We start from the raw sequence: 45,289 nt of genomic DNA, 5'->3' as shown, positions 1-45,289 counted from the left end.
AGCGCAAATCAGCCTGGTTGCAGCAGCTTTCGTCGATGGATCATGAAGATGATGATCCAGGCACACAATGGAATGCAGACGCACGCGAACGCGAAAAGCAACGCATGTCTCCACGACAGGCATGGCGCGCCATTCAGGCAGCCATGCCGAAGAATGCCATCATGTCCACTGATATCGGAAACAACTGTGCCATCGGCAATGCCTATCCAACATTTGAAACCGGGCGCAAATATCTGGCACCCGGCATGTTCGGTCCATGCGGATACGGCTTTCCGTCCATCGTAGGTGCCAAGATCGGCCAACCCGATACACCTGTGGTTGGTTTTGCAGGGGATGGTGCTTTTGGGATCTCGATGAACGAAATGACGTCCATCGGTCGCAAAGGCTGGCCAGCCATTACGATGGTCATTTTCCGCAACTACCAGTGGGGTGCAGAAAAGCGCAATACAACGCTTTGGTACGACAATAACTTCGTTGGGACCGAGCTCAATCCAAACCTGAGCTACGCCAAAGTGGCGGATGGTTGTGGCCTTGAGGGCGTCACTGTTGATACCCAGCAATCGCTCACTGAAGCCTTGCAGAAGGCAATTGATGATCAGTCCAAGGGGGTTACGACCTTTATTGAGGTCATACTCAATCAGGAGCTGGGCGAACCTTTCCGTCGCGATGCGATGAAGAAGCCGGTTGTCGTAGCTGGTATTGATAAAGTGGATATGCGCGAGCAGATGCCTGTTTAACGATGATGCCGGGAGGCTTTCCTCCCGGCCTTTCATGAGATTTTGCCATGCTTCCGTTGGAAAGAATTTTTGAAAAAGCCCGATCACAGCCACGTCACATTGTTCTGGCGGAAGGCGAAGACCCGCGTGTCATCCAAGCTGCCCTTTGTGCAGAGCAGGAGAAAATTGCGCATATTACTTTGCTGGGGTCGGCTGATGTCATAGCTGATCAGATTGCAGGAACGCGGATACAGATTATTGACCCGGCAATGTCTGATAAATACGCGGATTATGCCGATAAGCTTCATCAATTACGGCACGCCAAGGGCATGACGGAAGAGCAGGCCTTGAAAATAGTGAAAACTCCGCTTGGTTTTGCAGCCATGATGGTGCGCGCGGGCGACGCGGATGGAACTGTCGCCGGTGCCGTTGCCACAACAGCCGATGTTGTCCGCCACGCCTTGCAGATTATCGGAAAGGCGAAAGGCGCATCGCTTGTTTCGAGTTTTTTTCTGATGTTGTTGTGCCAATCATATCATCAGAAAAAAGGGGCTTTCATTTTTGCGGATTGCGGCCTTGTGGTCGAGCCGGATTCCGGCCAACTGGCCGATATCGCCATGCAGTCAGCAGACTCTTTTAAACAGCTAACCGGGAAAGACCCGGCGGTCGCGATGCTTTCATTTTCGACCGGTGGCAGCGCCGCACATGAACGCGTCTCAAAAGTTATTGAGGCGACCAACACTGTGCGTGCAAGGAGACCAGATCTTTGTGTTGATGGCGAGCTGCAATTCGACACTGCATTTGTTGAAGCAATCAGTCATGCGAAGTCACCGGAGTCTCCGCTCAAAGGGAATGCAAATGTCTTTGTGTTTCCCAATCTGGAAGCCGCCAATATAGGCTATAAAATTGCGCAGCGCATCGGCGGAGCACAAGCCATCGGCCCCGTGCTTCAAGGTCTTTCAAAACCCGCCAACGACCTCTCACGCGGATGTAGCGCCGATAATATTCTTCACATGATCGCAATGACCGTCAATCAGGCAGGTTGAAAGATATCCGCTACATATGATTTCAACGAAAGCATCGAGGCCTTCTCGCGCTCCGATGCAGCTCTGCCAACCGATGTAAAAATACAAATAGCAATGCGATGAGCGTCCAAAGGATTGACAGTCAGTTGATGACTTTTCAGATCTCGCTAATTAATTTCGAATGCGAAAGAACCCGAGCGAAGAATTTTGAGTTCATGTGGGAGAAGAGATCGACAGCCGGAGAGGACAAGAACTCGGCTGCCATTTCGTTGGCCACAGGAAGAAACCGAAAAATGCCCGTGTTTTCCATACCCTCGCGTTCGGTTGATACGACCATCACTTCTACTAGGAAAACCAGGAAAGTGGGGAACTGTTCCTCAAGCGTTCAGGTGAATGCCGAAATATTAGAAAACCTCATTCCTCCTGACATCAATACGCTTATTTAGCCCAGCGACCTTCGTATTTAAATTCCGGTGCTTTCTGTATTTCATCTTTGGTCGAATTCATAACTGCGGACCATTTTTTCTCATCGTCAAAATAAGTGATATCCACTGCTTCCGGGCTAACAACGACATACTTTTCCCCCACTCCCAGAAAACCACCTACAGATATGATATATCCTGCAAGGTGGCCGTCAGAAATAATCAAATCCTTGATTTCACCAATCGTCGTATTGTCGCCGTTTAAAATGCTAAGGCCAATCAGATTATAGCTAAGAACATCCGTTGGCTTTGCTGTTACAAAAACTTCTGTTTCCGTTTCTTCAGTCATCGTAGCGGTCTGGGCATTCGCAAACGACACGATAGCAATTGTAGCGGCAGCAGACAGGATAAAACGGCGCATATTCATTCTCCGAAACGGCATTATGACGTGTTTGTCACGACCGAAATGCACGGGATGAGATTTTTGTTCCGATAAAACCTTTCTGCAAAGCAGCAGGCACGCATGAGTTGAATCCACATTCAAATATCCACGAGAAATGAGCACTCGCAGCTCCCGTAAATATAAAGACCGTAACCTTACGTTACTGGATATCTGGATAATTTTATTCAAGTACGAGCTAATAGTCCGCTAGATGACACATCCTTCCTCCCAATAACCGAAGATGTTAAATCTATGAGTGACAATTACACATTGCCGGATTTGTCTGGCGTTATCCCTGTCCGACCAATTCAAATTAAAAAGCATGGATTTGCGGATAGATGGAAATTGCTATTACTGGCAATCATATTCGCAATCATCTCAGTTGTTGTAACGGTTTTGTGGGGACCGGGACTTTACTCTGATTATCTAATCAAGAACGACCCTCTTATTATTGAAGATTCCACCATTTTTGATGGAAGCTGCCGCAGCAAAAAGATGATCACCGATTGCAAAGCCACGCTTTCTTATCGTTACGAAGGCGAGACAAAACTCAAGACTGTCGACTTTTCCTTTGTAAGTCTGTCGAGTGGTGATTATGAGACAGACGTCGTCGTGCAAAAATCCAACCCAGACAATGCGACACTTACTTTAGCTCTCGATGAATTCTGGAACCGCCTGAGCGTAGGCGTTGTGCTTGTTGGCATCATGGTTGGCTGCGTCATCCTCTTTATTAAACGCTTTCTCCAAATTTCGAGCGCCATTTCCGCAGCGAAGACAGCATCACCGCTCCAGCTTTGCTGGGCAAAGATTGTCTCGCGCAAAGACAGCTTGGGGCGCGTTAAAGTTGGTTATACTCCTTTGCTAAAGGCTCATAAGAAGCGGACTATTCTTTCAAGCTTCGCGAAGACCGAGACGCCTTATCTTTACTATGATGAAAAGACTAACGAGACTTTTGGCCTGGCCGTGGCCCGCGCAGAAGGTACGTTACCTGTTCTGCTGGACGAACGGCTTGAGCGGATCGATCTGATGCCAAACGAACGTGGAAAAGCGGAACAGCTACTCACAAGTCGACTCTCCAGCTAATTGCAAAAGAAACAGCCATAGACCCGTTACTTGAAAACATGTTGGCGTTCGCGAGCGCCCCTTGTCGAAACAACGTGCTGATACATATCGTTAAATATTCTGTCAGACAGGGAGCACTGAAATGGGTGACGCAGGTATAGGCTGGATAGCAGCAATTATCATTGGTGGCCTTGCAGGCTGGATCGCATCCAACTTCATGAATAGCGATACCGGCATATTCATGAATATCATTCTGGGTATTATCGGCGCTGCTATTGCGAGCTTTATTTTCGGCTTCCTTGGCGTATCCTTTGGCGGATGGCTTGGTTATCTGGTAGCGGGCTTCATAGGTGCATGTATTCTCATATGGATCGGGCGAGCGATCAGTTGACATGTTTTGAAAATTCAAAAGCCCCGTTTTCGGGGCTTTTTTGTTGAATACATATTCTTCTCATCTAAAAAAATGCATCAACAAACAGGGCCAATAAATATGGCTCAATTTTAGTTTTCTTTTACATTGAAACCTACCAAACATTCTGTCTATTAAAGGTCACATAAACAGATTTCGGAGTGGTGGGGTGATACGGATACTGTTTCTTCTGCTTGGTCGCGAGATCATACAGCGGCATTGGAGGACATTGCTTGCAATCTCCATCCTCTGGATCGTCGGCGGAGCGCTCATCATCATCGATGCTCTGGATGGCAAAACCGTTATTTCAGCACGCCTATTTGGCTATTTTCTGCTGCCCGAAGCCGCCTTATGCCTGTTTGCAGCCTTTGCCAGTTACGGCACGGCCCGAAGAATGCGTATCGTGCAGGGTGTAGCCCTCCTTGGCGTCAGCATATTGATTATTAGCTCAACACCGGCGAGCAATTTCGCGCTCGCTATACTGTTCGGACTATGCTTCCTCATTGACGGCATAGTCCGCATTGGCAGCGCTTGGGTTGTACGTTATCCACGCTGGAAAGTAGGACTGATTGGCGGCATCGTCGAAGTCTTGCTGGCCATCGCAACGCTCCAGCCTTGGCCTACCTGGTATGAAGGTACGGTTGGCACCAATGTCGGTGCGGTACTTGTACTAACTGGCATCGGGCTTCTGAACATAGCCTTCCGGATAAAACGCCTCGAGGATGGTGCATCACTCACAAGCATTCTGAGCCGCAATCCTTTCAATCACCGTGCCGCACAGCTTTATAGAAAGCGCAATGCCAGAAATCGCAAGCAGTTGACCGTTCATGTCTGGACGCCAACTGGTACAGCAATGACATCTCTCCGTCAGCGAGCGATCAACCGTTATATTGCTGCCATCGACGGCAACGGCGTTATCTCGACCGGTCATGCCGCACTTGAAATGTCCCCTGATCTTTACATCAGCCATTATCCCGCTGCCGAAATCGACCGCAATCCCGACGAGTTCAGTCGCACTTTGCGGGCTACAGCGGATAACAACGTACCCGGTCGCTTCCTCCCGAGTTATGAAGTTGAATCAACTGAATGGTGCCCTTCAACGGTTCAAGTTGAGATCAAAAATATCGATGCAGCTCGACTACGCGCATTCTGGAAACATTATCGCGCTAACGACACCTATAATCTCACAAACAGAAACTGCTCCAGCGCCGTTGCGGATGCTCTCGATGCAGCTCTCGAAGGTGTTTATCGCGAACATAGATGGCCGGTTTTCAGAGCCTTGCAGGCAATCGTTTTTCCTGAGTTGTGGGCAGCGGGTTTGATGCGTAAACGTGCTGAATCCATGGCCTGGACGCCGGGCCTTGTACTTGATTATGCGCGAGCGCTATCCGCATTGGTCGACTCTTCCGGCCGTTCGTCTCACAAGCAAAGCTTCCGTCTTGTAAAGAAGTATTCTCGACGCAATTCGAAAGCGACCATCAGCTGAAGCCTAAAGCTTGGTATGATTTACAGCACTTCATTTAACTTGATTAATTTACTCATGTTAAATAAGTTTGATTGATCGAATTCATGGTATCAATCGGATCAAACAATCGTGCATTTTCCCACTCATATTCAGGCCCGCATCGCAAAATCACTCTTCACTTTGATGGTCTTTTTCGCTTTTCAGCAGGCACCTGCACTCGCGGAAACCAAAGAGGCATCACGTATTGTCTCGCTCGGCCCGGATGTCACGGAAATCATCTTTGCACTGGGTGCAGGCGATAAGATCATCGCAGTTGATCGCAGCAGCAAATACCCAGCCGAGACTGCCACGAAAGCCAATGTCGGCTATCGCCGCAGCCTGTCGCCGGAAGGCATCCTGACACTCAACACAGATCTCATCATTGCATCCGAAGACATTGGGCCACCGGAAACAACCGATGTACTCAACCAGTCAGCGGTCGAGATCCTTTATATTCCGGTCGATAACAGTCGTGCGGGCTTGGTCAGAAAGATCAGGCTCATTGCAAAACGCCTCGACCTCGAAAAAGCAGGGGATGCTCTGACGCAGAAAGTCATCGACGATTTTGATGTCGCGACGGCTTATGCCAGCAAGATATCGGCAGAGAAACAAAAGAAAGTGGTCTTCTTTCATGGCCTGGCACGTCTGAGCGGCGCGGGCAGTGATACGGCTGCCGATGCTTTCATCCGTTATGCAGGCGGGATCAATCCGCTGTCCGTCTATTCCGGCTATAAGCCTGTATCGGAAGAATGGCTGGTCAAGGCTGAGCCCGACGTCGTTCTGATGCTTTCAGATGGAAGTGGCGGGCCAACCCGCGAAGAGGTATTCTCGCACAAAGCCTTGCAGCAAACTCCAGCCGCTAAAAGCCAGTCGCTCCTCGTGCTTGAGGGGCCATATATGCTGGGATTTGGTCCGCGTACCGCCGAGGCCATCCGAAAACTAGCCGCAGCGCTTTACGAACAACCAATAAAAAAGCCCCTCCAATAGAGGGGCTTTCTGTTTTGTATTTACGCGATTACGCGAAGTCTTCTGGCAGAAGTTCCTTCGGGAAGTTCTGATAGGAAACCGGGCGCAGGAAGCGACGGATCGACATCGTGCCAACGCTGGTTGCACCGAAGTTGGTGGATGCCGGGTATGGTCCGCCATGAACCATCGAGTCGACCACTTCAACGCCAGTTGGGAAGCCATTGACGAGAACACGACCTGCCTTGCGTTCCAGCACTGGAAGCAGCTTCTGTGCAGAGGCGATGTCACCACCATCCATATGAATGGTCGTGGTCAGCTGACCTTCAAAGCCGCGCGCGAGCTTTTCCATCTCGTCGACCGAACCCACGCGAACAACAAGTCCGAGAGGACCGAACACTTCTTCACCAAGCGCATGATCGGACAGGAAACGTTCGCCGGTGGTTTCAAACAGATTTGGCGAAACCTGACGGCCCGATGACTCGGTTTCATACAGTGGCTTGACTGCATTGCGCGTTTCAAAACGCTCTTTGCCGTCATGATATGCCTGCGCAATACCGTCGGTCAGCATGGTCTGCGGAGCAACCTTCTTGAGACCTTCAACAGCAGCTTTTGTGAAGGTATCTGCATCAGCTCCGTCAAGAACGACTGCGATACCAGGATTGGTGCAGAACTGTCCTGCGCCCATGGTCAGCGAACCGGCCCAGCCCTGTCCGAGCGTTTCAGCACGGGCTTTCATAGCTTCTGGCAGCAGGAACATCGGGTTGACCGAGCCAAGCTCACCAAAGAATGGAATTGGCTCAGGACGTGCTGCGCAAAGATCGAACAATGCACGGCCACCAGCCAGCGAACCGGTGAAGCCAACAGCCTTGATGTTTGGATTCTGAACCAGCGCATGGCCGACATCGCGGCGTCCGCCCTGAATGAGCGAGAACACACCCGGATGAACGCCCGTCTTGGCAATAGCGGCTTCAACAGCCTGTGCCACGATTTCACCCGTTCCTGGATGTGCTGAATGGCCCTTTACAACCACAGGGCAACCGGCAGCGAGGGCTGCTGCGGTGTCACCACCGGCAGTCGAAAATGCCATTGGGAAGTTCGATGCACCGAAAACCGCTACAGGCCCAATTGGACGCTGAACCAGACGGATTTCAGGACGTGGCGCTGGCTGACGATCAGGAAGCGCTGCATCAAAACGGCGATCAAGATAATCGCCTTTTTCGATATGGTCAGCGAACAGGCGCAGCTGGCCGGTGGTGCGTCCGGTTTCACCCTGAAGACGCGCTTCCGGCAATCCGGTTTCCTGCGAACCGATCACGACGATATCAGCAATGCGTGCTTCAATTTCATCAGCGATTGCACGCAGGAAAGTAGCGCGTTCGGCGCGGGTCGAATAACCGTAAGACCAGAAAGCGTCTTCGGTTGCTTCGCAGGCGCGATTCACCAGATCGACTGTACCGACTGCAAACGAATGAGCAGGCCCACTTGCTGGTGAAGATTCAAAAGTGCCGGCTCCGTCGAGCCATTCGCCAGCAACAAGGTGTTTTCCTTTGGGCGTAAATGCCATTCGTACATCCTCCTGTAGAAATCGACGTGCAATTAAGCCAGTATCCGGCTGCATCTAAATTGCACTTGCCTAATGATTGTATACCCCAAATGTTTGTATACAGTGTGTGCGCAGATATCAATTGCCTGTGGGCCCCTCCCGTCAGGCACAGCCATGAAAGACGCATGATGAGCGAGACTACCATCCTGAGCATTGCCACGCTTCACGAACGCGTAGAGGCGATTTTTCGTAAAGCAGGGTTGAACGCTATACAGGCTGCGGCCGTCGCTCGTGTGATTGTTGCGGGTGAACGCGATCACTGCAAATCTCACGGCATATACCGTATCGAGGGTGCGCTTCGCACAGTCAAGGCCGGGAAGGTAAAAGCAGACGCAATTCCAGAAATCGTGAAAGACGAAGCCTCCAGCATCGTGCGCGTCAATGCGAATTTCGGCTTTGCAAACCCGGCTTTCGAACTGGGCGTACCAGCACTTGCCGAACGCACGCGTAGAAACGGTATCGCAGCGCTTGTAATCAATGACTGCACGCATTTTTCGGCACTCTGGCCTGAAGTTGAAGCGCTGACGAGCGAAGGCCTTGCCGCACTCGTCATGTGCCCGAGTTATGCAACCGTAGCGCCCACCGGCGGCAACAAGCCGTTGCTCGGCACCAATCCTTTTGCCTTTGGCTGGCCGCGCAAGGAAACATCGCCTTATGTCTTTGACTTTGCCACCTCTGTTGCGGCGCGTGGCGAGATCGAACTTCATCGTCGTGCTGGTAAACAATTGCCGGAAGGCTGGGCGCTGGATGCGGAAGGCAACCCAACGACTGACCCGGAAACAGCACTTGCGGGTGCTATGCTACCGTTTGGCGGGCATAAGGGTTCCGCGATCAGCACAATGGTTGAACTGCTCGCTGCGATCATGATCGGCGACCTGACCAGCCCCGAAGTGCTCGACTTCCTTGGCACCACCACATTGTCGCCGGTGCATGGCGAACTCATCATTGCATTTTCACCGGAAGCCTTTGCCAAGGGCCGCCCCGGCGATCCATTTGCCCGTGCGGAAGCGTTCTTTGAGGCAATCGTCGGTCAGGGCGCGCGCCTGCCGTCACAACGCCGCTTCAAGGCACGCGCGGAATCTGAAAGCGAAGGCGTCAAGCTTACCAAAGCGGAAACCGATCAGCTTGATCTGCTGCTAGAAAAAGGGTTGGATGCGATCTCCTAATACAAAAAAGCCCTCCGAAAGGAGGGCTTTTTACTTTCAGACTATATTCAAGCCGCGTATTTCTGAACGGCGCCCGGGAGCTTGCTCCACTCGGCATACCAGCTGTTGAACAGCTTGAACTGCGCTTCGACATAGCCGCGCTGGCTGTCGGAAAGAGCATCTGTTTCGTTGAAGTGCAGCGTGTATTCCTTGTCGCCCTTCAGAACCATCATATGCTTGAAATAGAGCACCAGGTCCGGACCTTCATCGAAGGAAGAAAGCACAGCAAGCGCCTGTTCGAGTTCAAGCGCACGCTGACGTGCATCAGCATCGCCCGCAGCTGCAGCCTGCGACAGCTTGCACATCTGAATGACTTCCTTCGGCAGAACATTGCCGATGCCGGTGATGGCGCCGGTTGCACCGCAATTGACGAAGCCGTGGAACACAGCCGTATCAACACCGATCATCAGCGTGACATTATCGTCGCGGCTGGTGATGTTTTCAGCTGCATAACGCATGTCGGCAGGGCCGCCGAATTCCTTGAAGCCAACAAGGTTCGGATGCTCTGCGCGCAAAGCGAAGAACAGATCCGCGCGAGTGGCAAAGCCATAATAAGGGCTATTGTAGATCACAGCTGGCAGATCAGGTGCAGCCGACAGGATCGCCTTGAAATGCGCTTTCTGCGCTGCAATCACCGAACCACGCGACAGAACGCGCGGGATGACCATGAGGCCCTTGGCGCCAACCTTCTGCGCGTGTGCTGCATGCGCTGCGGCAACAGCTGTGTTCACAGCGCCGGTTCCAACGATAACAGGAATACCTGCAGCGGTCAGGCGAGCAACGCCTTCCATGCGCTGTTCATCGGTGAGGAGCGGCCAGTCGCCCATCGAACCACAATAAACGACAGCCGACATACCAGCGGCGATCAATTCCTTACCTTTGCGCACCAGCGCATCATAATCGGGTGTGCGATCATCCTTGCAAGGGGTCATCAGAGCCGGAATCACGCCGGAAAAGATATTGGCAGCCATCTAAAACTCCTCTCAGAGCATTTCCGTCATGCGCGAAGCGACGTGGATCGGAAAATGCAACAAAACAAAACCAGAGTGACTGAAGCACTGGCGACGCAATGGCGCCTGTCAGTCTCTATAACTGATATATCAGTCTGTATTTTATTTGTCGACAGGAATTATGTGGGGCTACAAACTTATTTCCAGACGGTCATCGCGCATCACCAGTTTCTGAACCTGACGCACGATTTGCTCTGCATGTTCATGAGCCAGCTGTTCGGCCAGTTTCATGTCCCGTGCAGCGATTGCGGCGATCATTTCTTCATGCTCCTCCACAAAACGGCGGGGCAATTGATCATTATAGGACTGATAATAAAGTCGCAGAATGCGCCGACCTTCATCTAGCAAACGTTTGAAAAGGCTCGTGAAATAGGGATTGCGCCCAGCCTCTGCAATTGCAAGATGAAGTTCCGCATTCGTTGCAATCATCAAAAGTGCATCCTGCGCTTCCACAGCCTTGGTGAACTCGGCCTGATGCAACGCGATGATGTCCAGATCTTCCTGCCGATGGTTCTTGGCTGCAAGCTGGGTCGTGACGCGATACATCAAAGTCAGCGCGTCGAAATAGGTATGCATGTTGAGGAAATCGATGTTCGACACCATGGTCGAGCGATTTGGCAGGGTGTCGATTAGGCCCTCGCCTGCCAGCCGCACCAAAGCCTCACGGATTGGCGTACGGGACATTTTGAACCGCTCTGCAAGCTGGACCTCGTCGATCGGGCTACCGGGAGGCAGCACCAGATCGAGGATTTCATCGCGCAGCAGGTCATAGACCATTTTCCCGCCAGAACCGCGCTTGCGTTCAGGGATGGCGTTCGTATCGCTTTCCGTCATCGGCATCTCCTTTAAAGCATTTCCAGCAAAAGTGCGTAGCGGTTTTGCGTAGGATAATGCGACAAACAAAAATCACGCAAATGGTTCGGTTGGTCCCTTGGCGGGCTGCGTAAACCACTGCGCGCCTTCAGCGCTCATGTAAATATGATCTTCCAGACGCACGCCAAACTGTCCCGGCACGACGATCATCGGCTCATTTGAGAAGCACATACCCGGTTGAAGCGGCAGCTGATTACCACGAACAATATAAGGTGCTTCATGGATTTCCAGTCCCAGACCGTGCCCCGCACGATGCGGAAGACCGGGGAGCTGATAATCTGGCCCTAAGCCATGCTTGACCAGCACGGCGCGAGCGGCATCATCGAGGCTGGAACAGGCAGCACCAATCTTCGCAGCATCGAACACGGCTTGCTGCGCCTGCCGTTCAATTGTCCAGATGCGTTCAAAATCAGCTGTCGGCTCGTCCAGCATATAGGTGCGGGTCAGATCGGAATGATAACCATCGATCCGGCAACCGGTATCCACTAGAATAACATCGCCATTTTTATAGAACTGTTCGCCATCCGCGCCATGAGGCAGAGAGGTAGCCTCGCCAAAGGAAACGATACAGAAGGTCGAGCCGCCACCAGCGCCCAGTTCACGATGCTGCTCGTCGATAAAGCGCACGACATCGGAGGCGGCTATGCCCGGACGAATGAACTGATGCGCGCGGCGATGCACTTCCAGCGTCAGCCCCATGGCATATTTGATGATGTCGATTTCGGTCTGCGACTTGACGATACGCTGTTCACGAATGATCGGGCCAGCATCCACAAGACGGTCCGCGCCAAGTTGTCCACGCAAAGCGTTGTAAACAAAGAGCGGTACAGCATCGTCAATGGCGAGCGTTTCACCGGCTTTCAGCATTGAGGCAACGAGGGCTGCACTGTTTTGCTCTTCCTGCCAGATGCGGATTTCTCCAGCCAAATGCGGTAGGCTTTCCACACGGCTCTGCTCAAAACCCGGAACGATATAGACAATCTCGCTTTGCGTAATCACTGCGCCAAGCAGGCGCTCGCTCGAATGCCAGACAAGGCCCGTGTAATAAAGCAGGCTCTCGGTCGACCCAAGCAGCAAGGCACCAATGTTTGTTTCGCGAAGACGACGACGCAATACGTCGATACGCTCCAGCCGCTCATCATTGGAAATGCTTGGATATTGGGTGGTGAGAGACATTGCTTATTCCTTTCAGCCCGCCACGGACTCTGTGACACGCTGAAAGGATAAATCTCTGTACGCAATTTGTCGACAGACAGAGCATTTCCAGCAAAAGTCCGAAGCGGTTTTGCGTTGGATAATACGAAAACGAAAGAAAAAAGCGGTTCTGGAAATTCGGCTTCCACAAGAACCGCTTTAGGTTTTCACCAAACCTGTGCGCTTGAGCAGTCCCATAAGCAGAAGCGGCAGCAGTGTCGTCAACAGGATCGCAATGAACGCCATGGCCATGCCAAGTCCAATTGATCCCTGTTCAAACTGACGCCAGATAAAGATGGAGATCGTCTGCATACCGACAGGCGCCACCAGTATGGAAGCAACCAGCTCACGCGTTGCCACCGCAAAGACCAACAGCATCGCAGTAATTAAGCTTGGCGCGATCAGCGGCAGCATAATGCGGCGAAAAGTCGTAAAACTGCTTGCTCCACAGACACGCGCCGCAGCTTCGAGATTATCACCAATCTGATGAAACGCAGCTGTCGCATAACGGATTGGCTGCGGCAGCAGGATACAGCAATAGGCAAGCAACAAAATGAGCGGCGTATTGTAAGGCGAGATGAGCAGTGATGGCTGGTTCCACGCAAGGATAAGACCGACGGCCACCACAACACCGGGAAGCGAATTTGGCAGCACTGTTAGAACATCGAGCCAGAAACGCCCACGGAAACGCATTTTCACAACTGCATAGGCAGCGATAGCACCCAGCAAACCAGTCAGAAGCGCACTTGCGACACCCAATGAAAGACTGTTGGTAAGCGCTCGCATAGCGCCCGCGCTGTTATCAGCGATATCTGCAAAATTATCAAAACCGAGATTGGACAGCGTCAGCCCGCCGGAAATGGTTTTCGACATGGCGGTAGCGAGGATGGCAAGGAGCGGTACGCCGGTTGCAGCAAATGCAACCACACCAAACAGGATGATGACAGGAACCTTGAACGCACCGAGATCGCGTTTGTCTTTGTTCTGCGGTTTACCGCCAGTCGTCACATAAGAACGGCGCGTCAAAATCCAGCGTTGAAGCATGAAAGCCGCGAGCGATAGCAACACCAGTGCCAGCGAGAACACAGCTGCACCCGAAAGATCAATCGGCCAGTCAGATATGCGAAGGTCGATTTCCGTTACCAGCACGTCGAAGCCCGAACGACTTCCAAGTGCAGCTGGTGTGCCATATTCCTCGATTGCCGAAGCGAATACGAGCAACAAACTTGCTGCAAGTCCCGGTGTTGCCAACGGCAGCGTAATGCGGAAGAACGATCGCCATGGCGACGCACCGAACACACGGCCCACATCGGAATAGCGTGCGCCGACCGCTTCAATCGTGCGTGACACCGCGAAATAGACCAGCGGAAACGTGTTGAGCGCCATCACGAATGTCATACCGCCAAGCGAAAACAGAAACGGTGCGAGGTTGAAGCCAGCAAGCTGATCGAGATAACCGCGCGGCTGCAAAGTCATGATCCAGCCAAGCGTCGCAATATAGGGCGGGATCATGAAAGGCACGAGCATCAGCACGTCCCAGACCAGCGCAAACGGCACTTTATAAAGTGCCCTAAACACGGCGAGCGGCACTGCGATGATAGCCGACAGCACGACGACGCTGACACCGAGCAGAATGGTGTTGCCGGTCATGCGCAGGAGCTTTGGATCTTCAAACAATGCAGGCAAATGCACAAAAGGCGCGCTGAACACGCCCTGCCCGATCTGCGGAAAAATGGCCTGCAAAACAATGAAAATAAACGGAACCGCGACGACAATGGCAAGGCCGATGACGGCCACAAGCCCAAGCGGATTTGCAGCGGTAGCGGTCTTAGCACTCATGATTGCCTCTGCGGTATTCCCCCCGCCTTGGAAAAGGCAGCGTTTTAAAAACAAAACAAAATGAAACGGCTCTCCTCAACAAGTGAGGAGAGCCGCCCGTTCATTACTTTTTCGCGCCGAAGATCGCGTTGAATTCCTTCAGCGTTTCGTTGCGCTTGCCATAAACAGCCTCAGCATTGATCTTCAGAATTTTGAGATCGCTGATCAGAGGACGGTTTGCAGCAACGTCGGAACGTGCAGGCATCAGATAGGCCTTTGCAACCATTTCCTGGCCTTCATCGGAAAGCATGTAATCGATGAACTGCTTGGCTTCGTCCTGATTTTTCGACCAGTTGAGGATCATGGCCGGACGCGGCGCAATGACGGTGCCCGATGTCGGGAAGATCACGTCAATGGCTTCACCCTTTGCCTTGCCTGCGAGCGAGATGTAATCGACAGCGCCGAAAACAGCGGCTTTCGCGCCCTGAAGCACAGGGTTCAGCGCTTCTGCATTGGCACCGGCAGCAACCGCGCCGTTTTCATGCAGATGCTTGAACAAATCCCAGCCCTGCTCCGCCTGCAGCGCTGCAACGAGTTCGAACGTTGCGCCCGACTGCGATGGATCCGGCAGGTTCACCAGATCCTTGTATTCCGGCTTGGCAAGATCAGCCCATTCGGTTGGCTTTGGCGTCTTGCTGTTCGGGTTCCATGCGATACCAAGAGCAGAAACGCCCTGTGCAACAGCGGTTTCGTTCTTCAGAAAATCAGGAACTTTTTCAGCATTCGGGCTGGTGTAAGCCACGAGCCAGTCGCGCTTGGCAAAATCGGTTGCTGTGTCCCAAGAAGCCGAAATCAGGACGTCGACAACAGGGTTGGCAGCTTCAGCTTCGATACGAGCCATGACCTTGCCGGTGGTTGCCTGAAAGACATTGACCTTCGTGCCGGTCTTGGCCGTGAAGCCAGCGGCCAGACCTTCAATCAGCTTGCCAGGACCAGCCGAATAAACGGTAATGTCGGCAAAAGCGGCAGTGCTTGCGAGCAAAGCGGCTGCGAATGCCATGCCTGCACCGAAAAGGGACTTCTTCATTAATCTCTCCTGAGATGTGCCTGAGATGAAAGAATTATTAGGCGAACCAGCGAAGCTGTTCCGCATCGATTGCAATGCCCACCGGAACACCCGGAGAGTGACGAGCGCTATCGAGATAGGTCAGTTCGTGACCTTCATGCTGCGAACCGATGCGGACTGTTGTGAGATGTCCATCACCGCGGAACTGCGTGCGCAGAACAGTGGCAGGAATAGATGCGTCGCTCATTTCGACGCTGCGAACCGAGCGTGACGGCAACAGCACATGTGTTGCCTTCGCGGGCGCAGCATGGTGCGACAGGTGGATTTCCGTTTGCGCTATGCGATAGCCGGCATTTGCGCTTTCAACTGGCATCACACAGCCAAGCCGCAGAAAATCCGCAACTGCTGGGGTAGACGGCTGCGCAACAAGCATTTCGGGTGCTGCAAGCTGTTCGATAACGCCCGCCCGCATGATCGCGACCTGATGTGCCAGCGAGAAAGCCTCGCTTTGGTCATGCGTAACATAAATTGCGGTAAGACCGAGATTAGCGACGAGCTGGCCGATTTCGCTGACCATATTTTCGCGCAATTCACGATCAAGATTGGAGAGGGGCTCGTCAAACAATACGAGGCCCGGCTCGGCAACGATTGCACGCGCAATCGCCACACGCTGTTGCTGGCCACCAGACATATCGCTGATTGAGCGATCGCCGAAGCCCGTAAGACCAACGCGGTCGAGTGCAGATTTCACACGCGCTTCGCGCTCGGCACGCCCGACACCACGCATTTCGAGCGGAAACGAAACATTTCCATAGACCGACATGTGCGGCCAAAGTGCGTAGTCTTGAAACACCATGCCGAGGTGACGCTTTTCAGGCGGCGCAAAACGACCGCTCGCCGCATCAGCAACCTGCACACCATTGATCGTGACAGAACCCCTGGTCGGCGCAAGCAAACCAGCTACGAGACGCAGAAGAGTTGTCTTCCCACATCCTGACGGGCCAAGCAGCGCAAGCGTTTGGCCTTTTGCCAGTGCCAGATCAATGTTCTTGAGAATCGTATTGCTGCCATAGGCGAGGCTTAAACCTTCTGCCTTTACAGCAACATCCGCGTGTATTTTGGTTTCATGTAACATAAACGTGCAATCTGAATGGTTTGCGCGCTTTTATTCCGCCTGCGTGACAGTCAGATGACATCAGCACTCACAATCCACCGCAGGATACTGGAATCAGTCGTCCAATCACCACATGACAAAATCGCTTTTCTTTAAATGAAGACGGCCCTACAAACCCAAATCGAAGTTAAAGTGAATATCTTCAAATAGTACAATATCGATTTTTATTGTTTAATTTCGACATTACAAGTTGAATATAATCTTAAAAACCCTCTGATTTTAACGAAAACTGCACCAATATTCACCAGCATGATTGATACATAAAATTTTCTAACAATTCCACCAAATGAACATTGATATGGATTTGGAATACCCATAGAGTTCCAAATCAGTGAATTGAAATAGATACATATACTTGTGATGCGAACAACATCGGAGGACGGCTGATATCAGTCTGTTTTCGGCATACAGGAGGGAATATGTGTATTAAGTTTAGTACGCTTGTAGCTTCTTTGGCGGTGGCAGTTCTATCTCCGTCAATCGTCTTTGCTCAGACAACAACTGCGCAGTTTACAGTGCAGATAACGATTGCTGGCGCCTGCCAGATCAATTCAGCGACCAACATGGATTTTGGCTCTCATGGGGTGCTCACGACGAACACCGATGCGACCAGCCTTGTTACAGTGCAATGCACAAACACCACGCCCTTTAATCTGGCACTCAGTGCTGGCAGCGGCGGCTCAGGCGCAACAGTAACCAATCGCCTTATGACAGGCACTGGTGGCGCAACAGTTACCTATTCTCTTTATCGGACAGCTGCGAGAGACACTGTCTGGGGCACGACTGTCGGCACCAACACACTCGCGGGAACTGGCACCGGCGCACCGCAACAGTTCACTGTTTATGGCCGCGTGCCACCTCAGAACACCCCCGCGCCGGGCGTCTATACCGATACGGTAACGGCGACGATCACGTACTGAGCATAAAGGAAGAATATCATGCGTAGTCTAGTGTTAGCGGCGGCATTATTTGCCGGTCTGCACGTAACTCCTGCGCTTTCGCAAAGCGTATCGTTGCGTGTTTCACCGGTGCTTGTCGATCTTAGCGCGCCCACGGCAGCATCGAGCGTACGTATATCCAATGATGCGAAACGCCCAATCAGCGTGCAGGTCAGAATCTTCAAATGGAGCCAGAGCAACGGCGTTGACACCTATAGCCCGGCCACCGATGTCGCAGTAAGCCCGCCAATTTCACAGCTCAAACCGGGCGGTGAAAATATGGTTCGCGTGGTGCGTACATCCAAGCGCCCCGTCAAGGCCGAAGAAAGCTATCGTTTGATTGTCGATGAACTGCCAAGTGCTTCCAGAAAGAAATCCGGAACCGTTACCTTCGTCGTTCGGCATTCCATTCCGGTATTTTTCTCGCCGCCAGAAAATTCCGGCGCTGCTGTAGCCTGGAGCGCACAGCCAAAGTCAGGCGGCTATCAGGTAACAGCACGCAATACCGGCGACAAACGGTTGCGCGTTTCCGATCTGGCTGTAAAAAGCAAAGGCGGCGCATCAGTCGCACAGCAAAAGGGACTTGTCGGATACGTCTTGGGTAATTCCAGCGCTTCCTGGTTCATACCCGGAACCGGTGGCAATCGAGGTGGTGGCTCGCTGATAATCTCGGCACAAAGCGAAGCTGGCCCGTTTAATGCTCAAGCGAACGCCAGGGGCGGTTGACCTTGCTGTTCTGACGATTGCCTGTCTGACGATCTTCTCAGCCTTTCCGAAGGCTGCGGCTCAGGATTTGCCACCCCCGTTGGCGGAATTAAATCATTCTGACAGCGAATTTCTGGAGCTGCAACTTGAAGTCTTCGTAAATGGTTCGCCTAGTGAGTTGATTGCTGCCTTTCGTCAAACACCCGACGGGCTCCTTTTGATCGAGCCAGAGCAACTGAAGAATGTGGGCATCAAGCCTGCGAAAGAAGCAACAAGAGAGGATGGCTGGGTTGATATAGGTCGGCTACCCGGTGTGGTGGCGACTTATGATGAAGAAAACCAGACTGTGAGTTTTGACGCAGTGGAGGGAAGCCGTGCGACGCGCGTGATCGACGCGCAGGCTGACGACGTTCCGCCCACAGAAGAGGAGGAAAAGCCTGTCATAACCAGCAATATGGGAGGGTTGGTCAACTATACCATCTATGGCTCGACCAGCGGCCCGAAATGGGACGACCTCACATCATTCCAGGGTGTTTCCAGCTTGCTTGAAGGCCGATTGTTCGGACCCTATGGCGTTCTCACCTCATCGCAAATTCTAAGCTCTTCAGATGCAGAAAACTTCGGTACGACGCGCCTTGATACGCGCTGGTCTTACTCCGATCCAGATCGCCTGATGACGTACAATGTTGGTGACATCATCTCCGGCGGCCTTTCCTGGACCCGTCCTACCCGTCTGGGTGGCATACAGATACGCCGCAATTTCAACCTTCGCCCTGATCTGGTGACGATGCCTTTGCCCGAGCTTTCAGGTTCGGCAGCAGTTCCATCAACTGTCGATGTCTATGTCGATAATGCCCAGCGTGCGTCACGCTCGGTGCCGTCCGGTCCATTTTCGATCACCAATCTGCCGATTGTGACCGGCTCAGGCACCGCACGGCTGGTTGTTCGCGATGCACTTGGCCGCGAAACGGTTTCGGAAACACCGTTCTATGCATCCTCTGACCTTCTGGCGAAGGGACTGGCAGATTTCTCCGCTGAAATAGGCTTTGCGCGTCGCTATTACGGCGTTGAGTCAAATGATTACGATGAAAGGCCCGTTGGTTCAGCGACACTGCGCTATGGTCTCACCAATCAACTGACCCTCGAAGCCCATGTCGAAGGTGCCGAAGATTTTTACAATGGAGGCGCAGGTGGCGTCTTCAATATCGGCACTTTCGGCATTGGCTCCGTAGCTGCATCTGCCAGCCGTTTTGGTGACGAAACAGGCTACCAGGTTGCTGCCAGTCTTGAAGCCGAACTCTGGGACATCAAGTTTTTTGCCAGAACGCAGCGGACTTTCGGTGATTTCAACGACATCGCTTCCGTCACCGCTGACATCGCAAAGTTCGGACTCCCTTCAACAATCTATAGTGCCAAACCTCCGCGATCGCTTGATCAGGCGTCGGTTTCCCTGCCGCCGATATTTGAAAATATGAACCTCAATTTTTCCTATGCGCAGCTTGAAACAGCAGACTTCGACAAATCGCGCATCCTCAGCATGACAGCAACGAAGGGGATCGGGCACAAAGGCAACGTCTTTTTATCAACTTTCACGGATTTGGAACGCAAAGGATCATTTGGTGTCTTTGCGGGCCTGTCGTGGACACTGGACGGCAACATGACAGCCTCAAGCGGCATATCCTCAGACGATAAAGGCACCAGTGTCACCGCAGAGCTGATGAAGTCAGAGCAGCCAGTTGTTGGAAGCACGGGCTGGCGCGTGCGAGGTTCCTATGGTCAGAACGACGTCGTGGCGGCGAGCGGAAGCTACCGCAGCGCTATCGGTCGCGCGGAAGCAGGCGTCGAAAAATATAACGACAACGTAAGGGCGAATGCGCAGTTTGAAGGCTCGATTATCGCGGCTGGTGGCGGCGTGTTCTTGTCTAACCGCGTCGATGATGCCTTCAGCGTGGTGGATGTTGGCGCGCCTGACGTTGAAGTGTTTTACGAAAACCGCCCCATTGGAAAAACTGACAAACGCGGTAAGTTCCTGGTGACGGATCTCCGTTCTTATGAGGCCAATGCCATCTCGATCGATCCTTCGAACCTGCCGCTTGATGCCAGCGTTGAAACAACCCGCCAGGTCGTTCGTCCAAGTGATCGCAGCGGCGCAGTCGTTGATTTCAATGTCTCTGCCGAGAACACCCCGGTTCTAGTGACCATCCGTGACGAGGCAGGCGAATATATTGAAACAGGCGCTTCCGCTAAGCTCAACGGTAGCGAGGATACAATCGTTGGCTATGAGGGACAGGTCTATATCGAGAATGCGGCCAGTTCCAATACGCTTAGCGTACAGCAATCAAACGGTGAAAACTGCACCGTCACATTCAACGCCCCTGCAACTGCAAGCGGACGCACCACAATACCTGATGCCGTGTGCCGGAAAGACCAATGAGAAAACAATTTCTGACGATCATTGCCACAATATTCCTGAGCCTCACAGGTATGAGTGTAGCGCTTGCTCAAACTTGTACGGCCAGCATCACCGACATGAACTTCGGAACCGTCAATCTCCAGTCAGGTGCTGCGGTGGACACAACTGCAACATTGAGTGTCACCTGCACGAGTTCACTCAATCTCGCCCTTCTTATGCGCTTGTGCCCAAACTTTGACGCCGGCAGCGGCGGAAGTTCTGGTGGCAATCGCCTGATGTTGAATGGCACTAATAATTTGACTTACCAATTTTATCAGGATGCGAACCGCACGATCCCGTGGGGCTCATCGACAAACGCGACTTTGGGAACAGTGCCTCCAATTGATGTTGTCGCTCCTATTCTGGGTCCGGGAACGGCAACCCGCACGATTTATGGTCGTATTCTGGGCTCGCAGGCATCGAAACTCGCGGGGACTTACCTATCAACATTCGCTGGTGGGCAAGCGCGCGTAAACTATGTTCGCTATCTGTTGGGAGCACCTGACTGCTCGACGGTTGTAGACAACCCTATTCAACCAACCTTTACCGTTCAGGCAAACATCAACCGCTCCTGCACGGTTTCCGCAACAAACATCAATTTCGGTTCACAGAGTAATCTGCTCAACAACGTCGATGCAACGGGCACCCTGACCATCAACTGCACACTTGGACTGCCATACAGTATTGCCTTGAGTGGTGGTCTGAGCAATGCTCAGCCGACACAGCGCAGAATGACACTTGGGTCAAATGCGATCATCTATGGACTTTACTCAAATGCTGCCCGCACCGTGGCATGGGGCAGCGCTGCGAACCAGATCGTTCCCGGCACAGGAACAGGGGCAGTGCAAAATGTTACTATTTATGGCCGCGTTGCACCACAAACAACGCCCACATCGGGCACCTATACGGACACGGTAATCGTCACTATCAATTACTAAAAAAGAGCCCGACCATTAAGGCCGGGCCAAGTTCACGACGGACGGAGATAGGTAAAACTATCAGTCGTGTTTATGTTCTGTGTGCTTGTGTTCCTCGTGCTTGTGTCCCTCGTGGTTATGGCCTTCTTCGCCTTCATGAACCTTGCCGGAACCACCAACCGCAACGATGTTGAATGGCTTGCCATCAACCTTGATATCGCCTGCCTTTTCAAATGAAACAGCATTGACGAGATGCAGCTTGCTCTGGAGAGGATCGCTCACCACAACATTGTCTCCCGCGACGGCGATGCGCGGACGCGGATCGCTCCAGTGACCATCCATCGAGTAAGGCTCGGTCAACTTGATGGAATGAATGATTTCACCCTTCAGAATATCGATCTGGTGCAGCTGGCCGTCCTCCGTGAAGACATAGGCAAACTTTGGACGCACCGGATCGACAGCAAAATGCACGCGCCGGGTCGGCAGTTGCACGAGACGGAAACCACCATCCGCTTCAGATGGATCAACCAGAACGATACGGTCAGGTCCGTAGTTGCCCGCGAAATACTGCAGACCCTTGCCGCCGATCAAAGTTGAAGCGCTGGCTTTAGGCAGCGATGGATCATAAGGAAGATGCTTGATGACAGGCTTGTCGCCGTCCTGCGAGATCAGCAACAGGCCGGTATCACAGGCAAGAGCATAAATGCTTCCCGATCCGGCAGAACCGTGCAAGCCGGGGCAAGCAACGTCTTCACCAACCTTATTCCCATCAAAGTCAACAATTCGCGCACCGATCGGACGCTTGGATGCATCGTCCGGATTTGGGATCGTGACGACGGCATATTTATCATAAGGAACGGCAACGCCATGGTGTGCAGCACCAACGCTGGCCGTTTTCACATCCAGCTTGCCCTCTTCAACGGCCTTTTCGGTGAAAAAACGTGCCTGATCTTCACCGTCGAACCACTGAGCTATATTACCCTGACGCTCGACAAAATGCGCAGGCTTCGTTCCCGTCAGCGATACGTCCAGAAGCTTTGCATCATCGATATCGATATCTGCATGATCGCCGTGATCGTGGAACGAAATTCCCGATGAAATAGCTGAAACTGTGCCGTCAGCACCCTGCACAGCATAAACAGTCTCACCGCTTTCGCTACGATAAAGCGAAGCCGGGCCTTTCACCTTGAAGCTGGCAAGCTTGTCGCCATCAAGCGCATCAATCACATTGACGACAGGCTCTGCATGATCGGAGACAAAGAGCCGCCAGGCGGTTACGTCATCCTCTGCTTTCGCGCTTCCGCCAGCCAAAACCGCTGCCATGGCAATCGCCGAGGCTGTCAGCATAAGCTTCTTCATAGAACTCTCCTATTTAATGATATTACATAACATTCAAAGTCACAGCCGTAGTGATATGAGCTGCGCTTATTGGGGGATGATTGCGTTGCGAATGGTCTCGGCATTGTGCCGCATCATATCGATATAAGTCGCTGCTTTACCATCAGCGGCAGACAGGGCATCCGAATAGAGAACACCACCAAGCTTGAGCTCAGATTCAGATGCGATTTGTTCGACAAGCCGGGAGTCGGCAATGTTTTCTGCGAAAACTGCTGAAGCGTGATCTTGTTTGATATCACGAACCACGCCAGCAACATCGGCAGCTGACGCTTCAGATTCCGTAGAGACCCCCTGTGGCGACAGGAACTTTATGCCATAGTCATTCTCAAAATACCGAAATGCATTATGGGCGACGACGACCACGCGCTTTTCCTGCGGAATTGATCTGACCGTATTCTTGATTTCGGTATCCAGCTTGTCGAGATCGGCTTTATAGGCAGATGCATTCTGCTTGTAGGTATCGCAACCATTCGCATCTGCCGCACAAAAGGCATCGGCAATGTTCTGCACATAGACCTTGGCATTGCCGACCGACTGCCATGCGTGCGGATCAAAGGGCGCTTCGTGGAACACAGCCTTTGTGCCGTAATAGTGGTAGTGACCGCCATGCGGATCGCGCAATATATTCGCACCCTTGGTTGCTTCGAGGATGACTGCATTCGTTTCGCTCGCCTCAACGAGACGGGACAGAAAACCCTCAAGCTGCAGCCCGTTGACCAGCACGACATCAGCTTTTGCCATGGCAATAGCGTCCGAAGGCTTGGGCTCATAAACATGTGCATCACCATTTGGACCGACCAGTGTGCGGAGTTCAATGCGATCTCCGCCAATCTTTTGCGCCATATCGCCAAGGATGGAGAAGCTTGCGATGACATTCAGCTTCTTATCCGCAGCCATGGCTGGCAGGCAGATTGACGTGACCGCAACACCGGTCGCAAGGGCAAGTTTCCATTGCCTCATCATTTGGTTCGTCCTTCTTTCAATTAAGCTATTCTATGCGCGCGCCGGGTTCGCCGCGTGAGCAAAAGCCCGCGCGTTCCAGCGATCACCGACACGAAATAAAGCCCGCCAGCAGACAGGATGATTGCCGGTCCCGATGGCAGAGAGAGGTGGTAAGACAACAGTAGACCGAACAGAGACGCTGCCAAGCCGAACAATGTCGCCAGAATGCACATTGTCTCGACCCGGTTTGCCCAGAACCGCGCGGCCGCAGCAGGCAGGATCATCAACCCCACCGAAAGCAGTGTTCCCAGCGCCTGAAAACCTGCAACGAGATTGAACACCACAAGCCCGAGAAAGATGAAATGCACAGGCGAACCCAACCGCGAGACCGAGCGTAGAAACAGCGGATCAAGGCACTCCGCGATCAATGCCCGCCAGAGAATTGTCAGTGCGGATAAAGTCACAATCGCAGCCAATCCGATGAGAACCAGCGCATCATTATTGAGTGCCAATACTGTTCCAAACAGAACATGCATGAGATCAACACTCGATCCACGCATGGAGACGAGCAGCACGCCAATCGCCAGTGAAATCAGATAGAAAGCAGCCATGGAGGCATCTTCTTTCTGTATTGTCAGTCTGGACACGACGCCTGCGGAGAGTGCCACGATGACGCCTGCAATCATTCCGCCAATCGTCATGGGGACAATTTCCAATCCGTAAAACAGGAAACCTGCAGCCGCACCCGGCAGGATTGCATGGGACATCGCATCACCAGTTAGGCTCATGCGTCGCAGCATCAGAAACACACCCACCGGGCATGCACTAATCGAGAGCATGATCGCACCAGCCAAGGCACGCTGCATAAAGGCAAATTCGAGAAACGGGCTTATAAGCCATTCATGGATTGCTGACATCAGGCGGCTTCCCTGCCCGACAGAGCGGCATGTTCCTGATGCTTCGTGTTCCCCACATCGCACCAATGCGCCGTCTCATCCCATGCTTCGTTAAAATGCCGGGCGCGTGCCAGATTTTCTGATGTCAGCACTTCGCGTGTGTCACCCCAGGCAACGGGTCGGCGCGCCAGAAGCAATGCATCCGGAAAATGTTCACGCACCAGATCGAGATCATGCGCGACCACCAGCACCGTGCGCTTTTCACGATGCCACGCCCTGATAAGCTCTATCAGATCAGCAACCGTCTTTTCATCGACTGCATTGAATGGTTCATCCAGCAAAATCAGATCAGCATTCTGAACCAGAACACGCGCAAAAAGTGTACGCTGCAGCTGACCGCCAGACAGACTATCAAGCGAACGGTTTTCGAAGCCCTTGAGCCCCACCGCAATCAGCGCATCAGCCAGAGCCTTGCGGTCATCGGCAGTACGACGGCCCAAAAGCCCACGCCTGGTCCACAAACCAAGCCCTACCAGATCAATAACGCGTGCGGGGAAGGAACGGTCCAGTTCCGATTGCTGCGGCAGGTAAGCAATGCTCTTTCCTTCCTGGACAATGCAGCTTCCCGCCATGGGCCGCAGAATACCGGCAATACCCTTCATCAAGGTCGATTTTCCGCAGCCATTAGCGCCGACAATCGCAGTCAGTGAGCCAGTCAGGATTGCACCGCTGAGATGGTGAACCGCCGGGTGGCTGTTATAGCCAAGCGTCAGATCGCGAAAAGTCAGACAGGCGTCACTCATAAGCTCAGGCATTCTTTCAAAATTGGGACATGGTCAAAACCAATATTTGTTATGTTATTACATTAATATTCGCATCCGCAAGGGTTGAATTCGAAAATTCACAGCCGACAGCCAAATTGAGAAATACGCCATGCAACCTAAAATAGAGAAACACCTAAATATGTAACGATAAGTCTATTTTCAGTAATAAAAGGAATTTTTCATAAAAATTTCAGCCAAAATTCTGGATATTATTGTCAAAAGATGGATAATACCAAGCCTATCCATAGATCACCTCCGCACAGTCTTGCGTGCAAAAAGGTGGCAACAATCAGAACACCAGGCAACACAAACAAACTTCGGGGCCAAGTTTGGACAGTATCGGTGAGTCTTACCGTATCTATTCGGAAGCAGACTGCGCAGACGCGTCAGCTCTGGACTGGCCCTTTGCCTGTGCGATGGATCTTCTCAAACTCCCTATCGACACTGCAATAGCCGAGTTTCTTCGCTTTGTTGGCGATATATCCGGAGCAGATCGAGCCTGGATGATCGAGTATGGACAAGATCTCCTGCGTTTTCGCAATACGCATGAATGGTGCCGCGTTGAAACAACCTCTTATCTAGAAGAGCTTCAGGAAACACCCACTACACTGATAGCGTGGCTGCATCGTTATCTTGCAGCGGGCAGTGCTGTTGCGGTCAACAATGTTCATAATCTCCCCCGCGCAGCACGGGCGATACAGGTCGAGTTCATTCGTCAAGGCAATAAGAGCATCCTCAGCATCCCGATCTTTCATAACGAACGTTTGCGCGGGATTATCGGCTTCGATACCACGCATGAATACCAGAACTGGTCCGGCTCAGAGGTAAAGGCCATGTTTCATTGCGCAAGGCTTATTGCGCAGGCACGTTATGCCCCACGCGAAAACCACATGCCGGAACCAGAAATCACCGATGAGACGGCAGCACTTGTTTATCTGAGAAAACGCGGCGTTGTACGTGGTGTCGGCCCTGAAACTATCGTCGGCGTGCGGTCTGCAGGAAACTACAGTGAAATCTGGCTCAGCGATGGTTCAATGGTGCTTGATTCACGCGCACTCGGCATATGGATGAGCATATTACCGGAAAGCCTCTTCTTCCGAGTGCATCGCACGGCCTTCGTAAACGTTCTGTACGTCTCAGATGTCGATCGCAGCAAGCCGGATAAATGGTTGATCAAAATGCGCGCCATACAGCAGTCTTGGCCAGTTTCTCGCGTTTATCGTAAACCATTACGCGAACGACTTGGCGTGTAATACAACCCAATCATTCAACACTCAAAACACAAAGACCACTCATCCAACGGGCAGGTTGATTCATCCTTCTGTTATTGCTCGGGACAAGGCTTGTTTTCAATGCTTGCGGCATCAAAATAGCGGCGCCAGTTTGTGCACAGGGGATCAATATGCGTTCGAGCCAATCGTTTGACTATCGCACTTCAAGCCTTATCCGCGCTTTGCTGATATCGAGCAGTTTGGTCGTCATGGCAAGCCAGCAATCCAGTGCTGAGGACCTCGCTTTAAAGGACGCCGTCTCCATGACCGGCATGGCACTGTTTCTCAATTCCGGCGCGCCAGCACTCACCATCGCAGTGGTTCGCGGCGACGAAAGTATCATACAAGGTTTTGGCGAGACGGTGCCAGGCAACGATATGGAGCCAAACGGGAAATCAATATTTCGATTGGGTTCCATTTCGAAGGTGTTTGCAACCGATGTGCTTACCTCGCTGGCAGCCGATGGTAAATTGAAGCTGACAGACCCGCTCGCGAAGTACGCTCCAGATGGTGCGAGCGTCAAGCAGACGGGTCGACCAATTACATTTCTTGATCTTGCCACGCATTCTGCAGGCTTGCCACGCGAGCTTGCAGATCCGAGCGTGAAACCTTCCGACAATCCGTTTGATGCCTTTAATCGCAACTATTACTGGAAATGGATCGGATCAAATGCACCTGCTTACGTGCCCGGCACGACCACGCTCTATTCCAATTTCGGTTATGGACTTATGGGGGATGCACTCGCCAAAGCAGGCAATAGCAGCTTTGCCGATCTGCTGAAGAGTAGAGTATTCGAAGCTGCGAGCATGGCTGACACAACAACAGCGCTGAACGACGAGCAGAAAAAGCGCATGATGGTTGGCCTTGATCCATTCAACAAGAATGATCCGAACAACATCGTACCAGACATCATGTATGCCAGTGCCGGTGTTTATTCGACGGCCGATGACATGGTGAAGTGGATGCAATGGCATCTCAATCCAACCGCTGCAACAATGGAAGCACATACGCTCGATCATACAATGTGGCTGCCTTATGACGGCCTCGAACGTGTCGTTGGCACGGAAGTGACCGGCGGGGAAGGAATGGGCCTCGGCTGGGTTGTAACGATGCCGCGCAATGGTACACCTATGCTTCTGGGTAAGAGCGGCGGCCTCGGCGGCTTTATGACTTATGTGGTACTTTCACCCAACCGTAAACTCGGTATTTTCGTCGTCGCAAACCGCGTTAATTTCGGGATGTTCAATGATATTCGCTCAAGCGTTCACGAACTTGCTGCAGAGCTTGGGCCACAATAGCCCAAGCTCGCGTTTCTACCATTTGTAACGAAGCACGCCTTTGCCAGCATAATTGGCACTGGAAGCGGAAAACTCGGCATCAAAAGCTGCTCCGAGTGAAAGGCCATTGGTCCAGCTCATCTCGGCTGAAATGCTGGCAAGTCCAACATCTTTGGGCTGCAATGCGCCATTGACCACAAAGCCTGCTCCGGGCAGGGCGTTTATTGCAGCGAAAACATTTCGCTCATTGTTGAAATTGCGGGCCCAGGCAAGGCGTCCACGGGCTGTAAACACACCGTCGGAAAGTGCGATAGACTTGTCGAGGCTCAAGCCCAGTTCGCTGCGTCCAACCGTTTCCTTTTGAGAAGAATAGCTAAGCGCATAGGTGTCGCTGCCTGCATAGGCTTTTTCCGAATAGGATGGCAGATCGAAACTCACAAACTGGCCTGCAGCATAAGGCGTTATGCCGAGCCATGGCGTTTCAAAGCGATAGCCAGCCTCAAGTCGCCCCGACCATGAATTGGCACGATAGCTGCCTTTGAGCTGATCCGCTTCGTAGAATGAAACTGTACGTTCGGTATCAATGCTCTGCCAACCATAAGCAAGGGCACCAGTGATATAGGCATTGCCAATATTATGTCTGCCGTAGATACCTGCCTGAAACAGATCGGAGTCGCCGCTACCCATGCCATCTGCGAGGCTGAATTTGGTGCCTCCCCCAGCAACTGCAAAGCCGATGATCGTATCGGGCGAAACCAGATAGTCCGCGCCAACAGCGACGCCATAAACGCGACCGCGAGTATCATGCGAACCTATAGTCGCATTGCCATCGGTTGAACGAGCGCTACCGTAGCCAGCACCCCAAACACTCCAGCGATTTTCAAAAGCGCTCGCATCCGTTGTTTGTGATGTTGTGATACGTCCGGCTCGACCCGTTACCAGCGGATCGGCAAGCGTATTCATAAACTGGCTCATAGCATCAACGGTGGTTTGCTGCGCTGCTGTTGCAAGTTCTCCGGAAACCGCGCTCAGCCCATCCGCGTCCAATGCTCCGAAGGCGACGGGAATCTGGCCGTTCTCGTCAAAGTAGTTGACGAGCGCTGTCGAAACATTTTGCTGGTTTACATTCAAACCACCAATGCTCATTTCGAGATCAAGATAAACATTATTGGCATCATATCGCAGAAGCGAGGCGAAATTCTCTGGCAGATCTGTTGTTACTTCTTCGCCAAAGGTTGTGCCTGAAAGGCCACCGTTCGCGGAGAGAATATTGTAACGCTTCATTATGTAAGCGCCAGGATCAAACATAGCCTGGACAGTGGCACCGCCCAAATCCGCTTGTCCTGAAACGTTGACCTTATCTGAATTGGTCGGTGAAACCTCAACCTGATAAGTGGATGATGCGGTAAGCTGCAGATCACCTGCTACGTTTAAGGTGCCGATTGAATTGCCGGGCGCAAGTGTGCCACCATCGACAAAGGTTTGCCCGACAGTACCGTTGCCGCCAAGTTCTGCACCTTCGTACACTCTTGTCAGTATCGAAGAACCGATGGAACCATTAACGGCAAGCCGCCCGGCCAGTACATCGGTTGCCCCTGTGTAACTGCTATCTCCTGTGAGAATGACAGCGCCTTCGCCTTTCTGCTGAAAGCCGCCGGTCCCGCTGATTTTCCCTGCAAATCCAAATGCGTCAGAGCGATTGAAGGCCAGCGTTCCATCATTGGCAACATCGCCTGTGATCCAGCCTGATTTGCCACCGCTACCGATCTGAAGCGTGCCGCTCTCGATGCTCGTGCCACTTGTATAGTAATTATCGGCATCAAGGATAAGTGTGCCGGACCCTGCCTGCACCAGTGCGCCGGTGCCCACGATCAGACCTGAAAAAGTATAATCATCGCTGCGATTGAATGCGAGCGTGCCATCATTGAGCACGTAGCCGCCAATCGATCCGGTTTCGCCACCGTTACCGACCTGTAACGTACCTGAAGTGATGAATGTGTTGCCGGTATAGTTGTGATCGCCGGTCAGGATGGTTGTCCCCAAGCCTGCCTGAAGAACCGCGCCTTCTCCGGAAATGACGCCGTTGTAGGTATAGGTGTTTGAACGATCAAAGGTCAGCAGACTGTTGTTGGCGATATTGCCTGTAAGGGAGCCGGTCGTGCCTCCATCACCAATTTGCAATATGCCCCCAGCAATTACAGTTCCCTGACCATAGGTGCCAGTGCCAGAGATGATGAGCCGTCCGGCGCCATCCTTGTAGAGCGTGCCCAAAGATCCGGTTACTGGGCCGCTTAATTCGAGTGTTGTGCCGAAGATTGTATTGATTGTGGCATTTCCAACCAAAGTCACCTGACGATTAAGCTCGATATCGGCACGAGTTATCAGCGCAGTGTTATTGTTGATTTCAAGTCTGGAAGACCCAGAGTTCAGCCCAATGTTCCGTGCATCGGAGATCGCAAGCGAGCCACCGTAAATTGTGGTGCTGCCGTAATAAGAACTATTGCCGGTAAGCACGAGCATTCCGTTGCCGGTTTTGATCAGATTGCTGTCAAAGTTGTTGCCGGTTATTCTTCCAGCGAAAATAGTATCGGTATCCTGCGCGATTGTGAGTGTGGAAGCATTAATCGAAATTTCGCCGTCACTTCCGATCAGCGAACGCATTCGCAAATCCATACCATTGAGGTCGAGCAAGCCGCCCGTGATCACATAGTCGGAGTTGTAAGCGATCGCCGAATAGTTACCCTCTTCGATACGCAACGTACCGTCGTTAATCCAAGTGCCCCCGGACCAGCTGTTAGCTCCACTGAGCAGAAGCGTACCGCCGCCGTCCTTGAACAACATACCATCGCCGGTAACGCCGCCCGAAAGCTTCATTTCTTCGCCGAGGAGAACATTAATCGTCGACACGCCGCCAAGCGTTATGGCCTGGGTCATGTCAAAGCTGTTCGCGGTTCGTAGCATGGCATTGTCGATAATGAGAGTATTGCTCGATGCACCAAGGTTCTGCATCGAGGCTATTTGAAGTATGCCACCGCTGACGTAAGTATTGCCGCTATATGTGTTGTTTCCCCATAGAACGAGCAGGCCGTCTCCGGTTTTTTCAAGACCTGATGTGCCGGTAATATCGGCGCTGATCACAGCCCCTTCATTGTTGAGGACACGTATTTCCGGCACATCAATTTCAAGGCCGGGACCGCTGTAGCCCACCAGATTGAGTGTGGCACCTGAACTCCCATCAATTCTGTAATTGCCGCCCGCAAACTGCAATCCGACCGCTGATTGAGCGCCTTCAATCGTGACCAGACCACCAAACCCGCGGAAGATGGCATAGCCATGGCCCCATGTTGTGTCAGCCGTGCCGCCAATTGGGTCTGACCAGTTCTGGCTTGCAGTGTTCCATGTGCCATCCTGATTGTTGCCACCAGGAATGCCGCCATCCCACAGCTGGAGAATATTCAGCCCCTGAGGACTGACAAGCAGGTCAACTGACCGCGAAACGGAAGTGTCGATGGCATAATTGTAGCCAAAAGGTGTGGTGTCAGGCGTTGAACCTACATTCAGTCCGCCATTCTCCTGCGTAAGGCTACCTGTATAGGAGATCAAGCGGTGATAACCGATTGCTGGTTCACCTGAGATATTCAAGGTCGTACCATTCAAAGCAACGTTACCGTTAACGACAGTTGTTGCGCTGGTCGCTATCCCACCAACGGCGAGATTATAATTATAAGCCGCGCCGCTATTAAACGTCGCATTGCCGTTCACGATGAGTGAGGCTGTATCGCTTGGTAAAAATGCCCCGCCGGAATTCAGTGTGAGGTCACCATTGATGGTCATCGACCGCGTGCCGCTCGGTGCGAGAGTGCCACCTGCACTAATGATTGTCGTTCCGACCTGGCCTGAACCTTCCAGCCGACCGGCACTGCCGACCGTCAGCGTACCACCGAGTTTTGCTCTTTCGGCCATGTCCAGGGTACTATTGGTGACGGTCGCATTGCCGTTGAAAAGCGAACTGTCACCCGTCAGTTTCGTTGTTCCCGAAAGAAATTTGAGGTTTGCAAAACCCGATATCGACGCATCAAAACTGTAGCCAGTTGCATTGTGATTAAAGACTGCGTCTGTAAAGGGAGCGAGCAGGAGATCACTTCCGACGAAGAAACCTGGTGCTACTGCGTTCTCTCGTTCGGCAGCGCCAATATTCACAACCCCATAGGCCCCATGATCGCCAACATCAATAAAGCCACGCGGAGCACCGATGGTCGCGCCATCCGAAATGGTCAGTGAGCCACGACCGCCATCATTATCAACATTGCCGCCGCTGACAAAGATTTCCTGCGCGGTCCATTTTGTACCTGTGCCAGTGACGACAACAGAGCCTATTGAACCAGAGTTTCGCCCGATAGCAACTTTACCGGATTGAACCTGTGCGCCGTCAGAAACAGTCATGGATCCCTGACCGGAATCGCCAACAGCCAACATGCCACCTACAGTGAGTTTCGACTGCGAGCCGGTAATATTGACCATACCCGAGACAGAACTATTCTCGCCGATCAGCAGATCTTTTCCAACTTTGACAGTGCCACCATCGGAAATCTCAAGGCTGCCTGTATTGATATTGCCAACGAGAAGAGACTGATCGACAGTCCATTTCGCGGAATCTGCAGTGCCGTTTCCATTGACGGCAACTTCACCACTATCAACGAAACCAATGTCGGATTTCAGATAAGACTGGCTTCCAACCACCAAACGGCCAGCACTAACGCTCACATCCGCAAAGCGTGAACTGGATTTTCCGTTGAGTGTCCAAGTGCTTCCATCCTGCTTCATCAGATGGTTCAAGCCCAGATACTGGGTTCCAATACCACTGAGATCAAAGGTCGCATTCTCACTACCTGCCAAGGAAAGCATGACATCAGTGCCCAGATTGACTTCACCGACCAATTGATAGCCATTGCGAAGCTGCAGCACATTGTCCGTGCCATTGATGGAAACAGCGTTTGCGCGTGTTCCATCAGAACCAAGGCCACCGGACACTATTCCCGCCACACCGACGATGGATTGGGATGCAGAACCTTCAATCCCGATGCCACCAGTTGAACCGTCGCCGCCCTGAATAACTGCGCCTTTACCGACATCTATTCGCAAGTCGGCGCCAGAGTTGAGCCATATGCCCTGACCGCCCTTGCCCGCCAGACCTGGTTTGCCATTGCTTGGCGACATCGTGCCTTCCTGGACTGAACCATGGTCTCCACGAAATCCCCGGTCTCCGCCCTGCCCACCTTTAACGCTTGCGCCTTCGCCCAGAATGATATGGCTATGATCCGCATTCAGGCCACCCAATACAATGCCAGTTCCGCCAACCCCGCCATTGCCACCATTGCCGCCGTTACCAAGATTATAGTTGCTGGCATAGTCGCTGTTACCACCCCAGCCGCCATTGCCACCTTTACCGCCGCTGCCACCCGAAACGGCCGTGCCAGCTGTAAGGTAGAGGGATGCTATATAGCCGCCTGCTAAGATGCCCGCGCCGCCATTACCGCCATTACCGCCTGAACCGCCGTCACCGCCAACGGCATAATTCTTGCTCGCTCTGGTTTCGCCAGCCCCTCCATCACCGCCATATCCGCCATCGCCGCCGGTGCCCCCAGTAATATTGGCTGAAATATTTGCGGCAACCTGATCGGCAGGCAGGTAACCTTGCGTGGACGATGTAAAATACAGTCCGGCTCCACCACCACCACCGCCGCCGCCTGCACCACCACCGCCGCCGGTCCCATCCCAGTATGACGAAAAGGGGAAATATGCTGCTGAATAACCTATCCCGCCAACGGCACCATTTCCACCTGTGCCACCAACGCCTCCAACCATAGAGTTGGAAATATTGTGAATAAGTCCCGATCTGAGTGGCGATGGAGAGCCGCCACCTCCACCGCCGCCGCCACTTCCCCCGTCATGGCCGAAATTGCCCGGTGCCCAGATCCAGCCTTTTCCGACACCATCCGCACCCTTCGTACCATCGTGACCCGGGCTGTTATACGACCCACCCACACCTCCGCCCCGGGCATGTGGCCCGCTTCCACCATGCCCGCCGATACCACCGGATGCCGAGGTTGCGTTCTTTCCACCGCCTCCACCGCCTCCACCGCCTCCACCACCTGAATAAGAGGTGGCAGCGGCTCCAGAGCCCCCTGCCCGAGGAGGGCTGATTGCGTGCTGTCCCCCAGCTCCTCCCTGCCCCGAAACCTGCTGGGCTGACGTCGGGCTTGTTGACAAAATTAGACCGGAAAACGCCGCTACAATAGCGATCATGGCAAGAACGCACGGCATAGCGGTCGACGCCTTGAGTTCTTGCATTCTCAATTGAATATTGGGTGTTAAAGGAACAACGAAGTTTGCCTGTCCAAGATGGTGTTGAATATGAGTATTATTCTTCCCAAAAACAAAAACAGTCATTCCGCCGCCCCGAAATATATTCAAATCGGCATTTATGTTCTGATCTGTTTGCCTAAATCAGCAATAGCTTTAGGACCAATCGACATGCGGGTTCTATGAATCGACAATTCTGCAGTGTCAAAAGAAAATCCTCACCATCGCATAAGACGGTGAGGGTCAAACTTTCGAGGGCAGTAAGGCCGAAGCATGACTTCAGCCACTACATTTCAGCAATTCCGATTAAGCAAATACCGTTGTAATCGCTTTTGCCGTTGCATCAACGACCTTATCGGCTTCTTCGCGTGTCAAGCAGAGTGGAGGTGCAAAGCCAAGGATATCGCCCTCCGGCATGGCGCGAGCAATGACGCCGTTGGCCAGAAGTGCCGTCGAAACCTGTGCACCGATCTTCAGCGAAGCGTCAAAGAATTTACGATCATCACGATCTTCGACAAACTCAACCGCCGTCATCAGACCTTCCCCGCGCACATCACCGACATGCTTGTGACCACCAATTGCGTCCTCAAGCGCCTTACGGAAATAGACACCAGTCGAGCCTGCGTTTTCAACAAGGTTCAGCTCATCAATTAACTTGAGATTGGCTATACCTGCAGCCGCACAGATCGGATGCGCTGAATATGTCCAGCCATGACCAATTGGCCCCATTTTATCCGATCCTTGCACCAAAACCTGCCACATACGATCGGAAACAATCGAACCCGAAAGCGGGGCATAGGCCGAGGTCAATCCTTTCGCGATAGTAATGAGATCCGGCTTCATTCCGTAATGATCAGAACCAAACATGCTACCAAGCCGGCCAAACCCTGTGACGACTTCGTCGGCAACAAGCACGATATCATATCGATCCAGAACAGCTTGAATCTTTTGCCAGTAACCAGCGGGTGGTGGTACAATGCCGCCCGTGCCTAGAACTGGTTCGCCGATGAAGGCTGCAATTGTATCGGGTCCTTCAGCCAGGATCATCTCTTCAAGCTTGTCAGCACAATGTTGCGAAAACTGCTCTTCGCTCATAGAGCGATCCTCGCGACGGAAATAGTAAGGTGACTCTGTATGAAGGATCGGCGCGCGCGGCAAGTCGAAGGCATTGTGGAAGGTTGCGAGGCCGGTCAGGCTCCCTGTCATCACGCCCGAGCCATGATAGCCACGCCAACGCGAGATGATTTTCTTCTTTTCCGGACGACCAAGAATATTATTGTAGTACCAGATCAGTTTGATGTTTGTTTCGTTGGCATCCGAACCTGAGAGACCAAAATAAACACGGCTCATATGCGCAGGCGCACGATCTATAATCATTTTGGCAAGCGTGATCGATACTTCAGTGCCATGCCCCACATAGGCATGATAATAGGCAAGTTTACGCGCCTGTTCTGCAATCGCATCGGCGACTTCCGTGCGACCATAACCAACATTGACGCAATAGAGCCCCGCAAAGGCATCAAGACTTTTACGACCATTCACATCAGTGATGTAAACGCCTTCACCACCTTCCAATACGCGTGTTGGAGTTTCACCACGAGCATGCATTCCCATATGTGTAGAAGGATGAAAAAAATGATCGCGATCCCAGGCGGTGAGTTCATTACTATTGTTCAACATGGTCATGTTCCTTTCTAATCGCCACGTTTTCACGCGGCGGTATCAATGCAGAGATATTTGAGTTCGGTGAAAGCCTCGATGCCCTGATGAGAGCCTTCGCGACCGAGACCCGATTGTTTCCAGCCACCAAATGGGATCGGAGCGCCGGTAATTTTCGCGCGATTTATTGCGATCATTCCGTATTCCAGTGCGCGGCCCATGCGTAGCTGGCGTGCACCATTTGTGGTCACGACATAAGCGACGAGACCATATTGCGTTGCATTAGCGCGTGCGATCACCTCGTCTTCGTCATCAAAAACAGACATTGCCGCGACCGGGCCAAAAGTTTCCTCATGCATGATTGCAGCATCATCGGGCACCTTGGTCAGCAGTGTTGGTTCGAAGAACAGAGATTGTTTCTCAATACGGTTGCCGCCAATTTCAATTTTGGCACCACGTTTGACTGCGTCGCGAACATGCGCTTCAATTTTGTCAACGGCCCGACTATGCATCATCGGGCCAATTTCGACATCCGCATCAAGACCGTTGCCCACCTTCAAAGAGTTTATGCGCGCGCCAAAGGCTTTAGTGAACGCTGGAAGAATACTTCGCTGGACAAAAATTCGGTTCGCCGCAAGACAATCCTGGCCAGAGGTTGCAAATTTTGCAGCCATAGCAACATCGACCGCGCGCTCGATATCGGCATCGTCAAAAACAATCAGAGGTGCATGGCCACCAAGCTCCATCACCAGGCGCTTGAGAGTAGCTGCGCATTTTGTGGCGATGAGTTTGCCAATTTCCGTAGAGCCTGTAAAGCTTATTGCACGCACGCGTTCATCCCGACACAATGCGTCAACAATTGGCTCAGCTTTTCCTGTAATGACATTGAAAAGACCTGCTGGCATTCCGGCACGTTCCGCAAGCTCAGCCAATGCAAGCGCCGATAACGGTGTCTCTGACGAAGGATGCACTACAACCGGGCAACCTGCAGCAATAGCTGCTGCCGCTTTACGAGTAATCATTGCATTTGGAAAATTCCACGGGGTCACCAACCCTACAACACCCAGTGCTTCTGGCCGCACCAGCATTTCGGCATTGCGCAAGTGGCTTGCTATGGTCTCACCATTAAGCCGTTTGCCTTCTTCGGCAAACCATTCGATGAACGCAGCACCATAGTCTATCTCACCACGGGATTCATTCAGCGGTTTGCCTTGCTCCAGTGTCATCAGCAAAGCGAGATCTTCGCGATTTGCCAGAATGAGCTCATACCACCGACGTAAGATCGCAGCGCGCTCTTGAGGCAGTTTGTTGCGCCACTGCGGGAAAATCGCTTGAGCTGCATCAATAGCAAGATGGGTTTGAGCTTCGTTTAAACTAGCCACTCGCGCCAGTCGCTTTCCCGTAGCCGGATCAGACAAAGCAAAAGTCTCGGCCTTGTCGCCCGCAACCCAACGGCCGTTGACATAGCTCAGTTCGCGAAAGAGATGTTTGTCCCGAAGCCTGTTAAGCCCGTGATGTTGTGTCGGATGATCCAGAACAGCATTCATTGTGCTTCTCCCAATTCGGGAAGAAACATCTCATATTTTGAGCCCATATTCGGACCAAATGCGCATTGGGGAACAGTAGGATTGGTCTAAATTTTGTTGGTTAAACAGATCGTTTGGACTATTCGATATCGTCTGCGAGGATCGACAACGGCGTTCCAGTTCTCTCATCTTTTACCAGCTTGGTCACAATGTAAGTGAAATAGCGCTCTATACCTATATTCTGGTCGAGAAGGCGGTCGATGAGGCGTTGATATGCATCAACGTCACGCGCCATAATCATCAGGAAATAATCAACGCCCCCCCCGACAGACCAGCACGAAACAATCTCAGGAATGACCGTGATCGCGCGCTCGAACCGGTCAAAATCACTCTGACGATGATTGCCGAGCGTAATCTGCACCATGATATGCGCGATGGGAGCAATTTTGCGAAAAGCGATACGCGCATGATAGCCTGTGACAACACCCGCCTCTTCAAGCTTACGCAGCCGCAGCCAGCAAGGGGTTGGCGACAGTCCGACCTTTTCGGCCAAAGCAATCTTAGTGATCCGCGCATTTTCCTGCACAGCTTCGAGAATACGAAGATCAACAGCGTCTAGCTTGAGTGCGGATTTCATTCAACCGGTCCAATGTGAGTGCGTCTATGCTCCACTCTCATTGGCATGGTCGCCACCACCATTCAAGAGCAAGCCACCGAAAGTCATTTCAGATCTTAATTGTAATGATCCAATATAATTATTGACATGATCTATTTGGTCTACCAATCTTAGTCTCAACGATAAAAAGTAAGCATATGGGGAACGAGAACGCGGCCTTACGGTTTCGCAGACGGTGTATCTTTGCGCCTAATTTCAGCTCGTTTACTGCGCGGCCAAAACTCAGGCGGCGCAACGTTTCTCCATTTTCTGCGATTGAGTGAGAGGCGGACGACGTGTCTGAGAATGTTGGCCTTTTTGAAATAGAAGAAGCGCGCGAAAGGCTGCAAGGCCATATCGTACGAACACCGCTCGTGCGCTCAGAAAGCCTGACCAAGCATTCAGGTGCACCTGTGTTTCTCAAGCTTGAAAATCATCAGCAGACTGGCAGCTTCAAACTACGCGGTGCAACCAATGCCATTCTCACCATCGCACCAAATGAACGGCAGAATGGAGTTGTCACAGCATCTACCGGCAATCATGGGCGCGCACTTGCACATGCTGCATCTGCTCAATGCCTGAATGCCACAATATGTCTGTCCTCCCTTGTTCCACACAACAAGGTCGAGGCGATACGCGATCTGGGAGCTAACATCCGCATTATTGGCAAGTCGCAGGATGATGCCATGGAGGAAGTCTCCCGCCTTGTATTAGAAGAAGGCATGAAGGCTGTTCCGCCTTTTGATGATCCTCGCGTGATCGCGGGTCAAGGCACCATCGGACTTGAAATAATGGATGATCTTTCAGATGTGGACACCGTCCTTATACCGCTTTCTGGCGGCGGCTTGGCGGGGGGCATCGCTGCAGCAATCAAAGCAAAGCGCCCACGGACCCGGATCATTGGCATCTCAATGAAGCGGGGGGCAGCGATGAATGCAAGCCTTAAAGCGGACAAGCCAATCAACGTCGAAGAGCTGGATACGCTGGCGGATTCTCTTGGCGGAGGCATCGGGATTAACAACCGCTGGACCTTTGCGATGTGCAGGGCGTTGCTGGACGACGTAATCCTTCTCGATGAAGAAGAAATCGCTGCCGGCGTAAAGCACTCCGCATTGCAAGACGGGCAAATCATTGAGGGAGCCGCAGCGGTTGGTATAGGCGCCTTGCTAAGCGGCAAAATTCGACCTGCCGGACAAACAGCCATCATTATATCTGGAGGCAACATCGATCCAGAGCAACACCGCGCAATCATGAACAACCAATATCTGAGGGCTGGCTGATGGCAAAAATGAGAATCCTGACCGAAGCCGATCTTCGAGAGATCATATCTCTTGATCTTGAAAGCATTGCTTGCGTGGAAGATGCGTTTCGTGCGCTTGCAGATGGCGACGTCAGTATGCCGCCTATCCTACGTCTCGACATTCCTGCTCAACGTGGGGAAGTAGACGTCAAAACCGCTTATATTCCGGGCTTAGACAGCTTTGCCATTAAGATAAGCCCCGGCTTTTTTAATAATCCATCAATCGGCCTTCCATCCACAAACGGGCTGATGATCCAGTTTTCCGCCAAGACAGGATTGATTGAAGCGCTTTTGCTCGACAACGGATATCTGACCGATATACGCACGGCTGCAGCAGGCGCAGTTGCCGCAAAATATCTCGCCCGAGAGAATGCACATATTGCAACGATTTTTGGTGCAGGGATGCAGGCGAAACTCCAGTTGCAGGCGCTTGCTCTGGTGCGCCCCGTCACCGAAGCGCGCATCTGGGCGCGCGATCCAGAGAAAGCAGCACGTACCGCGCAAGAGCTTATGGATACGCTCGGCTTTTTCGTTACGGCTAAATCGGATGCCAAAGATGCCTGTCAAGGTGCAGATATCATCGTAACAACCACACCTTCTCAAACACCGATCCTTATGGCTGAGTGGCTGGAGGCAGGGCAGCATGTCACGGCGATGGGCTCAGATGCTGAACATAAAAACGAGCTCGACCCTGCGATTTTCAAGCTCCCAATAATCTATGTCGCGGATAGCACAAACCAGACCAGCAGACTTGGGGAACTCCATCACGCCATAAGAGTCGGTACTGTCAAATCCGAAGCCAATCTTTTGGAATTGGGCCAGATCATTCTTGATGCTGATACAGCAAAACGCGAGCCCGATGCCATTACTGTTTGTGACCTGACTGGAACTGGTGTTCAGGACACCGCCATTGCCCGCCTCGCCACACAACGCGCCATCCTTGTCGATGTCGGTGCAAAGATTGATTCAAGCAAAAACGCAGGAGCCAGCCAATGAGTGTGGAACTCAATTTCAGCCGCGGGGAATACGACGAGCGAATTGCCAAAACCCGGCGCGCTATGGAGAAGGCAGGCTTTGACGTCATTATCGTCACCGATCCGTCCAACATGCATTGGCTGACCGGATATGATGGCTGGTCGTTCTACGTCCACCAATGCGTTGTGCTTGCCATGGACGGTGAGCCACTCTGGTATGGGCGCGGCCAGGACGGCAACGGCGCAAAGCGCACTGCCTGGATCAGCCATGATAGTATTATCGGCTACCCCGATCATTATGTGCAGTCGCTGGAACGACACCCAATGGATTTGCTTGCGTCCATTCTTGAAGACAGGGGTTGGGGTAAAAAAACCATCGCAGTCGAATTCGATAATTATTGGTACACCGCCGCCGCCCACCATGCACTGCAAAAACATTTGCCGAACGCGCAATTCAAAGACGCGCAGGGTCTTGTGAACTTGCAACGCGCAATCAAAAGTCCGACCGAGATCGACTATATGCGCAAGGCTGGTCGCATAGTTGAAGTAATGCATCAGCGAATTGTCGAAAAGATCGAACCGGGTATGCGCAAATGTGATCTGGTCGCAGAAATCTATGACGCCGGAACTCGTGGCGTAGATGGATTTGGCGGCGATTATCCCGCAATCGTTCCCCTTTTACCATCAGGCGCTGACGCCTCTGCACCCCACCTTACCTGGAACGATCTACCTATGAAATCGGGCGAAGGCACATTCTTCGAGATCGCAGGTTGCTTCAAGCGATATCACTGCCCGCTCTCCCGAACAGTTTTTCTTGGTAAGCCCACCCAGGCATTCCTTGATGCGGAAAAAGCAACATTGGAGGGCATGGAAGCGGGCCTTTTAGCGGCACGCCCGGGCAACACATGCGAAGACATCGCTAACGGATTTTTTGCCGTATTAAGAAAATATGGGATCATCAAAGACAACCGTACCGGCTACTCAATCGGGCTTTCTTATCCACCCGATTGGGGCGAGCGTACAATGAGCCTGCGTCCCGGTGACCGCACGGAACTCAAACCCGGCATGACATTCCACTTCATGACAGGTCTTTGGCTTGAGACAATGGGGCTCGAAATAACAGAAAGCATTGTGATTACAGAAACAGGTGTCGAATGTCTTTCTAACGTACCACGCAAGCTGGTTGTAAAGGATTAGGGTGCCATGATGATGCACGCATCCCCTCCGTCCCGACCCTCACCTATTACACTGAGTGTTGATCTTAATCGCGACGGTGTGCAGCACGGTCACTTACGTCTGCCGTGGTCTAGAGATGATTCAGCCTGGGGATCATTAATGCTTCCCATCTGTGTGATCCGCAATGGTGATGGCCCGACCGCGCTTTTGACAGGAGGTAATCATGGTGACGAGTATGAAGGTCCGGTTGCACTTTTTGATCTCGCTTCCAATCTAAAGCCCGAGCAGATTAACGGTCGCATTATCATTGTACCCGCGATGAACTATCCGGCATTTATAGCTGGTACACGTACATCGCCTATAGATAAGGGTAATCTCAATCGCAGCTTTCCGGGGCGTCCGGATGGTTCGGTTACGGAAAAAATTGCTGACTATTTTACCCGCTATCTATTGCCCACCGCAGACATTGTAATGGATTTTCACTCGGGCGGTCGGACACTGGATTTTCTACCCTATGCAGCAGCACATGCCTTGCCAGATAAGGCTCAGGAAGCGCGCTGCTTTGCCGCCGTCAAGGCTTTTTCAGCACCCTTTTCTATGCAGATGATTGAGATCGATGCAGTTGGAATGTACGACACTACAGCTGAAGAAGCAGGCAAAGTCTTTGTTACGACTGAGCTTTCTGGTGGCGGCACGATCTCAGCCTATACGGCGACAATCGCCAAACGTGGTATTCGCAATCTTTTGCGCCATGCAGGAATTATGGAAGGCGAAGTCGAGCTATCGCCGACCACCTGGCTTGATATGCCATCGCAGGAATGTTTTGGTTTTGCAGATACGGATGGGCTTTTAGAGCCTTTAGTTGATTTAGGTGCTGTGCTTCGTAAAGGTGATGTTATCGCCCGCGTCCATTCGGTGACACGTACGGGAGCAGTACCGCAGGAATATCGTGCGGCCCTCGATGGTATCCTTGCCGCCCGCCACTTTCCAGGTCTTATCAAGATGGGCGATTGCCTCTCAGTTATCGCGACCATAAGCGGAGAGCCCGCTTCCGGATAAGCAGATAATTACCATCCAATTGACAAGCCGGAACAAAAATCAACCGGCATTCATAAAGAGGAGTGAACACAATGCGTATTAAACTCACTGCAATCTCTACCCTGTTTGCGACTGTAGCTGTCGTTGTAATGGCTCTCCCGTCACAGGCAACCACGATTGATGACTTGAAAAGCGCGGGCTTTGTTCGTGGGGCAACCGCAAACGAAGTTCCTTACGGATATATGGATGCCAGCGGCGCTGCTAAGGGTATCGGTCCGGATGTCGCGGCAGCAGTTTTTAAGAAACTTGGTATTGAGGAGATTGACTGGACAGTAACCCCATTCGGTTCGCTTATCCCGGGGTTAAAGGCCAAACGCTTTGAATTTGTGGGAGCGGAGCAGAACGTCCTGCCGGATCGCTGCAAGCAGGTCCAGTTTACTGTCGCAAATTCAAGCTATGGCGAGGGCCTTCTGGTTCCCAAGGGCAACCCGAAAAACATCCACTCCTATGACGACATCAAGAAAGACCCATCGCTGAAGGTTGCCATTGTTTCGGGCGCCGATCAGATCGACTTTCTGCATGGTATGGGCATTGATGAATCCCAGATCGTTATGATCCAAGGCAATGCCGACGCACCATCAACGGTTCAAACCGGCCGAGCTGATGCCTATGCAGCCACTGAATTGACCGTAGCAAAGCTCGTTGAAAACTCGCCAGAGCTTGAACAGGCACACCCGTTTACCGATCCAGTTGTGGATGGAAAATCCGCGCGCAGTTTTGGAGCATTCAGCTTCCGCCCGGAAGACAAAGAATTCTATGAAGCGTTCAACACGGCGCTGATCGAATTTAAGAAAACTGACGACTACGAGAAAATTCTCATGACATATGGGCTTAGCGAAGAAAGCGTTGAAGCCGCGCGCTCCGTCGATACAGCAAGCCTCTGCAACGCAAAGTAATGTTTTTGCTGTCTGCCAGGCTTGAGAACGGCTTGGCAGACTTCATCTCATCTTAGACGGGAGAGGACCATATGCACTGGACGGAATATCTTCCCGCCCTGTTCAAAGGGGCTCAAATCACAATTGTCCTCGCGCTAAGTTCGATGGCCATAGGTACTATACTCGCATTTGCTGCTGGCATTGCCCGGTTTGCCGGTGGGCCGATCCTGTCTACAGTTGCCATCATCTATATCGAGATTTTTCGCGGCACGTCGCTGCTCGTACAATTGTTCTGGCTCTATTACGCACTTCCTTTGGTGGGCATTTCTTTCGACCCTATCACCACTGGTATCATGGGGCTTGGGCTGAACATCGGTGCTTATGGCGCGGAAGTGGTGCGTGGAGCACTTCAGGCAGTACCGGAGGCGCAACATGAAGCGGCGCGCGCATTAAACTTCGGCAAAACCCACACACTGTTTCACATCGTTTTACCTCAGGCCATCGTTGAAATGATGCCTGCTTTTGGCAATCTCGCTATTCACAATCTCAAAGATACGGCTCTCGCTTCACTCATTGCGATAAGCGACCTCACCTTCCAAGCTCAACGTCTGCGTAATCTGACACTTGATAATGTCACGATTTATTCTCTGACGCTGCTTGGTTACTTCGCTATGGCACTCGTTCTTGCCACAGCCATTCGCTGGCTCGAAAGGCACCTTCGTCGCAAAACGATGGCCGGAGGTTTCGCATGATTTACGGATACGCCTGGGACACTTCGTCTACACTCTCTTTTGCTATTTCCATTCTGCCCATTCTGGCGATTGGCCTGACGGTAACGCTTAAGGCAGCTGCTACTGGTTTTGCCATCGCGCTGGTGCTTGGTCTTGTTTTTGCGCTTTTGCGGCGCAGCCCATACAAGATCATTTCCTGGCCAACAGTGGTTGTAGTGGAATTTCTGCGTGACACACCGCTGCTAGTTCAATTGTTCTTTCTCTATTACGTGCTGCCCGTGTACGGTATCGTGTTACCTGCATTCCTCACCGGTGCTTTAGCACTCGGCTTACAGTATTCAGCTTATACATCTGAGGTCTATCGCAGCGGCATAGAAGCAATTCCGCGTGGCCAGTGGGAAGCAGCGCGTGCGTTAAACCTCACGCCCTGGCGCACCTATCGGGATATTATTGTTCCGCAGGCCATCCCGCGCATTATTCCTGCAATGGGAAATTACCTCGTCTCCATGCTCAAAGAGACGCCGGTTTTATCGGTTGTCAGCATTGTGGATATGCTCAACCTAGCCAATCTGATTGGTGATCGAACCTTCGAATATCTGGTTCCACTATCCATGGTCGGCCTGATCTTCCTAGTGCTGACACTCATCTGTTCAGCTCTAATCCGTCTGCTCGAACGCACACTTCCAAAGAACGGGATTGCTCTTAAATGACCAAGGAAATTATCCGCTTTAAGGACGTAACGAAACGCTTTGGTGCGCTGACCGTGCTTGATCGCTTCAATTTCTCGGTTAAAACCGGCGAGAAAGTCACGCTGATTGGCCCA

General features: G+C 52.2%; 37 protein-coding genes (1 of these 37 only partly in view). 21 read left to right on the top strand and 16 right to left on the bottom strand.

The features are described from left to right. Together ABWV94_RS21425 and pta are read left to right on the top strand one after the other, a co-directional pair. A partial coding sequence (locus ABWV94_RS21425) for a thiamine pyrophosphate-dependent enzyme (RefSeq protein WP_353415280.1) occupies window positions 1-737 on the top strand: 737 nt, incomplete at its 5' end. A 47-nt stretch (window positions 738-784) separates the two neighbouring features. Continuing rightward, a complete protein-coding gene (gene pta / locus ABWV94_RS21420; RefSeq protein ID WP_353415279.1) occupies window positions 785-1,762 on the top strand; it encodes a phosphate acetyltransferase in 978 nt (325 codons plus the stop codon). A gap of 417 nt (window positions 1,763-2,179) precedes the next feature. On the opposite strand, the gene ABWV94_RS21415 is transcribed toward pta, so the two are convergent. Continuing rightward, window positions 2,180-2,584 carry a PRC-barrel domain-containing protein gene (locus ABWV94_RS21415; protein WP_007879917.1) on the bottom strand — a complete coding sequence of 135 codons (405 nt, stop codon included), beginning with the start codon at window positions 2,582-2,584 and terminating at the stop codon, window positions 2,180-2,182. Window positions 2,585-2,857: 273 nt separating this feature from the next. Between ABWV94_RS21415 and ABWV94_RS21410 the strand changes: the two genes are divergently transcribed. The 4 genes from ABWV94_RS21410 (at window position 2,858) to ABWV94_RS21395 (ending at window position 6,567) form a co-directional block, all read left to right on the top strand. Continuing rightward, on the top strand, window positions 2,858-3,688 hold the full coding sequence (locus tag ABWV94_RS21410; RefSeq protein ID WP_162761709.1) for a hypothetical protein: 831 nt from the start codon (window positions 2,858-2,860) through the stop codon (window positions 3,686-3,688). Window positions 3,689-3,809: 121 nt separating this feature from the next. Then, the gene (locus ABWV94_RS21405; protein WP_007879920.1) at window positions 3,810-4,058 is read left to right on the top strand and encodes a GlsB/YeaQ/YmgE family stress response membrane protein; all 249 of its coding nucleotides are present in this window, start codon (window positions 3,810-3,812) and stop codon (window positions 4,056-4,058) included. Window positions 4,059-4,245: 187 nt separating this feature from the next. Continuing rightward, complete coding sequence (locus ABWV94_RS21400) at window positions 4,246-5,562, top strand: HdeD family acid-resistance protein (protein WP_231195550.1); 1,317 nt, start codon at window positions 4,246-4,248, stop codon at window positions 5,560-5,562. Between the two features lie 108 nt (window positions 5,563-5,670). After that, a complete protein-coding gene (locus tag ABWV94_RS21395; RefSeq protein ID WP_113497564.1) occupies window positions 5,671-6,567 on the top strand; it encodes a heme/hemin ABC transporter substrate-binding protein in 897 nt (298 codons plus the stop codon). 28 nt (window positions 6,568-6,595) lie between these two features. On the opposite strand, the gene ABWV94_RS21390 is transcribed toward ABWV94_RS21395, so the two are convergent. Further along, window positions 6,596-8,110 carry an aldehyde dehydrogenase (NADP(+)) gene (locus tag ABWV94_RS21390; RefSeq protein WP_113497562.1) on the bottom strand — a complete coding sequence of 505 codons (1,515 nt, stop codon included), beginning with the start codon at window positions 8,108-8,110 and terminating at the stop codon, window positions 6,596-6,598. A gap of 167 nt (window positions 8,111-8,277) precedes the next feature. On the opposite strand from ABWV94_RS21390, the gene ABWV94_RS21385 reads away from it, so the two are divergent. Further along, the gene (locus ABWV94_RS21385) at window positions 8,278-9,315 is read left to right on the top strand and encodes an Ldh family oxidoreductase (protein WP_113497580.1); all 1,038 of its coding nucleotides are present in this window, start codon (window positions 8,278-8,280) and stop codon (window positions 9,313-9,315) included. Window positions 9,316-9,362: 47 nt separating this feature from the next. Here ABWV94_RS21385 and ABWV94_RS21380 read toward each other — a convergent pair whose 3' ends face one another. From ABWV94_RS21380 to ABWV94_RS21355, 6 genes are all read right to left on the bottom strand, one after another. After that, window positions 9,363-10,325 carry a dihydrodipicolinate synthase family protein gene (locus ABWV94_RS21380; RefSeq protein WP_079213627.1) on the bottom strand — a complete coding sequence of 321 codons (963 nt, stop codon included), beginning with the start codon at window positions 10,323-10,325 and terminating at the stop codon, window positions 9,363-9,365. 168 nt (window positions 10,326-10,493) lie between these two features. Then, window positions 10,494-11,198: a GntR family transcriptional regulator gene (locus tag ABWV94_RS21375; protein WP_007879932.1), complete on the bottom strand. Its 705-nt coding sequence runs from the start codon at window positions 11,196-11,198 to the stop codon at window positions 10,494-10,496. A gap of 72 nt (window positions 11,199-11,270) precedes the next feature. After that, entirely contained in the window at window positions 11,271-12,413 is a 1,143-nt protein-coding gene (locus ABWV94_RS21370) for a M24 family metallopeptidase (RefSeq protein WP_113497560.1), read from the bottom strand. 177 nt (window positions 12,414-12,590) lie between these two features. After that, window positions 12,591-14,270 (bottom strand): ABC transporter permease, encoded by a 1,680-nt coding sequence (locus tag ABWV94_RS21365; RefSeq protein WP_079213625.1) that lies wholly within the window; start codon window positions 14,268-14,270, stop codon window positions 12,591-12,593. A gap of 103 nt (window positions 14,271-14,373) precedes the next feature. Beyond that, window positions 14,374-15,336, bottom strand: a complete 963-nt coding sequence (locus tag ABWV94_RS21360; protein ID WP_113497558.1) for an ABC transporter substrate-binding protein — start codon at window positions 15,334-15,336, stop codon at window positions 14,374-14,376. 37 nt (window positions 15,337-15,373) lie between these two features. Further along, complete coding sequence (locus tag ABWV94_RS21355) at window positions 15,374-16,450, bottom strand: ABC transporter ATP-binding protein (RefSeq protein WP_113497556.1); 1,077 nt, start codon at window positions 16,448-16,450, stop codon at window positions 15,374-15,376. 458 nt (window positions 16,451-16,908) lie between these two features. On the opposite strand from ABWV94_RS21355, the gene ABWV94_RS21350 reads away from it, so the two are divergent. From ABWV94_RS21350 to ABWV94_RS21335, 4 genes are read left to right on the top strand one after another with little or no spacing between them, the layout of a single operon-like run. Next, window positions 16,909-17,409, top strand: a complete 501-nt coding sequence (locus tag ABWV94_RS21350; protein WP_105519839.1) for a Csu type fimbrial protein — start codon at window positions 16,909-16,911, stop codon at window positions 17,407-17,409. An 18-nt stretch (window positions 17,410-17,427) separates the two neighbouring features. Beyond that, window positions 17,428-18,153, top strand: a complete 726-nt coding sequence (locus tag ABWV94_RS21345) for a fimbrial biogenesis chaperone (RefSeq protein ID WP_113497554.1) — start codon at window positions 17,428-17,430, stop codon at window positions 18,151-18,153. Then, a complete protein-coding gene (locus ABWV94_RS21340; protein WP_353415278.1) occupies window positions 18,125-20,566 on the top strand; it encodes a fimbria/pilus outer membrane usher protein in 2,442 nt (813 codons plus the stop codon). The genes ABWV94_RS21345 and ABWV94_RS21340 overlap by 29 nt, the downstream gene beginning before the upstream one ends. Next, window positions 20,563-21,522 carry a Csu type fimbrial protein gene (locus ABWV94_RS21335; RefSeq protein ID WP_113497550.1) on the top strand — a complete coding sequence of 320 codons (960 nt, stop codon included), beginning with the start codon at window positions 20,563-20,565 and terminating at the stop codon, window positions 21,520-21,522. The genes ABWV94_RS21340 and ABWV94_RS21335 overlap by 4 nt, the downstream gene beginning before the upstream one ends. A gap of 60 nt (window positions 21,523-21,582) precedes the next feature. Here the strand turns inward: ABWV94_RS21335 and aztD are convergent, their stop codons facing one another. From aztD to aztA, 4 genes are all read right to left on the bottom strand, one after another. Further along, entirely contained in the window at window positions 21,583-22,860 is a 1,278-nt protein-coding gene (gene aztD / locus ABWV94_RS21330; protein WP_353415277.1) for a zinc metallochaperone AztD, read from the bottom strand. Window positions 22,861-22,926: 66 nt separating this feature from the next. After that, on the bottom strand, window positions 22,927-23,862 hold the full coding sequence (gene aztC / locus ABWV94_RS21325) for a zinc ABC transporter substrate-binding protein AztC (protein WP_353415276.1): 936 nt from the start codon (window positions 23,860-23,862) through the stop codon (window positions 22,927-22,929). A 20-nt stretch (window positions 23,863-23,882) separates the two neighbouring features. Further along, complete coding sequence (gene aztB / locus ABWV94_RS21320; RefSeq protein WP_113497544.1) at window positions 23,883-24,758, bottom strand: zinc ABC transporter permease AztB; 876 nt, start codon at window positions 24,756-24,758, stop codon at window positions 23,883-23,885. Next, complete coding sequence (gene aztA / locus ABWV94_RS21315) at window positions 24,758-25,540, bottom strand: zinc ABC transporter ATP-binding protein AztA (RefSeq protein WP_353415275.1); 783 nt, start codon at window positions 25,538-25,540, stop codon at window positions 24,758-24,760. The genes aztB and aztA overlap by 1 nt, the downstream gene beginning before the upstream one ends. Before the next feature lie 350 nt (window positions 25,541-25,890). On the opposite strand from aztA, the gene ABWV94_RS21310 reads away from it, so the two are divergent. Beyond that, complete coding sequence (locus tag ABWV94_RS21310) at window positions 25,891-26,814, top strand: GAF domain-containing DNA-binding protein (RefSeq protein ID WP_353415274.1); 924 nt, start codon at window positions 25,891-25,893, stop codon at window positions 26,812-26,814. Window positions 26,815-26,963: 149 nt separating this feature from the next. After that, the gene (ampH, locus tag ABWV94_RS21305) at window positions 26,964-28,130 is read left to right on the top strand and encodes a D-alanyl-D-alanine-carboxypeptidase/endopeptidase AmpH (RefSeq protein WP_353415273.1); all 1,167 of its coding nucleotides are present in this window, start codon (window positions 26,964-26,966) and stop codon (window positions 28,128-28,130) included. Window positions 28,131-28,145: 15 nt separating this feature from the next. Here ampH and ABWV94_RS21300 read toward each other — a convergent pair whose 3' ends face one another. The 4 genes from ABWV94_RS21300 to ABWV94_RS21285 all read right to left on the bottom strand — a co-directional run bounded on the left by ABWV94_RS21300 (window position 28,146) and on the right by ABWV94_RS21285 (window position 38,294). Next, entirely contained in the window at window positions 28,146-34,433 is a 6,288-nt protein-coding gene (locus tag ABWV94_RS21300; RefSeq protein ID WP_353415272.1) for an autotransporter domain-containing protein, read from the bottom strand. Between the two features lie 345 nt (window positions 34,434-34,778). Further along, entirely contained in the window at window positions 34,779-36,152 is a 1,374-nt protein-coding gene (locus ABWV94_RS21295; RefSeq protein WP_353415271.1) for an aspartate aminotransferase family protein, read from the bottom strand. A 29-nt stretch (window positions 36,153-36,181) separates the two neighbouring features. Continuing rightward, window positions 36,182-37,678, bottom strand: a complete 1,497-nt coding sequence (locus tag ABWV94_RS21290; protein ID WP_353415270.1) for an NAD-dependent succinate-semialdehyde dehydrogenase — start codon at window positions 37,676-37,678, stop codon at window positions 36,182-36,184. Window positions 37,679-37,796: 118 nt separating this feature from the next. Beyond that, a complete protein-coding gene (locus tag ABWV94_RS21285) occupies window positions 37,797-38,294 on the bottom strand; it encodes an Lrp/AsnC family transcriptional regulator (RefSeq protein ID WP_094544740.1) in 498 nt (165 codons plus the stop codon). Window positions 38,295-38,608: 314 nt separating this feature from the next. Here ABWV94_RS21285 and eutB point away from each other — a divergent pair, with 314 nt between their 5' ends. From eutB to ehuA, 8 genes are all read left to right on the top strand, one after another. After that, window positions 38,609-39,592, top strand: a complete 984-nt coding sequence (gene eutB, locus ABWV94_RS21280) for a hydroxyectoine utilization dehydratase EutB (RefSeq protein ID WP_113497534.1) — start codon at window positions 38,609-38,611, stop codon at window positions 39,590-39,592. Next, window positions 39,592-40,608, top strand: a complete 1,017-nt coding sequence (locus ABWV94_RS21275; protein WP_113497532.1) for a cyclodeaminase — start codon at window positions 39,592-39,594, stop codon at window positions 40,606-40,608. Before eutB ends, ABWV94_RS21275 begins: the two co-directional genes overlap by 1 nt. Beyond that, entirely contained in the window at window positions 40,605-41,783 is a 1,179-nt protein-coding gene (gene doeA, locus ABWV94_RS21270; RefSeq protein WP_353415269.1) for an ectoine hydrolase DoeA, read from the top strand. The genes ABWV94_RS21275 and doeA overlap by 4 nt, the downstream gene beginning before the upstream one ends. A gap of 9 nt (window positions 41,784-41,792) precedes the next feature. After that, window positions 41,793-42,821 carry a N(2)-acetyl-L-2,4-diaminobutanoate deacetylase DoeB gene (gene doeB, locus ABWV94_RS21265; RefSeq protein WP_353415282.1) on the top strand — a complete coding sequence of 343 codons (1,029 nt, stop codon included), beginning with the start codon at window positions 41,793-41,795 and terminating at the stop codon, window positions 42,819-42,821. Window positions 42,822-42,892: 71 nt separating this feature from the next. Beyond that, window positions 42,893-43,756 carry an ectoine/hydroxyectoine ABC transporter substrate-binding protein EhuB gene (gene ehuB / locus ABWV94_RS21260; RefSeq protein ID WP_113497527.1) on the top strand — a complete coding sequence of 288 codons (864 nt, stop codon included), beginning with the start codon at window positions 42,893-42,895 and terminating at the stop codon, window positions 43,754-43,756. A 71-nt stretch (window positions 43,757-43,827) separates the two neighbouring features. Then, complete coding sequence (gene ehuC, locus ABWV94_RS21255) at window positions 43,828-44,487, top strand: ectoine/hydroxyectoine ABC transporter permease subunit EhuC (RefSeq protein ID WP_007879990.1); 660 nt, start codon at window positions 43,828-43,830, stop codon at window positions 44,485-44,487. Then, window positions 44,484-45,176, top strand: a complete 693-nt coding sequence (ehuD, locus tag ABWV94_RS21250; protein ID WP_064322024.1) for an ectoine/hydroxyectoine ABC transporter permease subunit EhuD — start codon at window positions 44,484-44,486, stop codon at window positions 45,174-45,176. Before ehuC ends, ehuD begins: the two co-directional genes overlap by 4 nt. Continuing rightward, on the top strand, window positions 45,173-45,289 hold the start of the coding sequence (ehuA, locus tag ABWV94_RS21245; RefSeq protein ID WP_064322025.1) for an ectoine/hydroxyectoine ABC transporter ATP-binding protein EhuA. 648 nt of this gene lie beyond the right edge of the window; 117 of the gene's 765 nt are visible here — the first part of the coding sequence; its start codon is at window positions 45,173-45,175; its stop codon lies beyond the right edge, outside the window. Before ehuD ends, ehuA begins: the two co-directional genes overlap by 4 nt.

This window comes from Brucella sp. NBRC 12953, from assembly GCF_040369775.1.
In the GTDB taxonomy this organism is placed as follows: Bacteria; Pseudomonadota; Alphaproteobacteria; order Rhizobiales; family Rhizobiaceae; genus Brucella; species Brucella pseudogrignonensis.
The sequence above is the reverse complement of the archived record's forward strand: the minus strand, read 5'-3'. Positions and strand labels throughout refer to the sequence as shown.

Bases quoted from the DNA above. Each gene is read 5' to 3' on its own strand.
- ABWV94_RS21345 (WP_113497554.1), top strand. From the start codon at position 17,428: ATGCGTAGTCTAGTGTTAGCGGCGGCATTATTTGCCGGTCTGCACGTA.
- ABWV94_RS21385 (WP_113497580.1), top strand. From the start codon at position 8,278: ATGAGCGAGACTACCATCCTGAGCATTGCCACGCTTCACGAACGCGTA.
- pta (WP_353415279.1), top strand. From the start codon at position 785: ATGCTTCCGTTGGAAAGAATTTTTGAAAAAGCCCGATCACAGCCACGT.
- ABWV94_RS21285 (WP_094544740.1), bottom strand. From the start codon at position 38,294: ATGAAATCCGCACTCAAGCTAGACGCTGTTGATCTTCGTATTCTCGAA.
- ABWV94_RS21295 (WP_353415271.1), bottom strand. From the start codon at position 36,152: ATGTTGAACAATAGTAATGAACTCACCGCCTGGGATCGCGATCATTTT.
- ABWV94_RS21360 (WP_113497558.1), bottom strand. From the start codon at position 15,336: ATGAAGAAGTCCCTTTTCGGTGCAGGCATGGCATTCGCAGCCGCTTTG.
- ABWV94_RS21410 (WP_162761709.1), top strand. From the start codon at position 2,858: ATGAGTGACAATTACACATTGCCGGATTTGTCTGGCGTTATCCCTGTC.
- ehuB (WP_113497527.1), top strand. From the start codon at position 42,893: ATGCGTATTAAACTCACTGCAATCTCTACCCTGTTTGCGACTGTAGCT.
- ABWV94_RS21390 (WP_113497562.1), bottom strand. From the start codon at position 8,110: ATGGCATTTACGCCCAAAGGAAAACACCTTGTTGCTGGCGAATGGCTC.
- ABWV94_RS21365 (WP_079213625.1), bottom strand. From the start codon at position 14,270: ATGAGTGCTAAGACCGCTACCGCTGCAAATCCGCTTGGGCTTGTGGCC.
- doeB (WP_353415282.1), top strand. From the start codon at position 41,793: ATGATGCACGCATCCCCTCCGTCCCGACCCTCACCTATTACACTGAGT.
- aztD (WP_353415277.1), bottom strand. From the start codon at position 22,860: ATGAAGAAGCTTATGCTGACAGCCTCGGCGATTGCCATGGCAGCGGTT.
- ABWV94_RS21275 (WP_113497532.1), top strand. From the start codon at position 39,592: ATGGCAAAAATGAGAATCCTGACCGAAGCCGATCTTCGAGAGATCATA.
- ABWV94_RS21405 (WP_007879920.1), top strand. From the start codon at position 3,810: ATGGGTGACGCAGGTATAGGCTGGATAGCAGCAATTATCATTGGTGGC.
- ABWV94_RS21340 (WP_353415278.1), top strand. From the start codon at position 18,125: ATGCTCAAGCGAACGCCAGGGGCGGTTGACCTTGCTGTTCTGACGATT.
- ABWV94_RS21415 (WP_007879917.1), bottom strand. From the start codon at position 2,584: ATGCGCCGTTTTATCCTGTCTGCTGCCGCTACAATTGCTATCGTGTCG.
- doeA (WP_353415269.1), top strand. From the start codon at position 40,605: ATGAGTGTGGAACTCAATTTCAGCCGCGGGGAATACGACGAGCGAATT.
- aztC (WP_353415276.1), bottom strand. From the start codon at position 23,862: ATGATGAGGCAATGGAAACTTGCCCTTGCGACCGGTGTTGCGGTCACG.
- ABWV94_RS21355 (WP_113497556.1), bottom strand. From the start codon at position 16,450: ATGTTACATGAAACCAAAATACACGCGGATGTTGCTGTAAAGGCAGAA.
- ehuD (WP_064322024.1), top strand. From the start codon at position 44,484: ATGATTTACGGATACGCCTGGGACACTTCGTCTACACTCTCTTTTGCT.
- ABWV94_RS21335 (WP_113497550.1), top strand. From the start codon at position 20,563: ATGAGAAAACAATTTCTGACGATCATTGCCACAATATTCCTGAGCCTC.
- ABWV94_RS21375 (WP_007879932.1), bottom strand. From the start codon at position 11,198: ATGACGGAAAGCGATACGAACGCCATCCCTGAACGCAAGCGCGGTTCT.
- ehuC (WP_007879990.1), top strand. From the start codon at position 43,828: ATGCACTGGACGGAATATCTTCCCGCCCTGTTCAAAGGGGCTCAAATC.
- ABWV94_RS21370 (WP_113497560.1), bottom strand. From the start codon at position 12,413: ATGTCTCTCACCACCCAATATCCAAGCATTTCCAATGATGAGCGGCTG.
- aztB (WP_113497544.1), bottom strand. From the start codon at position 24,758: ATGTCAGCAATCCATGAATGGCTTATAAGCCCGTTTCTCGAATTTGCC.
- ABWV94_RS21380 (WP_079213627.1), bottom strand. From the start codon at position 10,325: ATGGCTGCCAATATCTTTTCCGGCGTGATTCCGGCTCTGATGACCCCT.
- ABWV94_RS21290 (WP_353415270.1), bottom strand. From the start codon at position 37,678: ATGAATGCTGTTCTGGATCATCCGACACAACATCACGGGCTTAACAGG.
- aztA (WP_353415275.1), bottom strand. From the start codon at position 25,540: ATGAGTGACGCCTGTCTGACTTTTCGCGATCTGACGCTTGGCTATAAC.
- ABWV94_RS21300 (WP_353415272.1), bottom strand. From the start codon at position 34,433: ATGCCGTGCGTTCTTGCCATGATCGCTATTGTAGCGGCGTTTTCCGGT.
- ampH (WP_353415273.1), top strand. From the start codon at position 26,964: ATGCGTTCGAGCCAATCGTTTGACTATCGCACTTCAAGCCTTATCCGC.
- ABWV94_RS21350 (WP_105519839.1), top strand. From the start codon at position 16,909: ATGTGTATTAAGTTTAGTACGCTTGTAGCTTCTTTGGCGGTGGCAGTT.